At 63.5% G+C, this 55913-nt stretch carries 52 protein-coding genes, 1 tRNA gene and 1 pseudogene (2 of these 54 cut by a window edge); 30 read left to right on the top strand and 24 right to left on the bottom strand.

Annotated elements, in window-relative coordinates:
- Window positions 1–571: the 5' portion of a 3-deoxy-manno-octulosonate cytidylyltransferase gene (locus tag IB279_RS00555; protein ID WP_113186898.1), read on the bottom strand. 185 nt of this gene lie to the left of the window's left edge; 571 of the gene's 756 nt are visible here — the first part of the coding sequence; it begins with the start codon at window positions 569–571; the stop codon falls past the left edge of the window.
- 156 nt (window positions 572–727) lie between these two features.
- Here IB279_RS00555 and IB279_RS00550 point away from each other — a divergent pair, with 156 nt between their 5' ends.
- Window positions 728–1411, top strand: coding sequence for a cytochrome c family protein (locus tag IB279_RS00550; RefSeq protein WP_060519503.1), 684 nt, complete (start codon window positions 728–730; stop codon window positions 1409–1411).
- A gap of 146 nt (window positions 1412–1557) precedes the next feature.
- On the opposite strand, the gene IB279_RS00545 is transcribed toward IB279_RS00550, so the two are convergent.
- Complete coding sequence (locus tag IB279_RS00545; protein ID WP_034805271.1) at window positions 1558–2502, bottom strand: AEC family transporter; 945 nt, start codon at window positions 2500–2502, stop codon at window positions 1558–1560.
- A 241-nt stretch (window positions 2503–2743) separates the two neighbouring features.
- Between IB279_RS00545 and IB279_RS00540 the strand changes: the two genes are divergently transcribed.
- The 4 genes from IB279_RS00540 (at window position 2744) to IB279_RS00525 (ending at window position 6344) form a co-directional block, all read left to right on the top strand.
- On the top strand, window positions 2744–3025 hold the full coding sequence (locus tag IB279_RS00540) for a BON domain-containing protein (protein WP_029742346.1): 282 nt from the start codon (window positions 2744–2746) through the stop codon (window positions 3023–3025).
- A gap of 242 nt (window positions 3026–3267) precedes the next feature.
- On the top strand, window positions 3268–4464 hold the full coding sequence (gene cml, locus IB279_RS00535) for a CmlA/FloR family chloramphenicol efflux MFS transporter (protein WP_113186899.1): 1197 nt from the start codon (window positions 3268–3270) through the stop codon (window positions 4462–4464).
- A 104-nt stretch (window positions 4465–4568) separates the two neighbouring features.
- A complete protein-coding gene (locus IB279_RS00530; protein ID WP_112976979.1) occupies window positions 4569–5375 on the top strand; it encodes a MerR family transcriptional regulator in 807 nt (268 codons plus the stop codon).
- Between the two features lie 39 nt (window positions 5376–5414).
- The gene (locus tag IB279_RS00525; RefSeq protein WP_060519497.1) at window positions 5415–6344 is read left to right on the top strand and encodes a hypothetical protein; all 930 of its coding nucleotides are present in this window, start codon (window positions 5415–5417) and stop codon (window positions 6342–6344) included.
- Window positions 6345–6461: 117 nt separating this feature from the next.
- Here the strand turns inward: IB279_RS00525 and IB279_RS00520 are convergent, their stop codons facing one another.
- From IB279_RS00520 to IB279_RS00510, 3 genes are read right to left on the bottom strand one after another with little or no spacing between them, the layout of a single operon-like run.
- Window positions 6462–7085: a dihydrofolate reductase family protein gene (locus IB279_RS00520; protein WP_113186902.1), complete on the bottom strand. Its 624-nt coding sequence runs from the start codon at window positions 7083–7085 to the stop codon at window positions 6462–6464.
- A gap of 12 nt (window positions 7086–7097) precedes the next feature.
- The gene (locus IB279_RS00515; protein WP_060519493.1) at window positions 7098–7574 is read right to left on the bottom strand and encodes an SRPBCC family protein; all 477 of its coding nucleotides are present in this window, start codon (window positions 7572–7574) and stop codon (window positions 7098–7100) included.
- A 2-nt stretch (window positions 7575–7576) separates the two neighbouring features.
- Complete coding sequence (locus tag IB279_RS00510) at window positions 7577–7909, bottom strand: helix-turn-helix transcriptional regulator (protein ID WP_113186903.1); 333 nt, start codon at window positions 7907–7909, stop codon at window positions 7577–7579.
- A gap of 358 nt (window positions 7910–8267) precedes the next feature.
- Here IB279_RS00510 and IB279_RS00505 point away from each other — a divergent pair, with 358 nt between their 5' ends.
- Window positions 8268–8642 (top strand): DoxX family protein, encoded by a 375-nt coding sequence (locus tag IB279_RS00505; RefSeq protein WP_246801833.1) that lies wholly within the window; start codon window positions 8268–8270, stop codon window positions 8640–8642.
- A gap of 102 nt (window positions 8643–8744) precedes the next feature.
- Here IB279_RS00505 and IB279_RS00500 read toward each other — a convergent pair.
- The 7 genes and pseudogenes from IB279_RS00500 to IB279_RS00470 form a co-directional block, all read right to left on the bottom strand.
- A pseudogene (locus tag IB279_RS00500) lies at window positions 8745–9382 on the bottom strand (class I SAM-dependent methyltransferase).
- Window positions 9383–9564: 182 nt separating this feature from the next.
- Entirely contained in the window at window positions 9565–10437 is an 873-nt protein-coding gene (locus tag IB279_RS00495; RefSeq protein WP_112770702.1) for a sigma-70 family RNA polymerase sigma factor, read from the bottom strand.
- A gap of 103 nt (window positions 10438–10540) precedes the next feature.
- Window positions 10541–10846: a putative quinol monooxygenase gene (locus tag IB279_RS00490; RefSeq protein WP_192338918.1), complete on the bottom strand. Its 306-nt coding sequence runs from the start codon at window positions 10844–10846 to the stop codon at window positions 10541–10543.
- 190 nt (window positions 10847–11036) lie between these two features.
- Entirely contained in the window at window positions 11037–11672 is a 636-nt protein-coding gene (locus IB279_RS00485; RefSeq protein WP_112770704.1) for an ATP-dependent Clp protease proteolytic subunit, read from the bottom strand.
- Window positions 11673–11716: 44 nt separating this feature from the next.
- Window positions 11717–12073 (bottom strand): SRPBCC domain-containing protein, encoded by a 357-nt coding sequence (locus IB279_RS00480; protein ID WP_034804820.1) that lies wholly within the window; start codon window positions 12071–12073, stop codon window positions 11717–11719.
- A complete protein-coding gene (locus IB279_RS00475) occupies window positions 12070–12384 on the bottom strand; it encodes a helix-turn-helix transcriptional regulator (RefSeq protein WP_034804822.1) in 315 nt (104 codons plus the stop codon). The genes IB279_RS00480 and IB279_RS00475 overlap by 4 nt, the downstream gene beginning before the upstream one ends.
- 185 nt (window positions 12385–12569) lie before the next feature.
- Window positions 12570–12659, bottom strand: a tRNA-Ser gene (locus IB279_RS00470).
- Between the two features lie 382 nt (window positions 12660–13041).
- Between IB279_RS00470 and IB279_RS00465 the strand changes: the two genes are divergently transcribed.
- The 3 genes from IB279_RS00465 (at window position 13042) to IB279_RS00455 (ending at window position 15350) form a co-directional block, all read left to right on the top strand.
- A complete protein-coding gene (locus tag IB279_RS00465) occupies window positions 13042–13359 on the top strand; it encodes a membrane protein (protein ID WP_034804825.1) in 318 nt (105 codons plus the stop codon).
- A 39-nt stretch (window positions 13360–13398) separates the two neighbouring features.
- The gene (msrA, locus tag IB279_RS00460; RefSeq protein WP_112770705.1) at window positions 13399–14052 is read left to right on the top strand and encodes a peptide-methionine (S)-S-oxide reductase MsrA; all 654 of its coding nucleotides are present in this window, start codon (window positions 13399–13401) and stop codon (window positions 14050–14052) included.
- A gap of 305 nt (window positions 14053–14357) precedes the next feature.
- Window positions 14358–15350, top strand: a complete 993-nt coding sequence (locus tag IB279_RS00455) for a BMP family protein (protein WP_034804831.1) — start codon at window positions 14358–14360, stop codon at window positions 15348–15350.
- 84 nt (window positions 15351–15434) lie between these two features.
- Here the strand turns inward: IB279_RS00455 and IB279_RS00450 are convergent, their stop codons facing one another.
- Both IB279_RS00450 and IB279_RS00445 read right to left on the bottom strand, forming a co-directional pair.
- Window positions 15435–15644, bottom strand: a complete 210-nt coding sequence (locus tag IB279_RS00450) for a SlyX family protein (RefSeq protein ID WP_034804834.1) — start codon at window positions 15642–15644, stop codon at window positions 15435–15437.
- Window positions 15645–15719: 75 nt separating this feature from the next.
- A complete protein-coding gene (locus tag IB279_RS00445) occupies window positions 15720–16451 on the bottom strand; it encodes a sulfate transporter family protein (protein WP_034804837.1) in 732 nt (243 codons plus the stop codon).
- Between the two features lie 194 nt (window positions 16452–16645).
- Here IB279_RS00445 and IB279_RS00440 point away from each other — a divergent pair, with 194 nt between their 5' ends.
- The 3 genes from IB279_RS00440 to IB279_RS00430 are packed head-to-tail and all read left to right on the top strand — an operon-like array spanning window position 16646 to window position 19646.
- Window positions 16646–18007 (top strand): amidase, encoded by a 1362-nt coding sequence (locus tag IB279_RS00440; RefSeq protein WP_192338916.1) that lies wholly within the window; start codon window positions 16646–16648, stop codon window positions 18005–18007.
- A complete protein-coding gene (locus IB279_RS00435; RefSeq protein WP_112770707.1) occupies window positions 18004–18915 on the top strand; it encodes an ROK family protein in 912 nt (303 codons plus the stop codon). The genes IB279_RS00440 and IB279_RS00435 overlap by 4 nt, the downstream gene beginning before the upstream one ends.
- The gene (locus IB279_RS00430; protein ID WP_089043082.1) at window positions 18912–19646 is read left to right on the top strand and encodes a copper homeostasis protein CutC; all 735 of its coding nucleotides are present in this window, start codon (window positions 18912–18914) and stop codon (window positions 19644–19646) included. The genes IB279_RS00435 and IB279_RS00430 overlap by 4 nt, the downstream gene beginning before the upstream one ends.
- 86 nt (window positions 19647–19732) lie before the next feature.
- Here the strand turns inward: IB279_RS00430 and nagA are convergent, their stop codons facing one another.
- The 4 genes from nagA to IB279_RS00410 are packed head-to-tail and all read right to left on the bottom strand — an operon-like array spanning window position 19733 to window position 23591.
- Window positions 19733–20893: an N-acetylglucosamine-6-phosphate deacetylase gene (gene nagA / locus IB279_RS00425; protein WP_060519466.1), complete on the bottom strand. Its 1161-nt coding sequence runs from the start codon at window positions 20891–20893 to the stop codon at window positions 19733–19735.
- A complete protein-coding gene (locus IB279_RS00420; protein ID WP_192338914.1) occupies window positions 20890–21912 on the bottom strand; it encodes an SIS domain-containing protein in 1023 nt (340 codons plus the stop codon). The genes nagA and IB279_RS00420 overlap by 4 nt, the downstream gene beginning before the upstream one ends.
- Before the next feature lie 33 nt (window positions 21913–21945).
- Window positions 21946–22710, bottom strand: coding sequence for a GntR family transcriptional regulator (locus IB279_RS00415; RefSeq protein ID WP_034804855.1), 765 nt, complete (start codon window positions 22708–22710; stop codon window positions 21946–21948).
- Window positions 22707–23591 carry an N-acetylglucosamine kinase gene (locus IB279_RS00410; RefSeq protein WP_112770708.1) on the bottom strand — a complete coding sequence of 295 codons (885 nt, stop codon included), beginning with the start codon at window positions 23589–23591 and terminating at the stop codon, window positions 22707–22709. The genes IB279_RS00415 and IB279_RS00410 overlap by 4 nt, the downstream gene beginning before the upstream one ends.
- A 198-nt stretch (window positions 23592–23789) precedes the next feature.
- Between IB279_RS00410 and IB279_RS00405 the strand changes: the two genes are divergently transcribed.
- The 9 genes from IB279_RS00405 to IB279_RS00365 all read left to right on the top strand — a co-directional run bounded on the left by IB279_RS00405 (window position 23790) and on the right by IB279_RS00365 (window position 35549).
- Window positions 23790–24686: an N-acetylmuramic acid 6-phosphate etherase gene (locus IB279_RS00405; RefSeq protein WP_060519462.1), complete on the top strand. Its 897-nt coding sequence runs from the start codon at window positions 23790–23792 to the stop codon at window positions 24684–24686.
- A 57-nt stretch (window positions 24687–24743) separates the two neighbouring features.
- On the top strand, window positions 24744–26003 hold the full coding sequence (locus tag IB279_RS00400; RefSeq protein ID WP_034804866.1) for an ABC transporter substrate-binding protein: 1260 nt from the start codon (window positions 24744–24746) through the stop codon (window positions 26001–26003).
- 342 nt (window positions 26004–26345) lie between these two features.
- Window positions 26346–27296, top strand: coding sequence for a carbohydrate ABC transporter permease (locus tag IB279_RS00395; RefSeq protein WP_034804869.1), 951 nt, complete (start codon window positions 26346–26348; stop codon window positions 27294–27296).
- Between the two features lie 11 nt (window positions 27297–27307).
- On the top strand, window positions 27308–28147 hold the full coding sequence (locus IB279_RS00390) for a carbohydrate ABC transporter permease (RefSeq protein ID WP_034804872.1): 840 nt from the start codon (window positions 27308–27310) through the stop codon (window positions 28145–28147).
- Window positions 28144–29208 (top strand): Gfo/Idh/MocA family protein, encoded by a 1065-nt coding sequence (locus IB279_RS00385; RefSeq protein WP_060519458.1) that lies wholly within the window; start codon window positions 28144–28146, stop codon window positions 29206–29208. Before IB279_RS00390 ends, IB279_RS00385 begins: the two co-directional genes overlap by 4 nt.
- A 13-nt stretch (window positions 29209–29221) precedes the next feature.
- The gene (locus IB279_RS00380; RefSeq protein WP_034804877.1) at window positions 29222–30223 is read left to right on the top strand and encodes an ABC transporter ATP-binding protein; all 1002 of its coding nucleotides are present in this window, start codon (window positions 29222–29224) and stop codon (window positions 30221–30223) included.
- Window positions 30224–30479: 256 nt separating this feature from the next.
- Window positions 30480–31703, top strand: a complete 1224-nt coding sequence (locus tag IB279_RS00375; RefSeq protein ID WP_034804880.1) for an efflux RND transporter periplasmic adaptor subunit — start codon at window positions 30480–30482, stop codon at window positions 31701–31703.
- Between the two features lie 9 nt (window positions 31704–31712).
- Window positions 31713–34853 (top strand): efflux RND transporter permease subunit, encoded by a 3141-nt coding sequence (locus IB279_RS00370; protein WP_034804897.1) that lies wholly within the window; start codon window positions 31713–31715, stop codon window positions 34851–34853.
- Between the two features lie 51 nt (window positions 34854–34904).
- Window positions 34905–35549 (top strand): TetR family transcriptional regulator, encoded by a 645-nt coding sequence (locus tag IB279_RS00365; protein ID WP_034804901.1) that lies wholly within the window; start codon window positions 34905–34907, stop codon window positions 35547–35549.
- A 57-nt stretch (window positions 35550–35606) separates the two neighbouring features.
- On the opposite strand, the gene purU is transcribed toward IB279_RS00365, so the two are convergent.
- Together purU and polA are read right to left on the bottom strand one after the other, a co-directional pair.
- Window positions 35607–36461 (bottom strand): formyltetrahydrofolate deformylase, encoded by an 855-nt coding sequence (purU, locus tag IB279_RS00360; RefSeq protein WP_051659688.1) that lies wholly within the window; start codon window positions 36459–36461, stop codon window positions 35607–35609.
- Between the two features lie 236 nt (window positions 36462–36697).
- Window positions 36698–39706, bottom strand: a complete 3009-nt coding sequence (polA, locus tag IB279_RS00355; protein ID WP_112770776.1) for a DNA polymerase I — start codon at window positions 39704–39706, stop codon at window positions 36698–36700.
- Window positions 39707–40217: 511 nt separating this feature from the next.
- On the opposite strand from polA, the gene IB279_RS00350 reads away from it, so the two are divergent.
- The 3 genes from IB279_RS00350 (at window position 40218) to IB279_RS00340 (ending at window position 43718) form a co-directional block, all read left to right on the top strand.
- Window positions 40218–40661, top strand: coding sequence for a MarR family winged helix-turn-helix transcriptional regulator (locus tag IB279_RS00350; RefSeq protein ID WP_060519455.1), 444 nt, complete (start codon window positions 40218–40220; stop codon window positions 40659–40661).
- A 230-nt stretch (window positions 40662–40891) separates the two neighbouring features.
- Window positions 40892–42283, top strand: coding sequence for a M20/M25/M40 family metallo-hydrolase (locus tag IB279_RS00345; protein ID WP_089043078.1), 1392 nt, complete (start codon window positions 40892–40894; stop codon window positions 42281–42283).
- 475 nt (window positions 42284–42758) lie between these two features.
- The gene (locus IB279_RS00340) at window positions 42759–43718 is read left to right on the top strand and encodes a YbhN family protein (RefSeq protein ID WP_034804910.1); all 960 of its coding nucleotides are present in this window, start codon (window positions 42759–42761) and stop codon (window positions 43716–43718) included.
- Between the two features lie 27 nt (window positions 43719–43745).
- Here the strand turns inward: IB279_RS00340 and IB279_RS00335 are convergent, their stop codons facing one another.
- Entirely contained in the window at window positions 43746–44234 is a 489-nt protein-coding gene (locus IB279_RS00335; protein WP_060519453.1) for a hypothetical protein, read from the bottom strand.
- Between the two features lie 565 nt (window positions 44235–44799).
- Here IB279_RS00335 and IB279_RS00330 point away from each other — a divergent pair.
- The 4 genes from IB279_RS00330 (at window position 44800) to dnaJ (ending at window position 51222) form a co-directional block, all read left to right on the top strand.
- Complete coding sequence (locus IB279_RS00330; protein WP_089043077.1) at window positions 44800–45150, top strand: hypothetical protein; 351 nt, start codon at window positions 44800–44802, stop codon at window positions 45148–45150.
- 235 nt (window positions 45151–45385) lie between these two features.
- Window positions 45386–47656, top strand: a complete 2271-nt coding sequence (locus IB279_RS00325) for a transglycosylase domain-containing protein (RefSeq protein WP_112770710.1) — start codon at window positions 45386–45388, stop codon at window positions 47654–47656.
- Between the two features lie 261 nt (window positions 47657–47917).
- Window positions 47918–49840, top strand: coding sequence for a molecular chaperone DnaK (dnaK, locus tag IB279_RS00320; protein ID WP_034804922.1), 1923 nt, complete (start codon window positions 47918–47920; stop codon window positions 49838–49840).
- A gap of 251 nt (window positions 49841–50091) precedes the next feature.
- Window positions 50092–51222: a molecular chaperone DnaJ gene (dnaJ, locus tag IB279_RS00315; protein ID WP_034804924.1), complete on the top strand. Its 1131-nt coding sequence runs from the start codon at window positions 50092–50094 to the stop codon at window positions 51220–51222.
- Between the two features lie 63 nt (window positions 51223–51285).
- On the opposite strand, the gene IB279_RS00310 is transcribed toward dnaJ, so the two are convergent.
- The 3 genes from IB279_RS00310 to IB279_RS00300 form a co-directional block, all read right to left on the bottom strand.
- A complete protein-coding gene (locus IB279_RS00310) occupies window positions 51286–52179 on the bottom strand; it encodes a DUF2182 domain-containing protein (protein ID WP_089043075.1) in 894 nt (297 codons plus the stop codon).
- Between the two features lie 5 nt (window positions 52180–52184).
- The gene (locus IB279_RS00305; RefSeq protein ID WP_034804927.1) at window positions 52185–52820 is read right to left on the bottom strand and encodes a DUF1326 domain-containing protein; all 636 of its coding nucleotides are present in this window, start codon (window positions 52818–52820) and stop codon (window positions 52185–52187) included.
- Between the two features lie 204 nt (window positions 52821–53024).
- The gene (locus tag IB279_RS00300) at window positions 53025–53774 is read right to left on the bottom strand and encodes an SDR family oxidoreductase (RefSeq protein WP_060580673.1); all 750 of its coding nucleotides are present in this window, start codon (window positions 53772–53774) and stop codon (window positions 53025–53027) included.
- 133 nt (window positions 53775–53907) lie between these two features.
- Between IB279_RS00300 and IB279_RS00295 the strand changes: the two genes are divergently transcribed.
- Together IB279_RS00295 and IB279_RS00290 are read left to right on the top strand one after the other, a co-directional pair.
- Entirely contained in the window at window positions 53908–54807 is a 900-nt protein-coding gene (locus IB279_RS00295; protein ID WP_112770711.1) for a LysR family transcriptional regulator, read from the top strand.
- Between the two features lie 140 nt (window positions 54808–54947).
- Window positions 54948–55913, top strand: partial view of a serine hydrolase gene (locus IB279_RS00290; protein ID WP_210209341.1) — the 5' portion only. It continues 423 nt past the right edge of the window; 966 of the gene's 1389 nt are visible here — the first part of the coding sequence; its start codon is at window positions 54948–54950; its stop codon lies off the right edge, out of view.

Genomic DNA, 55913 nt, shown 5'->3' with positions numbered 1-55913 from the left:
CCTGCCGTCGATAGGCATAGAGCCCGATGTGATGATAGAGCGGGCCTTCGCCATGAGGCGCGGGCGCGCGGGTAAAATAGAGCGCACGCAGGCGCGTGTCGGAAAGCGGCGAACCGACGACCTTGACGATGTTCGGGTTGGTCTTCTCGCTCTCCTCGGTGATCGCCACCGTCAGCGTGGCGATATCGGTGGCAGCATTTTCGAGCGGGTTCAGCGCCGCGCGGATCGATGCCGGCTCGACCGTCGGAAGGTCGCCCTGGACGTTGATGACGATCTCGGCTTCGCCGTTCGGATCGGCCTTCCGCAGCGCTTCGTAGATCCGGTCCGAGCCGGACTGGTGGTCGATGCGGGTCATTATCGCTTCGAAGCCGGCCGCGCGCACGACGTCGAAGACCTGCTGGTCGTCAACGGCAACGACGACGCGGCCGACGTCCGCTTCCTGCGCTCGGGTCGCGACCTGGACGATCATCGGCAGGCCGCAAATATCGGCGAGCGGCTTTCCGGGTAGGCGTGTCGAGGCCATGCGCGCCGGAATGAGCACGATGACTTTACCTGAATTTTCGCGATTCATGATCTGGCCTTCAAAAACCCCGCCGAAAGTGTCAATAAGTCTCAGTTAGGGGCCGATAATCACTGTTGCAACGCAGAGCCAAAAGACATAGGTTCCGCGCGATTTCAAGATAGGCCGGGTTTTTGTTTGCGCCGGTGGCAAAGGGAGCGTTTGCAGATGAATTCATATGTGAACATGGGCGTGGGCGCCTTTCTGGGAACGGTCTTCGTTCTGATGTCCGTGTCCATTGCATCGGAAGGCATTTTCCATTCCGAAGCTCCCGAGAAGGAAGGCTTTACGATCGTTGCGGAAGAAGGCACGTCTGAAGCAGGTGCCGGTGGTGCCGCGGAAGTCGAAGTCGACATCAAGCCGCTGCTGCTCAAGGCCGACGCTTCTGCCGGTGAAGCCGTGTTCAAGAAATGCGCAAGCTGTCACACCGCCGACAAGGGCGGCGCAAACAAAGTCGGTCCGAACCTCTGGGGCCTCGTCAACCGTCCGATCGCTTCGCATGAGGGCTTCAGCTACTCGGCCGGCATGAAGACGTTTGCCGAAGGCGGCAAGGTCGTCTGGGACTACGACCACCTCAGCTACTTCATCGAAGCACCGAAGAAGCACGTTCCGGGCACCGCCATGGGCTTTGCCGGCGTCAAGAAGCCCGACGAGCGCGCCAACCTGATCGCCTGGCTGCGCGAGCAGTCCGACGCTCCGGCAGCACTGCCGGACGCATCTGCCGGTTCTGCCGAAGCCGCACCGGCTGCCGGCGAAGCAGCACCGGCTGCTGGCGCCGAAGGTGCAAAGCCGGCCGAAGCGCCGGCAACCGAAGCCAAGCCTGCCGAAGGCCAGCCGGCACCGGCTCAATAAGTTCAGCGGTCGGAAACGATCCCATGCAAAAGGCCCGGCTCGCGCCGGGCCTTTTCGTATTCGGGGATAGGCAGAGATGTTGCGCACGGAACGTTCAGGCGGATCCAAGCCTCTGCGGCGAAACAGTTTGCCGGAGAGAGCGGTAATCACATCAGCAGATAGGCCCAGACCGAAACGCTGATGACGCCGAGCGCGGTCGTCAGCGTGATCGTCGAGGATGCCAGCCCATGGCCGACATTGAAATGGTTGGCGATCAGCCAGGCATTGACACCCGTCGGCACCGCCGACGTCAGCACCAGCGCCGTCGTCCAGTTGTCGTTGAGGCCGAGCAGGTGGCAGCTCGCATAGACGACCGCCGGCATGACGGCGAGCTTCAAGACGCTCGTCACCGAAGCGAGCCCGAGATTGCCGGCAAGGCCGTATTTATCCAGCGCCATGCCGATCGAGATCAGCGCCGCGGGTGCTGCCATCGACGCCAGTTGATCGACGACGGTCTTGACCGGACCGCCAAGCGGCTGGCCGATAAGGTGGAAGGCGGCGCCGCAGGCAAGGCCGATCACCAGCGGGTTGCGCACCAGATTGCGGGCGACACCGGCCAAGAGCTGCAGCGGGCTTTGCCCCGGCTTGCCGCCGGCGCGCCGCTCCGCACGCTCCATCAAGAGCGTGCCGGCTATCATCATGACGGGCAGATGCACCGAAAGCAGGATCGAGATCGCAACGATGCCCTCCTCGCCGACGATTCGCGACACCAGCGGCAGGCCGATGAAGACCGTGTTCGCGAAGGCGGAGGAGACGCCAGCGAGAACGCCCATGCGCGCATCCCGCCCGAAGACGAGCGTCGCCGCCACGTGTCCCAACGTCCAGGTCACCGCGACGCCCGAGAAATAGGCGACCCAGAGCGGCCAGGGCGAACCGTCCTTGAAATCCGCTTCCGCAATCGTGCGAAACAGCAGGATGGGCACGGCGACGCGAAAGACGAAATCGCCCAAGGCTTCGCCGACGGCCGGTTTCAGGTAACCCAGGCGCACCAGCAACCAGCCGGCAAGGATCAGGATGAAGATGGGCAGGACGTTCTGGAAGATGTCGGACATGCGCGGGCCCTGGATCACGATGACCTTGGAGCGTATCGATCCAAGATCTTCGGGGTCTGTTCTCATGAGGTAGAGCGGGAGACGGGCGGAAGACCGCAGATGCTTTCCTCTTTCCGCTCCTGGAATGGTCCTGCCAGCAATAACGTTGTTCGCACCCGCGCCGCAAGCGCGCGAGCAGCGGGCACAGGGAGGGGAACATTCCCCGGCCGCAGGCGTTCCGAAACAGCATGAGGAACGAGCCATGCCGACAGAGAAGTCCATTTACGCGCACAAAGACGACGATCCGCATCTCATCGACGATGCGCTCGCCGACAAGGTGCTGCGCTACATCCAGTATGCGGCGATGATCGATACGCGCGAGATCTCGGTGATGGCGCTCGGCGGGATCGTGGTGCTTTCCGGTCATGTGGCGCAGGCATCCGACATCGCCTGCGCCGGCGATGCCGCAGCATCGGTGATCGGCGTCACCAGCGTCGAGAACCGGCTGGCGGTGATGCCGGGCGCGGCCGAGGCTGATAGCTGAGCCAGGAGTTGCCGTCCGGAAATCCCGATGATAGGACATGCCGGCATGAGATTTCGGCTGGCTTGGCGGTATCGCTGGAGAGCCGCCATAGGAGCCGCAGATGAGGACCGACCCGTCAGCAACCAGGTAAGCCGCAACAACGGTTGAATAAGTTGTTGCGGCGTCTGTCGGCTCACATTCAGAAGATTTGATGAAGTGGCAGATCGCCGCCGAATGGTTTTCATTTGCGCGGATGTTTCATCATGCCCGATCGTAATTCCCACACCTGGTCCTATTCGCTGCCGGCAGCCCTTTTGCTGATGGCGCCCTTCGATATCCTGGCGTCGCTCGCCATGGACATCTACCTACCCGTCGTGCCCGACATGCCGGCGATCCTCGGCACGTCGCCCGCAGTCGTCCAGCTCACGCTCAGCCTCTACATGCTGCTTTTGGGGCTGGGTCAGCTGCTGTTCGGCCCGCTGTCCGACCGCGTCGGCCGCCGTCCCGTTCTTCTCGGTGGCGCGACGCTGTTTGCGCTGGCCTCGCTGGGACTGGCCGCAACCACCTCGGCACCGGTCTTCGTCGCCTTGCGGCTTGTCCAGGCGGCCGGCGCCTCGGCCGCACTGGTCGCGACCTTCGCGACCGTGCGCGACGTTTACGGCGCACGTCCGGAGGGTGTGACCATCTATGGCCTCTTCAGCGCCATGCTCTCCTTCGTGCCGGCGCTCGGGCCGATCGCCGGCGCGCTGATATCGGGCGCTTTCGGATGGCGGGCGATCTTCCTGACGCTTGCCATGCTTGGCCTTGCGGCACTCGGCCAGGCCTTGCCGCGGTGGTCGGAAACCCGGCCTGACGCCGCGGCACCGATGAGGCCGAGGTTCAGGCCCATGCTCGCAAGTGGCGCCTTCTGGACCTATACGCTTGGCTTCAGCACGGCGATGGGCGCGTTTTTCGTGTTCTTCTCCACGGCGCCACGCCTGCTCATCGATCGCGCCGGCTATTCGCAGCTCGGCTTCAGCCTGGCATTCGCCACCGCCGCCGTCGTGATGATCATCGCCACGCGCTTCGCCAGGGGCTTCGTCACCCGCTACGGGACCTCCGGTTGCCTCGCCCGCGGCATGGCCTTGATCATCCTCGGCGGGCTGCTGCTTGGCGCGGGCGAAGCCTCGGCGGTGCCGTCGTTCCAGAGCTTCGTGCTGCCAATGTGGGTGATCGCCTTCGGCATCGTCATGAGCGCCTCGGTCACCGCCAACGGAGCGCTCAAGGCCTTCGATGCCATCGCCGGGACGGCGGTCGCGCTCTACTTCTCGATCCAGAGCCTGATCGTCAGCCTTATTGGCACCGGCGCCGTTCTCCTGCTTGGCGGTGATACGGCCTGGCCGCTCGTCGGCTATTGCCTCGGCATGGCGACGATCACGCTGCTGGCGCTGGCGTCTCACAACCGGCGCGAAAATCGATAGCCTTGCCCCTCCCGGAGCGGTCGCCTGCTCCGGGAGGTCTTCAACAGGAAAGGCGGCAACATGCCCCTTGACCTCGCCCCTGGGGCTGACCCCAGACTACCTTCATGACCGATTCCTACTTCCTCGCAGGCCGCTTCGGCGCCGCCACACGATTGTCGCCGAAAGCACTCAGGCTTTATGCCGAGCAGGGCCTGCTGGTGCCTGCCCATGTCGATCCCGCGACTGGTTACCGCTATTACGCCGCCACGCAGGCAAGCCGCGCCAGGCTGATTGCCCGGCTGCGGCAGCTGGGGCTGCCGATCGCCCGGATCGCACGGCTGATCGATCTTCAGCCCGACGTTCGCCTCACGGAGCTGCGCGCGTGGCTGGAGGTGCAGAGCAAACGACTCGAGGATCAGCGCGAGCTGGTGGAGGCAATCATCCGGCAATCGAGCGGCGGCGACGATCCGCTGGTCAGGGCCGTTGCCGTGCGCGACGTCGCGCCTTCGAAAATCGTCTATCGCCAGCACCATGTGACGGTGGATGCGCTCGAGGCCTTCACCGAAAGCGCCGAAGCGGAGATCCGCGGCTATCTTGCGCAATCGGGCAAGAGCGACGACGGACCGATGACGCTGCATTTCCACGAGCCGGTCAATCACGACGGCAAGGGTCTCGTCGAGGTGGCGATCGGCTATGACGGCAGCCTCGAACCCACTGGTGATCTGCGCATCCGCCTTCAGCCGGCGGGACGCGAAGCGTTCCTGGCCGTGGCCGAACCGTTCGAAACCTTTCCGGCCGTGCTCCGCGTCTATGACGCGATCGAAGCCTGGTTCGAGCAAAGCGACGATCTCAGCTGCTTCGGCAGCCCTTACGAAATCTATCCCGGCAGCGGCGGTACCCGCTTCGATGTCGCCTACCCCATCGTGCGTTAACCCAATCCCCGCACGCTCCAATCACTCAAGGACCAACCGATGCAGCACTTTTCCTATGTGGGCTCCGGCCCCTATTGCTACGCCAACTCATTTGCAATGATGTTCGGCGAAGCCGCGCCCTCGACCTCGACCATTGAGCTTGCCACCGGTAGCCCCTTCGGCATGCAGATCGTCGGCGGTACCCTGCCGTTCTTCGACCCCTACGGCTGGGATCCGGAGGCCGGGTTCGACGGCGCGCTGAAGGCGCTCGGCTGGACGTCGCAGGTCAGCAGCGGCGGCGAGCCCGAGGACGCGCTTTCCCGCCTGCGCTCGGCGCTGAAGGATGGTCCCGTCTGGGTCGGCCCGGTGGAGATGGGGCATCTGAGGCACCAGCCCGGCATGACGGGACCGATCGAGGCCGATCACTATGTCGTGGTCCTCGCGATCGACGAGACGCGCGTGCTGATGCACGACCCGCAAGGATATCCCTACGCCTCCCTGCCGCTCCACGATTTCATGACGGCCTGGGGCGCCGAGACGCTGAGCTACGGCGACCCCTACACCATGCGATGGGGATTCTCTCGTGTCGCCGACGTGAGCGAGGTCGAGGCAATCCGCGCCTCGGTGCCGGCCGCGATCCACTGGCTCTCGATGACCACGGACCGGCTGGTGCCGACGGGCAGCCTTGGCAATGCCGACGCAGCCGAAGCGCTCGCCGCTCTGATCGAAGACCATTGCGACAAGAACCTGCGGGCGCACCTCGTGCACTTCGCCGTTCGTGTCGGTGCCCGCCGCGCCGGCGATGCGGCGTCCTGCCTGGCGCGGGCAGGCCTTGCCAAATCCGCCGCCATCGCCGGCGAACAGGCACGGCTGATCGGCGCGCTGCAGTATCCGCTGGTCCTGCGCAGGGATGCCGAGGCGGCCGCAAGCCTACGCCTTCTGGCACCGACCTACGACCGGCTGTTCACCACCCTGCAAGCCGGGGAGTGATCCCAAAAGCCGCGCAACTCCGGACGGAAAACCGCTTCGCACTTTTCCTGGAATTCGCTCGCTTGGCTGGCGCAACTCCGGACGGAAAACCGCTTCGCACTTTTCCTGGAATTGCTCTTAGGCGATGAGCTCCGAGAAGCTTTTCGGTCTCGCTGACTTTGCGTCGCGTACCGTCGCATAGTGGAGCCCAACGACGCCGTTGTCGTAGTGCTCGCTGCCGATCAGCTGCAGCTCGTTCTTGTCGCGAAGCCGGGCGAACCATGGTTCGCCCGGCGATACGACCGGGTAGACGAAGAAGTGGTAGCGGTCGACGAGGCCGAGGCCGATCACCGTCTGCGCCAGGTTCGCGCCGCCGGACAGATGGATATCCCGGCCGGGCTCAGCCTTCAGGTCGGTCAGGTAGCGCGAGAGCGCCGCATCATCAGGAACCACCGCCCGCTCGGCATTGTGCCAGCGGCTGATCGCCTGCTCTTCGGTGCGGGAGAACACGATCTTGCGATAGTCGTGCATACGCCCTGCCATCACCCGATTGGTCTCGCCGCCCGCCTCGTCCTTCAGCGCGCCCGGCCAGTAGCCGACCATCTCCTCATAGGTGGTGCGGCCGACCAGAACCGTGTCGTAGCCGGCGTAGAGACGGTCGATCGCCCGGTATTGTTCCTCGACCACGGTCCCCATCCAGGCAAGCGGATCGTCGAGGCGGCCATTCAGTGTCGTCATCATCTGCAGCACGATATTGCGCATGGGATCGTCTCCTCAGTGAGTTTGCTCGACGAACCGGGCCAGTTGCCCGGCAACCGTTCCCCAGCCGTCGTGAAAACCCATCTCCTCGTGCATCTTCCGGTCCGCGCCGCTCCGATGCATTACATGGGCAGCGTATTCGGTGCCGGCTGGATGATCGCTGAGGGTGATGATCGCCGTCATGAAGGCGTTTTCCGCCGGCCGCCAACCGGCAACGAGCGTGTCGGTGAAGACGATGCGCGAGAGTTCGTCGACCGCGAGAAAACAGGCGTCGATATGCGGCACGAATGCGCCGCCGCCTTCGCTGATCCGCGTCACGAAACTGCCGCCGGGCCTGAGATCCATGTCGATCACCTTGCATCTTGCCGGCTCAGGAACCCACCATTGCTCAAGCCGAGTGGGATCGCTCCAGGCGCGCCAGACTGTCGCGCGCGGCGCCTTGATGATGCGCGCCATCGTCAGGTCGAGTTCAGGATCGGGAGAGCGGATCATGGTCATTCCTCCTCGTGTTCAGTGACGAATTTTTCCAGCCGGTCGGCGCGGCCTTCCCAGAGCGCGCGCTGCGCCGAAAGCCAGCTCTCTACCGCGGCGAACTGCGCCTTCTCGATGGCGCAGGTGCGCACCCTGCCCTCCTTGTGCGTGCGGATGAGCCCGCTGCCTTCAAGGTAGTGGATGTGCTTCATGAAGGACGGCAGGGCCATGTCGAAGGGTCTGGCGAGATCGCTGATGCTCGCCGGACCGCCGCCGAGCCGCGCAAGCACCGCACGGCGGGTGGGATCGGAGAGCGCCTGAAAGATCACGTCCAATCGGTCTGAATACTGTTCCATAAGGCTAAGTATCACGCGTCAATACTTAGCGCAAGAGCTAACTATTCATCGAACGACCGCCGCCAGCGCCAGCCAATTTGTCACATGGCCGTTTTCTTGACCTCAAGCCTGGTTGAGCTTCTACAAACCCCGTCGGTTCAATCGGAAATGGGGGCCGACGTGGCTTGGGAAAACCAGATAAGGACTGACAATCCCGGGACTGGAACGGCATACGCGGGCATCGCCGAGCCCGGCGGCGCCGCAGCATCGAGCGCCGCCTGCTGGCTCGCTGGCCTGTTCACCATCGCGCCGACACCGGCAATCGTCCGCAGGGTCGCCTTCCGCACAGCAAGGAAGGGATGATCGATGTCCGGCCCTATTGCAAACACCCTGGATTCGCGCGCCTTCGGCATTCTCGCCCGCGCTCGTCTTCTGGTCGAGCGGCCTTGCCAAGCTCTTCGACTTCAACGCCAACGTCGCGATCATGGAAGGCTTCGGCCTGACGCCGGGATGGCTGTTCAATTCGATGACGTTGATCCTGCAGATCGGCGCCTCTCTGCTGATCATCCTCAACCGTTGGGTCTGGCTTGCCGCCGGGGCGCTCGCCGTCTTCACGGTGCTGACGATCCCGATCGCCCATCCTTTCTGGCTGAAGGAAGGCGAAGAGGCCTTCCGCGACATGACCGTGGCGCTGGAGCACGTCTCCGTGATCGGCGGCCTGGCGCTGGTATCGATCGTGTCGCGCAGGCGTTGAACGTCAACAATCGGCGGCTCGGCAGGACCACTCAGCCCTCGCGGCAGCGCGTGTCTGGAACGCATCGAGACCAGGGCAGCGCGGCTGCTCTGGTCTAACACCTCAGCGCTTCCGGGCGACGATGTAGGGGCGGTTGTCGTTGCTCGCCGATGCGTGATTTTCCGCCGACAGAAGCTCGAAGCCGGCGGCGACGATGTGCCGGCTGAGCTCTGCTGCGCTGAAAGTTCCCGCATAGGGCGCAGTCCGACGGCCCGCATCGCCGGCAACAGCAGGAGCCGGACGAGCGGGTTCATGTCGCCGACGCAGGGCGTCTTGGAGATGAACACTCCCCTGGAGGCAAGCAGGGTATGGATGTTGTCGAGCGTGGCGGGCAGATCGCGCACGAGATGCAGGTAGTTGAAGCCCAGCACCGCATCGAACTGCCCACGTTCGGCCGCAAGCGTTTCGGCCGTCGCGCTGCGAAAGGCGAGGTTCGGAACCAGGTCGACGGCGTACCTCTCCCGGGCAATGGCGATCATCTCGGTCGAAAAATCGGTTGCAAGGTAGTCGCGCACATCGCCCGCCAGCCGAAACGCCGTCGTTCCCGTGCCGCAACCGAGTTCGAGCACGCGGTCATCGGGCAGAAGCAAGGCGCGGGTGCGGTCGAGCGTGTGTTCATAGGCGGCCGGGTCCGCGATCGTTCCCTTGGCGTATCGCCGCGACGTCCGGTCCCAGAAGCGCGCGTCGCTCGCCAAACTCATGCTGCCTCTCCCCAGAACGCAACCGGTCCCCCGCGATGCTCGGAGCCGGTGCCACACCGGCCAGGGAAACCTGCCGAAACCCAACGGCTGCCGATACCAGCGAAGGTCCAAGAATAGCGCGGAACCGTCAACATTTGACGGAGAACGGACCCTCAATCGGCAAAGAGCCGCTCTCTCGCAGTTCAAGCCAGGCGAACCCAATCAACGGTTTCAAGCACATAGGGGGCGAAGAGAAAATCGCGGATCGCGGCGATCTCGTCCCGACGCCAATCGAGAACGACGAAATGCGCCGGTTTTTCCATGGGGCCGGCACTGTCGAAAACCAGCATGGCCGGCCGCCCTTCGATTGCGCCGAGCGCGAAACGCCACTTTGTCTCCTGCGCATAGCGGGTGAAATAGCGGCTGATGCCCTCGCGACCCTCCAGCTTCAGCCTGTTGACCAGCTCAAGTTTTACATCGTCGGCCAGCATGGCGCGGATGGCATCGAAGTCGCCGCCCTGAAAGAAGCGCACGAAACTTGCCAGTTTGTGCCGGTTCGCGTCGGACATCAGCGGCAGCCGCATATCCTCCGGGCGTTCGGTCAGGTGCCTGAGCGCCACCCTGGCGCGCTGCAGCGCCGATTTGGCCGCCGCCGGCGTACACTCGGCGATAGCGGCGATTTCCTCGATCGAATGGCCGAGCACATCCTTCAGGATCACCGCGCAGCGCTGAAGTTCCGGCAGTTGCAGGAAAGTTTGAAAGCCGATCGCAACGATGTCCGCCTCGGGCAGCGGGGCGTCTTCCATGTCATCGAGCAGGGGGACGATCTTGTGCCTGGACCGCCGGCGCAGAAAATCCAGACTGGTGTTGTGGGCGATGCGCAGCAGCCAGCCTTCGAGATTGTCCACCACCACGCCATCCGCCCGCGCCTGCACGGCCTTGATCAGCGTGTCCTGCAGCACGTCCTCACCATCCACGGCCGAGCCGGTCATGCGTGCGCAATAGCGGTGCAGCCGCGGCCGGAGTTCCCTCAAGCGATCCTCGAAGTCTTCCGTATTCATGACATCGAGTTCCATGGGGATATCTCCAGGGGCCGGTTCGGACGATAGCGTGGACTGAAGAAAATGTCCGCTGCCTGACCGATCGAAACCGGCTCCGGCAACGGACGGCCGTTCGACATCAGCTGTGATCGCTGAGGACCACCTCACCGATGACCGATTCGAGGCTCGCCAGTTCGAGGATCTGTGGGAAATAGGCCTTCATCCTGACATCGGCGCGCATCGCCTCGACGGCCGCGGGCGTCTCCCATTCCGAATAGATGATGACGCTGGTGCCATCCCTGGCAGCAATCAGCCGGCTCATCCGCCAGCCGCCGAGCGTGCGGATGACGGTGTCGATGTTGCGCTTCAACAGCGCGATCAACTGCTTCTGCTTGCCGGGTTCGACCTTCAGAACGTTGACGAGAGTGACGGGTGCAGTGGTCATGGTGCTTCTCCTTCGTTGCGGATGCACGAAAGACGAAGCGGAGAGGCGAAACGGATCGCGCGGGCGACGATTTTTTAGCGCCAGGCGATTCGGACGTCGGGGATACTCCCTTGGCAGGGGACCGCCTTCGAGGGACTCGGCAGCGGACCATCCGTTATCGGCCGGTAGCCCGCCGAACAGTGACAGACCGTTAGAGGGCAAAGCCGCTGGAAGCCGCCGCCGGCTCGCCGTCGTCGCGAACCTTCAGGATGGTGTCGATCAGGCCCCATTCCAATGCTTCTTCTGCGGTCATGAAACGGTCCCGGTCCATGGCGCGTTCGAACTCCTCGTAGGTCCGTCCGCAATGTTCCGCATAGAGGCGCGTCATGCGCTGCTTGGTGCGAAGGATCTCCTCGGCATGGATCTGCATGTCGGACGCCTGGCCCTGAAAACCGCCCGATGGCTGGTGCACGAGGATGCTGGCATTGGGCAAGGCGGCCCGTTGGCCCGGCGTGCCGGCCATCAGCAGAAACGAACCCATCGACCGTGCGGTCCCCATGCACAGTGTATGCACCGGTGCCCGGATGTAGCGCATGGTGTCGTACATGGCGAAACCGCTGGTCACCACGCCGCCCGGCGAATTGATATAGAGATGGATGGGCTTCTTCGGGTTTTCCGCTTCGAGAAGAAGCATCTGGGCGCAGACCAGCGCAGAGACCGTGTCGTTCACCTCACCGTTGAGAAAGATGATTCGCTCGCGCAGCAGGCGGGAATAGATGTCGAACGACCGCTCTCCACCGTTCGACTGCTCGACGACCATAGGGACGAGTTGCATCGCTTCGCGCATCGGCGAACTCCATTTATCCAGAGATTGAGGGGAAGCTCGCCGGTCTAGGCGGCGAGCATGAGAGTATCGTTGCTGTTCGCGGCCGTCCTGGTCACGCGACCGCCGCGAACATTCGGCAGTTCGTGGACGATCCGCAGCCGGGTGCCGCCCGAACCAATCGGGGCGATCCGGAATGTGACCGTACTTTCGAGAAAGGGAGCTTCGGTTTCGCGCAGCCTGTAGCGGACCTCTTCTCCAGGCACGACGACGGCGCCATCGGGGTCGGCCAATGCCTCTTTCGGTAGCCAGTTTTCGCGAAACGCCGGGATGCTGATTGCGCGCCAGACCTTCTGCGGCGCCTCGTCGAGTTCGTATTCCAGCTCAAGGCTGTTATCGTCCGGGGCGCTGATTTCGTGGTTCATTGGTCCATATCCTTCAGCAAGATCTTCAGAGCTTCGATGCGTGCCGGCCAGTAGGCACGGTATTTCGCGAGCCACTGCGCAATTTGCGCCAGCCCGTCCGGGTCGACTTCGTAGTTTACGAACCGACCTTGCCGCTGCTCCTTCACCAACCCGGCACTCCGCAACACGGAAATGTGCTGGGACATGGCCGGCTGGCTTATGTCCATACCTTCCCGCAAAGCGCTGGCATTCATGCTTCCGTCAGCAAGCTTCTCGAAGATGGCGCGGCGCGTGGGGTCAGCCAGGGCTCGGAATATCTCGTTCTCGATCATGCCAAACACATAAGCACGGACTTATCTCAATAACAAGTGCGCTGTTCAGCAGGAGGAGAAAAGAAAGGACGCGACTTTGCGCGCCAAACGACATTGTCACGGCGCCTCAGATCAATACCCGCCAGTAGATGGGACAAGGGTAGCGCTTAATGCGCATTGGCAATGGAAGCAGAACAAGGGGGAAATGGCGGACAGAGAGGGATTCGAACCCTCGATACGCTTTCACGTATACACGCGTTCCAGGCGTGCGCCTTCAACCACTCGGCCACCTGTCCATCCGTCAGCAGCCGATGGTCAATCCGGCTGGATGGGAAGGGCGGGGCCCTTCGGCGTCAGCCGGCTGATAACCGGCGGACGCGCGTCTATATACCGATGATTTGCCCGGGATCAACTGCTTTCTGACAGATTATTGACATCTTGTGACGCGGGCGGGTTCCCGGTTCCCATTGTGCACTCCGGGCAAGGGGCTTATCTCTTGCGTCAGGGCGTGTCCGATGCGTCCGGCCCGTCTCGGCCACATCCTCCGGCATGCCAGATTGCCGCATATTTTCATTGTCGGGCCTTGTCCGAGGCACGGGCGATCGGAGAAGATGCGGCAGGGCGACGCGCCGAGCCGATGACCGGTGCCAGCCAGCGAATTGAAGGGAATGCCGTCCGATGCGATTTCTACTGAGGCTGGCGAGCGCCGTCGTGTTGTTTGCCGCCGTGCTTGCCGGTGCCGTCGACGCGATCCAGTCGGTCGCAGCATCGGAACTGGTCATGACGTCGCTCGGCGACGACCTGGAAGCGCTTGGCGCCGACACGGCAAGCTGGGTCCAGTTTGCACAACGTTCCGATACCGCACCGACGATCTGGCACGGGATGCTGCATTGGCTGCTGCAACAGCCGGCCTTTGCGGTGCTGGCGCTGATCGCCCTCGTGCTATGGATGGTCGGATACAAGAAGCGGCCGGCGGCCGGACGATTCGCCGCCTGACGCATTGCAGGCGGCCTTCGCATCGAAAGGAGTGTGCTGATGTTCCTGATCGACATGTTCAACAAGAAAACGATCATGCCGGACGCGCAGACGGCGCTGCCGGGCCGTGACGCCGCGATCCCGACGGCCGAGACACATTTCGTTTCCGGCCGGCCGTTGAAAGGCCCCTACCCCGACGGCACCAAGAGCATCCTTCTGGGCATGGGCTGCTTCTGGGGCGCCGAACGATTGCTGTGGAACATCCCCGGCGTCTACGTGACGGCGGTCGGCTATGCCGGCGGGCTGACGCCGAACCCGACCTACCAGGAAACGACGACAGGGCTTACCGGCCATGCCGAAGTGGTCCTGGTCGTCTATGATCCGGAAAAGGTGAAGCTCGCGAGCCTGCTCAGGACCTTCTTCGAGGGACACGACCCGACGCAGGGCATGCGCCAGGGCAACGATATCGGCACTACCTACCGCTCGGCGATCTATGCCTATGACGACGAGCAGTTGGCGCACGCCAAGGCCGCGCGCACGACTTTCCAGACGGCGCTGAAGCACGCCAATCACGGCGGCAGGGTGACGACCGAGATCGGCATGGCGGGACCGTTCTATTTCGCCGAGGACTACCACCAGCAATATCTGGCGAAGAACCCCAGCGGCTATTGCGGCCTGCGCGGCACCGGCGTCAGCTGCCCGATCGGCCACTAGACGCATACCCCGCGGATGGCATCCCGCGCGCGGTCGCGATACCCACAACCCTGAGGCCGCGCCGGACCGACCGGGACACCTTGTCGTCATCTCAAAAAATGCAACAGAACCGGTGCCTTACGAGTGCCGGTATCCGTGGCTTCAATTTTTACCATCTGAAAAATTTTGAGTGTTTTTTTGCCGTGACCGTGCAAGGATGCGCCACCCTAGCCCCAAGGAGAAGGGGGTGGGTTCCGCAGACAGGCTTCCGTCAGGGAGCCGGCGGGAGGACCCAATAAGATCAATAGCGACAACAGGGCTGCACGATGAAAAAAACAATTCTCGGTCTTTTTGCCTTTTCGATGATGTCCGCCACGGCACTGGCCGCCGACATCAAGCCGGCGATCATCTACGATCTCGGCGGCAAGTTCGACAAATCCTTCAACGAGGCTGCCTTTAACGGCGCCGAGAAGTTCAAGACGGAATCGGGCGTCGAATACCGCGAGTTCGAAATCGCCAACGATGCCCAGCGCGAACAGGCGCTGCGCCGCTTCGCCAGCGACGGCAACAGCCCGATCGTCATGGCCGGCTTCAACTGGGCGGCTTCGCTCGAGAAGATCGCGCCGGAATATCCGGATATCAAGTTCGCGATCATCGACATGGTCGTCGAGAAGCCGAACGTCAAGTCGGTCGTCTTCAAGGAACAGGAAGGCTCCTACCTCGTCGGCGTTCTCGCCGGTCTCGCTTCCAAGTCGAAGACCGTCAGCTTCGTCGGCGGCATGGACGTTCCGCTGATCCACAAGTTCGCCTGTGGCTACGTTGGCGGCGCCAAGTCGACCGGCGCTGACGTCAAGGTTCTGGAAGCCTACACCGGCACGACGCCGGACGCCTGGAACGACCCGGTCAAGGGCGGCGAAATCGCCAAGTCCCAGATCGACCAGGGCTCGGATGTCGTCTACCACGCAGCCGGCGGCACCGGTGTCGGCGTTCTGCAGGCAGCCGCAGATGCGGGCAAGCTCGGCATCGGCGTCGATAGCAACCAGAACGCCCTGCAGCCGGGCAAGGTCCTGACCTCGATGCTGAAGCGCGTCGACGTCGCCGTCTACGAAGCCTTCACGGCAGCCAAGAACGACAAGTTCGAATTCGGCATTTCCAACCTCGGCCTCAAGGAAGACGGCGTCGGCTACGCGCTCGACGACAACAACAAGGCGCTGATCACGCCCGAGATGCTCGACGCGGTGGAAAAGGTGAAAGCCGAAATCATTGCCGGCAAGGTCCAGGTCCACGACTACATGAGCGACGAGTCCTGCCCTTACTAAGAGCAGCGCTTGCGTCATGAAAAAGGCCGCCGGTTCATTGGACCGGCGGCCATTTTTTTGCTTGTCCTGACGTGAGCGCGGCGATCAGTAATGCGGCGGCTTCGTGATTGCCGGCGCGTCGAGAGACTGCTCTTCGAGCGTCAGGAACCTTTCTGTCAGCCGGTCGAGCTTGGCGCGCGCCTGCTCGACCACCTTCCATTGCTCGGCAAGCTGATCGGAAAGCTCCTCGATGGTCTTGGCTTGATGGGCCACGGTCTCCTCGAGGCGGGTGATCCGTTCGTCGGTGTTGCTCATTCTTGCAAACTCCATGGGCGCGCGGCGCCGTTTGCCGGCAGATTGGCCACAACCGGCCTTGTGTCAAGCAAGGCCTTATGCCTTCGCCGCCACACGCAGCGAGAACCCGGGATCCCTAGCCGAAAGACGCTTGTGCAGGTGCACCATCAGGCCGGCAGCAAAGAGCGGCGTCAAAAGGTTGACGAAGGGCACAGCCAGGAAGCCCGCGAGCAGTAGACCCGCGAGAAAGACGGTCGAGCGGTGCTTTTCCCGGAAGAGCCGCGCTTCCGCCGGCGCGCGATAGCGCATCGCCGCAAACTCGAAGAATTCGCGACCGAGCAGATAACCGTTGACCAGGAAGAAGGCGACGAGATTGACGCCCGGAACGAGCAGCAGCACCAGCGCCAAGAGGTTGCCGAGGATCACGACGCCCAGGAACTTCAGTGAGCCGGCGACCGCCTCGCCGAGCGGCAGCGGCCGTCCCGGGGGCTCGTTCGGATAGTCACGCTTCTCGATGACGTCGGCGACGTCGTCGAGGAAGAAGCCGGCGATCAGTGCGGTGACGGGCGCAAGAAGCAGGGCGAGCGCCAGGGCCAGGCCAAGGCTTGCGAAGATGCCTAGCACGAAGGTCAGCCAGCCGGCCCAGACGGGCGTGCCCGGCATCAGCGTGTCGATCCAGGGCAAGGCGAGCCAGATGAACACTTCGCGCACCGCAAACCACAGGGCGACAAGCGCAAGGATCGTCAGGCCCAGCACCTTCCAGAAGACCGATCGGGTCTCGGGTGCAAACAGATTGGCAAGCGACAGTCGCGCCGCGTCCAGGATCATCATCGCTCTCCAGCATGGGCCAAGGTTCGATGGTGCATGTAGGCAGAGGCGCTACCGGCGACAAGATAGTCCCGGCAGGCACCCGTCTTTATGCAAGATTCATGCGCCTCGTCTAAGGGAAGCATGGAAAACGCCGGGAGCGGCGATATTGTAGACATACGGGATGCCGGCAGCAGCGCTCCGCGGAGGATGACATGACAGAACAAAAGACACTCGCCAGCCTTTCGGTGCTGGTGCAGAGCGGCAAGCTGGATCCGGTGGAGCTCGCCAAGGAAACCTATGCGGCGATCGACGCACACGGCGATTACGCCATCTTTGTCGAGCTGACGCCGGAGCGCGCGACGCGGGATGCGGAGGCTGCCTCGAAGCGTCTGAGGGCCGGGCGGTCGCTCGGTCTGCTCGACGGCCTGCCGGTCGCCTGGAAGGACCTGTTCGACACCGCCGGCAACGTTACGACCGCCGGCTCGGCCGTGCTTCGGACGAACGCGCCGGCAACGAGCGACGCGCCTGTGGTCGCCGCCGTTTCCGCCGCCGGCATGGTCAGTGTCGGTCGCACCAACCTTAGTGAATTCGCCTTCTCCGGCCTTGGCCTCAACCCGCACTACGGCACGCCGCGCAACCCGGCGGCCACCGACGTCGAGCGCATTCCCGGCGGCTCGTCGTCGGGCTCGGCGGTCGCGGTTGCGGCCGGACTGGTGCCGGCGGCCATCGGTACCGACACCGGCGGATCTGTCCGCATTCCCGCAGCCTTCACCGGCATCGTCGGCTACAAGGCGACGCGCGGCCGCTATGCGATGAAGGGCATTTTTCCGCTGGCTGAAAGCCTCGATTCGCTCGGGCCACTCTGCCACACGGTACAGGATGCCGTCTGGGTGGACGCCGCCATGCACGGGCTGACGGCGCCGACCGTGCGCCGCGCCGACCTCTCGAGCATCGCGCTGGTGATCCCGGAAACAGTGGTGTTCGACGATGCGGAGCCGGAAGTCGTCGAGGCCTTCGAGGACGCGATCAAGCGGCTCGAGAGGGCGGGCGTTGCCGTCAGCCGCCGCGCTTTTCCATCCTTCTCGGCCGTGTTCGGGCTGATGGCCCGCCACGGCGCCCTGGTGACGGCGGAGGCCTATGCGCTGCACCGCGAGCGTCTGGCCGGGCCCGAGGCCAACGCGATGGATCCACGCGTCGTCGCCCGCACGCGGCTCGGCGAGAAGATCTCCATGCCCGACTACATCGCGCTCCTCGACGCGCGCGACCAGCTGATCCACGAGACGGTCGAAAGTCTGAAGCCGAACGAACTCATCGCCCACCCGACGCTGCCCCATGTCGCCCCGCCGATCGCGCCGCTTCTCGAAGACGACGAGCTGTTCTTCAAGATCAACGGCAAGACGCTGCGCAACACCTCGATCGGCAACTTCCTGGATTTCTGCGGCATCTCCATTCCTTGCGGGCTCGGGGCGGCGGAAATGCCGGTCGGCTTCCAGCTTGCGGCCCCGCATCACCAGGACGACCGGCTGCTTTCGGTGGCGCTTTCGGCCGAGGCGATCATCCGGGGTGAGGCATGATCGTCTGTTTCGATATCGGCGGCTCTGCAATCAAAGGCGCGATCGTGCATTCGCGCGACCGGATCTTTCCGTTGCCGCGCCGAACCACGCCGCTTACCAATTTCCGCCAGTTCGTGCAGGCGCTCGAATCGGTTCTGGACGAAGCGGGCGGACACCCGGACTGCGTGGCGATCTCGATCACCGGCGTGATCGATCCCGAGACGCGGCGCATCAAATGCGCCAACATTCCCTGCATCGACGGGCTCGAACTGGTTGCTGAACTCGAGGCGGCGCTGCATCTGCCGGTAAAGATCGCCAATGACGCCGACTGTTTTGCGCTGGCCGAGGCCGGAGCGGGTGCAGGGCGCGGTCATCGCATCGTCTTTGGTGCCATCCTCGGCACCGGGGTCGGCGGCGGCCTTGTCATCGACGGCCGGCTGATCAATGCCGATGGCGGATTCGCCGGCGAATGGGGCCATGGCCCGGCGATCGCGTCGGAGGCCGGGGATCCACCAATGGCGATTCCCGCCTACGCCTGCGGCTGCGGCCAGAAGCGCTGCGTCGATACCGTCGGCGGCGCCCGCGGGCTGGAACGGCTGCACCAGACCGCTCAGGGCAAGACGCTTTCGAGCCAAGAGATCATCGAGGCCTGGAAGGTTGGCGACGCCGAGGCGAAACGCACGGTCGACCTGCTCGTCGATCTCGTCAGCTCACCGCTGGCGCTCGTCGTCAACATCACGGGTGCGACGATCGTGCCCGTCGGCGGCGGCCTTTCCAATGCCGAGGAACTGCTCGCCGAGATCGACAAGGCGGTGCGTAGCCGGATTCTGCGGCGGTTCGACCGGCCGTTGGTTGTACGCGGCGAATGCCGGATCGAGCCCGGCCTCATTGGCGCGGCGCTGCTCGGGCTTTCAGGAGACAAGGCATGAGCGACATCAAACTCGAAGTCTGCGTCGACGATGCCGACGGACTTTACGCGGCCATCGAAGGCGGCGCCGACCGGATCGAGCTTTGCGCCGCCCTTTCCGTCGGTGGCCTCACGCCCAATCCCGGCCTTATGGCGCTGGCTGGCCCGCCACGAGTGCCCGTCTACGCGATGATCCGGCCGCGGCCCGGCGACTTCATTTTCTCAACCGCTGACCTCGACGCGATGCGCCGCGATATCGACGCGGTACGGGATGCCGGTCTGGCCGGCGTCGTGCTCGGCGCCTCGCTTGCCGATGGCCGGCTCGACACATCGATGCTCACCAAGCTCAGCGGCCATGCAGCCGGACTCGGCATGACGCTGCACCGGGCCTTCGACCTCGTCCCGGATTTCGCCGAGGCGATGGAAATCGCAGTCGACCTTGGCTTCGAGCGCATTCTCACCTCAGGCGGGGCCAGGAGCGCGCCGCAGGCGATCGACCGCCTTAGCGAAATCATCGGCCTTGCCAAGGCCAGGCTGTCGATCATGCCGGGATCCGGCGTCACGCTGAAGACGGTCGACGCTCTGCTCGATCACCTCACGGTCAGCGAAGTGCACTCCTCCTGCTCGATTGGTGAGCCGGCTCAGGATCCACGCTTGGTCGATATGGGGTTCGTTTCTTCCGATCGGCGCCGCACCGATCCGGAGACGGTGCGGGCGATGAAGGCGAAGCTTGCGGCCCGCAGCCCGCGCTGATCGGCGCCTTTCCTTCCCTCAAAGGAAAGACCCGGAGAGCGGAGCGCTTTCCGGGTCTTCTTGTCAAATCTTCTCGTAAGCGGCAATCAGGCTGCGTAGACCTGGTCGCCGCCAATCCAGGTGGAGCCCATGCCGAGTTCAGGCGTGAGCAACACGAAATCGGCGTCCGCTCCGGGCTTCAGCCGTCCCTTGTGAGTGGCAAGCCCCATGGCATCGGCCGGATAGGCGGACGCCATGCGAAGGGCTTCCTCGACCGGGAGGCCAAGCTTCTCGTGCACGAAGCGCACCGAAGACAGCATGTCGATGTCGGCGCCGGCAAGCGTGCCGTCGGCAAGCGTCAAGCGGCCACCTTCGCGCAGGATTTCGCGGCCATTGAGCTGGAAGCTCTTCATGTCGGTGCCGATCGGCGACATCGCGTCGGTGACGAGAAAGATCTGCCCCGGCCCCACCTTGGCGCGCAGCGCCACGCCCATCGACGCCGGCTCGACGTGATAGCCGTCGGCAATCAGGCCCGCATGCAGCGTGCCGGTGGCAAGCGCAGCACCGACCACGCCCGGCTCGCGATGGCCGAGACCGCTCATGGCATTGAAGAGGTGAGTGACGGTACGTGCACCCGCCTTGGCGTAGGCGACCGCAGTTTCATAGCCGACATCCGTGTGGCCGAGGCTGACGACGGCACCGGCATCGGCGAGCGCCTTTACCTGCTCCCTGGTGGCGTTTTCCGGCGCCACAGTCACCATCAGGACACCGAGCGCCTTGGCGCAATCGAGCATTTCGGCGAGATCGGCATCGTCCATCGACCGGATCAGTTTCGGATCATGAGCACCCTTGCGCGCGACCGAAAGATGCGGGCCTTCGAGATGCAGCCCGAGGAAACCGGGCACACCGGCCGCCTTTGCCTCAAGGCCGGCCTTGATGGTGGCGCTTCGGATTTCGCGCGTATCGGTGATCAGCGTCGGCAGAAGCGCCGTGGTGCCGAACTTGGCATGGGCCGAGCAGATCTGCCGGATGCCTTCGACGGTCGGCTCCTCGTTCAGAAGCGCACCACCGCCGCCGTTGACCTGCAGGTCGATGAAACCCGGCACCAGCAGCATGCCGTGGGCATCGATCCGTTCGGCGCCGGCGGGAATGTCGGCCGACGCCACGATCGCCTTGACGCGACCAGCTTCGATGACGAGGGCGCAGCCGTCGTGCCATTCGACGCCGTCGAACAGGCGGGCGCCGGTGATTGCCTTCCTCTCGCTCATCTCGTCTCCGTTACCTTCTTGAGGCTTGCCGGCGCATCGGGATTGAGACCGCGCGAACGCGACCAGGCCTCGACGAAACCGTAGAACGGCAGGATCAGCGTCAGCGCGTCGGTGATCGGGTGACCGGTCTCGACGAACGGCAGGCGCTTGGCCTTGGCGGCGAGGTTCGAGGTAGCATGAACCACCGCGCCCTTTTCCGCCATACCGTCGGCAATGCCGGCAACCGACGTCTCGGCCGCATCACGGGCTGCAAGCGTCAGCACCGGGAACTTGGCGCCGACGAGCGCCACCGGTCCGTGCAGCACTTCGGCCGCCGAATAGGCTTCCGCATGCATGCCGGAGGTTTCCTTGAACTTCAGCGCCGCTTCGCTGGCGATGGCGAGCGCCGGGCCGCGGCCAAGCACATAGAGCGATTCGGCTTCGCCGAGATCGTCGGCAAAGGCCTGCCAGTCGAGCTTCACGGCCTTGGCAAACTGGTTCGGCAGGTCGGCGACCGCGCGCTGAAGTGCAGCGTCGCCGGTCCATTCGCCGAGCACGGCAAGGCCGGCGACGATCGAATTGACGTATGACTTCGTGGCGGCAACGGCGATTTCCGGACCGGCCCAGATGTCGAGCGGGTTGGTGCAGGCCTCTGAAATCGGCGACGGCAGCGTGTTGGTGAGCGCGATCGAGACCGCGCCGGCATCGGTCGCAGCCTTTGCCATGGCGACGATATCCGGGCTCTTGCCCGACTGCGAAATCGCGATCGCCGCGGCACCGCCGAGCTTCAGCTTGGCACCGTAGATCGAGGCGAGCGACGGGCCGAGCGAAGCGACGGGCACGCCGGCTTGCAGCTCGATCGCATATTTGAGGAACAGCGCCGCATGGTCGGAGGAGCCGCGGGCGATAGTGACGAGGAAGGCCGGATCCTTGGCGCGCAGTGCGGCGCCGGCCGCCTTGAGCTGGTCGGCGGAGCGTTCCAGCAGACGCTGGGCGGCTTCGGGGATCTCGTCGATTTCTCGGCGCATATTGGTCTGCATGGTCAATTCCCTTTCTTGGCGGAGCCGTCGCTTTTAGGATTCCGACAGCGTCAGTTCCGCGACAAAGTCATAGGCATCGCCCCGGTAGAGCGAGCGGGTGAATTCGACGACGCGTCCCGATGCGAGATAGGAGACACGTTCGATGGAAAGGCCGGCCGAACCGACGGCGACGCCGAGCATCGAGGCATCCGGATCCTTGATGTTGCAAGCGGAGATGCGCTGCACGGCGCGAACCGGTCGCGAGCGGGTCTTGTCGAGCGCAGTATAGAGCGACGAGGTGACGGCCTGCGGGTCCGGCAGGAACTCCGCCGAAATGCTGGCGCGCTCGATGGCAAGCGGCATGTCGTCGGCGATGCGCAGGCGCCCGAGCCGGGCAACCAGCGCGTCGGCCGGAAGGCCGAGCGCCATCATCTCATCCGGAGAGGGGTGAAACAGGCCGCGCTCCAGCCAACGGGCGTGGGTGTTCAGGCCGCGGCGCGCCATGTCTTCCGTGAACGAGGTTAGCCGCGAGAGCGACTGCTGCACTTTGGAGACCGGCTTGACGACGAAGGTGCCGGAGCCGTGGCGGCGAACCAGCAGGCCGTCGCGCACGAGATCGTCCACCGCCTTGCGCACGGTGACGCGGCTGATGTTGGCGTAGTCGGCAAGATCACGCTCGGGCGGCAGAGCGTCGCCGTGGTTCAACTTGCCCGACTGGATCGCGTCTTCGAGCGATTGCCGAAGCTTGAGATAGAGCGGCCCCGACCCTCCGGACTGCAGGCCCTCGAGCGGCAGAATGGAAGCGAGCTGGTGCGTCATGCGCCTGCCCTCGCCTGGGTGCCGAAACGCTGGGCGGCAACGGCGACCGATCCGGTCAGCGCGTCGGCTTCCGCCTCGACGAGCAAGGCCTGATGCCGATCGGCAAGCCAGGGGCGATAGAGCGGCGCCAATCCGCCGAGAAGGCACAATCTTTCGCAGCCTCTTGCGACGACGACGTCAAGCGCCTCGTCCACTGTGAGGGCAGCGGCTTTCAGGATGCGCACGGCAACCGGGTCGCCGGATGCGGCGCCTTCGAAAACACGCGGCGCATAGCGGCCGAATTCTCCGGGCTTGGCGAGGCGGGCGAAATCGACGACGTCGCGCGCCTCGTTGTTGAATTCGACAAGGACGCTGTCGGTGACCGCCGAGGCTTCATGAATATTGTCGAAGGCAAGCAGGCTTTCCTGCAGAAGCGCATGGCCGATGCGTGCACCGCTGCCATGGTCGCCGATGGTGAAGCCCCAGCCGCCGACATAGCTGACGGTTTCGCCCTGGCGAAGGATATAGATGCTGCCGGTACCGAGAATGGCGACTGCACCGTCACGATTGCCGAGCGCGCCCTGAAGGGCAATCAAGCCATCGGATTCGATATCGGCTGCGGCGAACGGCAGGCGGCGCTTAACATAATGCACGGCGTCGCCGACATTGTGCCCGGCGACACCGACGATCGCCTTGGCAGCGGTTATGCCCTGGGGATCAAGGCCCGCTTCCATAAAGGCGGCGCGTGCGGCCTCACCGATATTGGCAAGCGCGGTTTCCGGGTCTGTCAGGATATTGGCCGCGCCCGCCTTGCCGCGCCCGAGAATGCGCCCGTCCGCCGATGCCACGGCAGCCCGGCAGCTCGTTCCGCCGCCATCGATTCCGATCAGGTAATTTGTCATGAGTACCTCCGCCCATTGAGGATACCAAAAAAATACCAATAACCAAGCCTGAATCCGTCTGCAGTTTCGTTTTCGTTGCAATACGTTGAAATTCAAGAGCTAATTTAGCTGTTTAGTTTTTTAAGACGTCAAAACTTAAATTCTGCTGGACAATTGGTATTTTTTTGGCATTAATTTGACCAAGAGGAGATACAACCCATGCCGTCAGCCAAGACCGAAGAGCGCCACGACAACGCCAAGGGCCTGGATCTTATGCATCCGGCGCTGGCGCTCCGGCTGCTCGCGTCCGGCCAGCAGGCAGCCGCCAAGGCCGTCGACGCGGCGATCGAGTCGATTGCGGCTGCCGCATCGCTCGCGGCGGAATCCCTCGCATCCGGCCGGCGTCTCGCCTATGCGGGCGCTGGCAGTTCCGGCCTGATGGCCATGGCCGATGCGCTCGAACTGCCCGGCACCTACGGCATTCCCCAGGACCAGATCGTCGTTCTGCTTGCCGGCGGCACCGCCAGCCTGAGCGACCTTGCGGGCGGCTATGAAGACGACATGGACCTTGCCCGCAACGACGTCCGCAAGGCCGGCATCGGCGCGGGCGACTGCCTTGTTTCTGTTTCCGCCAGCGGCTCCACCCCTTACGCGCTCGCCGCGGCCGACGAGGCCCGCAAGCTCGGCGCCAAGGTGATCGCTGTCGCCAACAATCCTGGTGCGGCGCTGTTCAAGGACGCCGACGTTTCGATCCTTCTGCAGACGCCGCCGGAAGTGGTTTCCGGTTCGACGCGCATGGGCGCCGGTACCGCGCAGAAGATCGCCTTCAACATGTTCTCGACGCTGGTCGGCATTCAACTCGGGCACGTCCTCGACGGCCACATGGTCAACCTGCGCGCCGACAATATCAAGCTGCACGGCCGCGCAATCCGCATCGTTACCGACATTACCGGCATCAGCGCTGGCGAGGCCGGCCGGCTGATCAACATGGCCTCCGGCTCGGTCAAGGTCGCAATCCTTCTCGCCTCTGGCGCGAAGGACGTTGCGGTCGCGGAGGCGGCACTGAAAGAGGCCAGACAGAACCTGCGCCGGGCGATCGATATCGTCACGGCCTGACATAAGCCTGGGATTCAAACCGCGCCAAAACGGCGCAACATAAGAGGGAGAAGCTGAATGACCCGTACGACTATCAAGGGCCTGCTGCTTGCGTCGAGCATTCTCGGCACGGCCGGGCTGGCGCACGCCGAGGACGTGACGCTGACCATCGAAAGCTGGCGCAACGACGACCTGGCGATCTGGCAGGAAAAGCTGATCCCGGCCTTCGAAGCCAAGAACCCGGGCATCAAGGTCAAGTTCGCCCCGATGGCACCGACCGAATACAATGCCGCGCTCAACGCCAAGCTCGACGCCGGCTCCGCAGGCGACCTCGTCACCTGCCGTCCGTTCGACGTCTCGCTCGAACTTTACAACAAGAAGCACCTCGCCGACCTGACGAGCCTGCCGGGCATGGAAAACTTCTCGCCGGTCGCCAAGTCCGCCTGGACCACCGATGACGGCAAGGCCACCTTCTGCGTGCCTATGGCATCAGTCATCCACGGCTTCATCTACAACAAGGACGCCTTCGACCAGCTCGGCATCCAGATCCCGACGACGGAAGCGGAATTCTTCGCTGCCCTCGACAAGATCAAGGCCGACGGTAACTACATCCCGATGGCGATGGGCACCAAGGATCTCTGGGAAGCCGCAACCATGGGCTACCAGAACATCGGCCCGAACTACTGGAAGGGTGAGGAAGGCCGTGCCGCGCTGATCAAGGGCGAGCAGAAGCTGACCGACGAGCCGTGGGTCGAGCCCTACCGCGTTCTTGCCAAGTGGAAGGATTATCTCGGCGACGGCTTCGAAGCCCAGACCTACCCGGACAGCCAGAACCTCTTCACCCTCGGCCGTGCCGCCATCTATCCGGCCGGCTCGTGGGAGATCGGCCTGTTCAACACCCAGGCTCAGTTCAAGATGGGCGCCTTCCCGCCGCCGGTCAAAAACGCTGGCGACACCTGCTACATTTCGGACCACAACGACATCGGTATCGGCCTCAATGCCAAGAGCGCACATGCCGAGCAGGCCAAGACCTTCCTGACCTGGGTTGCTTCGCCTGAGTTCGCCGACATCTACGCCAACGCACTGCCGGGCTTCTTCAGCCTCAACTCGACCCCGGTGAAGATGACCGATCCGCTCGCCCAGGAATTCGTCTCCTGGCGCGAAAAGTGCAAGCCGACGATCCGCTCGACCTACCAGATCCTGGCACGCGGCACCCCGAGCCTGGAAAATGAGACCTGGGTCGAATCGGCCAACGTGATCAACGGCACGGATACGCCTGAGGTTGCCGCCGAGAAGCTGCAGAAGGGCCTCGACGCCTGGTACAAGCCGGCGAAGTAAGACGTAAGCGCAACAGGTTCCCTCCCCTTCTTGGGGAGGGTCGGCCCTACAGCGCCGCACGTTCTGGACGTGCATAGAGCACCTTTAGCCGGATGGATTTAAGGATGCCGTAGGGACCGGGCGGGGCGACATGCCGAATCACGGCACTCCCCCAGCCGAAGCGTCACCGGCCTCCCACAGTGGGAGGCCACCGACGCAGTCGTTTGCAAAAGAACGCGATAGACTTAACCTTCGTCATGAGCCCTCGATAAAGGGGCAGACGGCATGCGGCGCGACCGGCCGCGTGGCGCCGGTGCGCATCATGATTGTCTGGGGACCGGTCTTCTAGAAACGGATGGATCCATGAGTGACGCTCTTTCAGTGCAAGAGGGACAGCCGACCGCAAGGCGGCCGAAACGCTGGCACATCCTCGTCTTCCTGCTGCCGGCCTTCCTGGTCTATTCGGCGGTGATGATCCTGCCGTTGATCGAGACGCTCAGGCTTTCGCTGTTCAACACGGTCGACGGCCAGTCGACCTTTGTCGGCCTTGCGAATTTCCAGACGCTGTTTGGCGAAGAGCGCTGGGCGCACGACTTCTGGAATGCGCTGAAGAACAACGTCATCTTCTTCATCATCCACATGTGCGTGCAGAACCCGATCGGCGTTGCGCTCGCCGCCATGTTGTCGATCCCGAAGCTGCGCTTCGTCACCTTTTACCGCACGGCGATCTTCCTGCCGACGCTGCTCTCCTTCGTGATCGTCGGCTTCATCTGGAAGCTGATCCTGTCGCCGATCTGGGGCGTGGCACCCGGCATGCTCGACCTCGTCGGCCTGAAGTCGCTGTTTGCCCCCTGGCTCGGCAAGCCGGGCTCGGCGCTCATCACCGTGTCGCTGATCTCGGTCTGGCAATATGTCGGCATCCCGATGATGCTGATCTATGCCGCCCTGCTCAACATTCCGGATGAGGTGATCGAGGCTGCCGAATGCGACGGCGTCACCGGCTGGAGCCAGTTCTGGAAGATCAAGCTGCCGCTGATCCTGCCGGCCATCGGCATCATCTCGATCCTGACCTTCGTCGGCAACTTCAACGCCTTCGACCTGGTCTACACGGTGCAGGGCGCGCTTGCCGGTCCCGACGGCTCGACCGACATTCTCGGTACGCTGCTCTACCGCACCTTCTTCGGTTTCCAGCTGCAGCTCGGCGACCGCTCGATGGGCGCGACGATCGCCACGGTGATGTTCCTCATCATCCTCGCCGGCGTCTCGCTCTACCTCTTCGTCATTCAGCGCCGCATGCGCCGCTACCAGTTCTGAGGAGACCGGAGATGTCGAAAGCACGCGATTCATTTCTCCGCACCGGCTTCGTGCATGCAGCGCTCATCGCCTACACGCTCATCTCGCTATTTCCGGTGTTCCTGACGATCATCAACTCATTCAAGGATCGCAACGCGATCTTTCGGGCGCCGCTGACGATCCCGACGCCGCAGACCTTCAGCCTGATCGGCTATCAGACCGTCCTCGGCCAGGGCGACTTCGCCACCTATTTCCAGAACAGCTTCATCGTCACAATCGTCTCGATCGCGCTGGTTCTGCTCTTCGGGGCGATGGCCGCCTTCGCGCTGTCGGAATACCGCTTCCGCGGCAACACGCTGATGGGCCTTTATCTCGCGATCGGCATCATGATCCCGATCCGTCTCGGCACCGTCGCCATTCTGCAGGGCATGGTCGCTGCCAACCTCGTCAACACGCTGACGGCACTGATCCTCGTCTATACGGCCCAAGGCCTGCCGCTCGCGATCTTCATTCTCTCGGAGTTCATGCGCACGGTCTCCGATGACTTGAAGAACGCCGGGCGCATCGACGGGCTGTCGGAGTATTCAATCTTCTTCCGCCTGGTTCTGCCGCTCGTCCGTCCAGCCATGGCAACCGTCGCGGTCTTCACGATGATCCCGATCTGGAACGATCTCTGGTTCCCGCTGATCCTCGCGCCGGCCGAAGCCACCAAGACCGTGACGCTCGGCTCGCAGATCTTCATCGGCCAGTTCGTCACCAACTGGAACGCGGTTCTGGCGGCACTGTCGCTCGCCATCCTTCCGGTTCTCGTCCTCTACGTCATCTTCTCGCGGCAACTGATCCGCGGCATCACGGCAGGAGCAGTCAAGTGAGTGCAAGCAGCAAACCGGTCCGGGTCCTCGTCGCGGGGCTCGGCAACATGGGGCGCAGCCATGCGCTCGCCTATCACAACAATCCCGGCTTCGAGATCGTCGGCCTCGTCAACCGCTCGAAGGTGCCGCTGCCGGAGGAACTGAGCGGCTACACGATCCATCCGGACTTCAAGACGGCCCTGGCCGAATTGAAGCCCGAGCTCTGCTCGATCTGCACCTATTCGGACAGCCATGCGGACTTTGCGGTCATGGCGTTCGAGGCCGGCGCCGACGTCTTCGTCGAAAAGCCGCTCGCAACCACCGTCGCCGACGCCGAGCGCGTCGTCGCGGCTGCGAAGAAGCACGGCCGCAAGCTGGTGATCGGCTACATCCTGCGCCATCACCCCTCGTGGATCCGGCTGATCGCCGAAGCGCGCAAGCTCGGCGGTCCCTATGTCTTCCGCATGAACCTGAACCAGCAGTCCAGCGGCCCGACCTGGGAGACGCACAAGTCGCTGATGAAGACGACGTCGCCGATCGTCGATTGCGGCGTGCACTATGTCGACGTCATGTGCCAGATCACCGATGCCAAGCCGGTGGAAGTGCGCGGCATGGGGCTCCGTCTCTCCGACGAGATCGCGCCCGACATGTACAATTACGGTCACCTGCAGGTGATCTTCGAGGATGGTTCGGCCGGCTGGTATGAAGCCGGCTGGGGGCCGATGATCTCGGAAACCGCCTTCTTCGTGAAGGACGTGATGTCGCCGAAGGGATCGGTGTCGATCGTCATGGACCAGAATGCCAAGTCCGACGACATCGACATGCACACAAAGACCGCGGTGATCCGGCTGCACAATGCCGAAACCGGTCCCGATGGCCGTTTCCTGAAAGCCGACGAGGACCTGAAGATGGACGGCGAGCCCGGCCACCAGGAACTCTGCGACCGCGAGCAGGCCTATGTGCTGAAGGCCATTCGCGAAAACATCGACCTCGACCGTCACATGAACGACGCCGTGCAGTCGCTACGCATCTGCCTCGCCGCAGACGAAAGCGTGCGCACCGGCAGACCAGTCAAACTTTAAAGGGGGCAACCAGGTGGGATCGCTTCAACTCAAATCCATCCGCAAGGCCTACGGTAGCCATGAGGTGCTGAAGGGCATCGACCTCGAGGTGAAGGACGGCGAGTTCGTCATCTTCGTCGGCCCGTCGGGCTGCGGCAAGTCGACCTTGCTGCGCACCATCGCCGGTCTCGAGGACGCGACCTCCGGCAGCGTGCAGATCGACGGCACGGAAGTCGGCCACGTGGCGCCCGCCAAGCGCGGCATCGCCATGGTGTTCCAGTCCTACGCGCTCTATCCGCACCTGTCGGTGAAGGACAATATGGGCCTTGGCCTGAAACAGGCCGGCGCTCCGAAGGCGGAGATCGAGGACAAGGTCGGCAAGGCAGCGAACATGCTGTCGCTCGATCCCTACCTCGCCCGTCGCCCGGCGGAGCTTTCGGGCGGCCAGCGTCAGCGCGTGGCGATCGGCCGCGCGATCGTGCGCGAACCGAAGCTCTTCCTGTTCGACGAGCCGCTTTCGAACCTAGACGCGGCGCTGCGCGTCAACACCCGGCTTGAGATTGCCCGGCTGCATCGAAGCCTGAAGGCAACGATGATCTACGTGACCCACGACCAGGTGGAGGCGATGACGCTCGCCGACAAGATCGTCGTCCTCAACGCCGGCCAGATCGAACAGATCGGCTCGCCGATGGATCTCTACAATCGCCCGGCCAACGTCTTCGTCGCTGGCTTCATCGGCTCGCCGCAGATGAACTTCATCGAGGGCGCCCGGCTCGGGGATGTCAAAGCCAAGACGATCGGCATCCGCCCGGAGCACATGGCGCTTTCACGCGAGAGCGGCGACTGGAAGGGCAAGGTCGTGCATGTCGAGCACCTCGGCGCCGACACCATCGTCTATATCGATTCCGAGCAGGTCGGCACCATCACCGTCCGCCTCTTCGGCGAACATCGCTACGCGCCTGACGACATCGTTTATGCGACGCCGACGGTCGGTGCCATGCACCGTTTCGGCGACGACGACCGCGTCCTCGCCTGATCCGTTTTGAGGCTAAGGCCTCATCACAGCTGCGTGAAAACCAGCCGCCACGGGACTAACCCCTTGTGGCGGCTTATTTATTTTTTGAATAGCCGTGCTGAATGACTCTGTTGCGCTGCAAAGCGATTTAACATACATTTGTGTTTGTATATTAGCTTTCCGGTATTTTCCCCAAGCAATACCGGTCTCGCTCCCCTTCACTTCCGGACCGCACGGGCACCTTGCGAGATGCACCTGTCGCCTGCGGTCACCGAATATGGACATCGCTATGCGCATGAACCGACCGACACTGGCCGCCGCCTTGGCAACTGTGATTCTTCTTTCCGGCTGCCAGAAAGAGGAAGCACAACAGGGCGCCGCCGCATTCCCACCGTCCGCCGTCGCGGTCTTCACGACCAAGACCGAAACCCTGCCGATCACCAACGAGCTTCCGGGCCGCATCGCGGCGACCCGTGTCGCCGAGGTCCGTCCGCGCGTTTCCGGCATTGTCGTCGAACGCGTCTTCCAGCAGGGCTCCAAGGTCAATGCCGGTGACGTGCTCTACCGCATCGATCCCGCGCCCTTCCGCGTCCAGGTCGAAAAGGCAGAGGCAACGCTTCGGCGCGCCCAATCCATTCGCCAGCAGGCCCAGCAGAAGGCCGATCGCCAGGAGCAGCTGAAGAAGGCGAACGTCGTCGCCGCGCAGCAGCTGGAAGATGCGGCTGCGCTGCTAGCTACCGCCGACGCCGATGTCGCGATCGCCGAAGCCGGCCTCGCTGCGGCCAAGCTCGACCTGCAATATGCCGACGTGACGGCACCGATCAGCGGCCGCATCGGCCGTGCGCTGATCACCGAAGGCGCGCTCGTCAGCACCAACAGCTCGGAAAATCTCGCGACGATCCAGCAGCTCGACCCGCTCTACGCCGACTTCACCCAGTCGGCGACCGACCTCATCCGCCTGCGCAAGGCGCTCGAGGACGGCCAGATGATGAACGGCGACGGCGAGGAAGCCGAAGTCCAGCTCGTGCTCGACGACGGCACCACCTATGAGCACAAGGGCAAGCTCCTGTTCTCGGAAGCCGCCGTCGACGCGACGACCGGCCAGGTGACCCTGCGCGGCGAATTCCCGAACCCCGACAACGACCTGCTTCCCGGCATGTATGTTCGCGTACTTGTGCAGCAGGGCGTCGAGAAGGACGCGATCACCGTTCCGCAGCAGGCCGTCCAGCGCAACAACGCCGGCCAGTCGCAGGTTTATGTCGTCGGCGCCGACAACAAGGTCGAGTTCCGCAACGTGACCCTCGGCCGCACGATCGGCACCCGCTGGCAGGTGACCTCCGGCATCAAGGCCGGCGAAAAGGTCATCGTCGAAGGCTTCCAGAAGATCGGCCCCGGTGCTCCCGTCGAGCCGACGGACTGGAACCCGGACGCCAAGCCGACTGCCGAAGCAGCGCAGACGACGGCCGCTGCCGACGAAAAGCCTGCCGAAGCTACAAAGTGAGTTTGATTGATGCCTAGTTTTTTCATCGACAGGCCTATTTTTGCCTGGGTGGTGGCGATCTTCATCATGGTCGCCGGCGTCATTGCGATTCCGCTTCTGCCGGTATCGCAATATCCTGACGTCGCGCCGCCGCAGATCTCCATCAACACGAGCTACCCCGGCGCCTCGTCGCAAGACACCTATCAGAGCGTCACGCGACTGATCGAAGACGAGCTGAACGGCGTCGAAGGCCTGCTCTATTTCGAGTCGACCTCCAGCGCCTCCGGCTCGGTCGAAATCAGCGCCACCTTTGCACCGGGCACCGATCCGGGACAGGCGGCCGTCGACATCCAGAACCGCGTTCGCCGCGTCGAACCGCGCCTGCCCGATTCGGTCAAGCGCCAGGGCGTCCAGGTCGATGAAGCCGGCTCCGGCTTCCTGATGATCGTGGCGCTCACCTCGACCGACGGCTCGATGGACGCCATCGGTCTCGGCGACTATCTAAGCCGCAACGTGCTTAGCGAAATTCAGCGCGTGCCCGGCGTCGGCCGTGCGCAGCTGTTTGCCACGGAACGCTCGATGCGCGTCTGGCTCGATCCGGACAAGATGCTGGGTCTGAACCTGACGGCTGCGGACGTGACCAATGCGATCACGGCGCAGAACGCCCAGATCGCTTCGGGCTCGATCGGCGCACAGCCGAACCCGATCACCCAGCAGATCAGCGCGCCCGTCGTCGTCAAGGGTCAGCTCGAAAGCGCCGAAGAGTTCGGTGCGATCGTGCTTCGCGCCAATCCGGACGGCTCCTCCGTCCGCCTGCGCGACGTTGCCCGCATCGAGATCGGTGGCGAAAGCTACGCCTTCTCGACGCGCCTGAACGGCAAGCCGTCGGCGGCTATCGCCGTCCAGCTTTCGCCGAGCGGCAACGCCATGTCGACCTCGGCCGCCATCAAGGAACGCATGGACGAACTGGCGAAGTTCTTCCCGCAGGGCCTCGAATATTCGGTTCCCTACGACACCTCGCCCTTCGTCGCCGTTTCCATCGAGAAGGTGCTTTCGACGCTGGTCGAAGCGGTCGCGCTGGTGTTCATCGTGATGTTCCTGTTCTTGCAGAACATCCGCTACACCATCATCCCGACGCTCGTCGTGCCGGTGGCGCTCCTCGGCACCTGCGCGGTCATGCTGGCGATGGGCTTCTCGATCAACGTTCTGACCATGTTCGGCATGGTGCTGGCGATCGGCATTCTCGTCGACGATGCGATCATCGTCGTCGAAAACGTCGAACGCATCATGTCCGAGGAAGGGGCAACGCCGAAAGAAGCCACCCGCAAGGCGATGAAGCAGATCACCGGCGCCGTCATCGGCATCACGCTGGTTCTCGCCTCGGTGTTCATTCCGATGGCCTTCTTCCCGGGCGCGGTCGGTGTGATCTATCGCCAGTTCTCGCTGACGATGGTCGTCTCGATCCTGTTCTCCGCACTTCTCGCTTTGTCGCTGACACCGGCGCTCTGCGCGAGCTTCCTGAAGCAGGTTCCGAAGGGTCATCATCACGCCAAGCGTGGCTTCTTCGGCTGGTTCAACCGCTCGTTCGACAAGACGTCGCACGGCTATAGCGGCATCGTGAAGCGCCTGGTCCACCGGACCGGTCGCTACATGATCGTCTATGTCGCGGTGCTCGCCGGTCTCGGCTGGCTGTTCATGAAGCTGCCGTCGTCGTTCCTTCCGGACGAAGACCAGGGCTTCGTGATCGTCATGATGCAGTTGCCGTCGGAAGCGACCGGCAACCGCACGACCGAGGTGGTGGAGCAGGCCGAGAAGATCTTTGGCCAGGAAACGGCAGTCGAACGCATCATCGCGATCAACGGCTTCTCCTTCTTCGGTACCGGCCAGAACGCAGCGCTCGCCTTCGTGACGCTGAAGGACTGGAAGGAACGTGACGCCGACAACGCCGCACAGTCGATCGCCATGCGGGCGACGATGGCGATGAGCCAGATCAAGGATGCGATCAGCTTCGCGCTGTCGCCGCCGGCGATCCAGGGCCTCGGCACCACCGGCGGCTTCTCGTTCCGCCTGCAGGACCGTGGCGGTCTCGGCCAGGCGGCGCTGTCGCAGGCCCGCGACCAGCTGCTCGGCATGGCTGCTGAGAGCAAGGTGCTCTCCGGCGTCCGCTTCGAGGGCATGCCCGATGCGGCTCAGGTCAGCGTCACGATCGATCGCGAGAAGGCCAACACCTTCGGTGTGACCTTCGCCGATATCAACTCGACGATCTCGACCAACCTCGGCTCGTCCTACGTCAACGACTTCCCCAATGCCGGACGCATGCAGCGCGTAACGGTGCAGGCGGACGAAGGTCAGCGCATGCAGACCGCCGACCTCCTGAACCTCAACGTCCGCAACGCCAATGGCGGCATGGTGCCCCTGTCGGCCTTCGCGACGGTGGAGTGGGTCAAGGCGTCGACCCAGACGATCGGCTACAACGGCTACCCGTCGGTCCGTATCAGCGGCGAAGCCGCCCACGGCTACTCCTCGGGTGACGCGATCGCCGAGATGCAACGGCTGGCGGGCCAGTTGCCTGCAGGTTTCGGTTACGAATGGACTGGCCAGTCGCTGCAGGAAATCCAGTCCGGCACCCAGGCGCCTCTCCTGATCGCGCTGTCGTGCCTTCTGGTGTTCCTGTGCCTTGCAGCCCTCTATGAGAGCTGGTCGATCCCGGTGGCGGTGATCATGGTCGTTCCCCTCGGCGTCATCGGTTCGGTGCTCGCCGTGATGATGCGCGACATGCCGAACGACGTCTACTTCAAGGTCGGCCTGATCGCGATCATCGGTCTCTCGGCCAAGAACGCGATCCTGATCATCGAGTTCGCCAAGGAACTGCGTGAGCAGGGCAAGTCGCTGATCGACGCGACGCTGGAGGCGGCACATCTTCGCTTCCGGCCGATCCTGATGACGTCGCTGGCCTTCACGCTCGGTGTTCTGCCGCTGGCAATCGCCACGGGTGCCAGCTCCGGCAGCCAGCGCGCCATCGGCACGGGCGTCATGGGCGGGATGATCTCGGCAACGGTGCTCGCCATCTTCTTCGTTCCTGTCTTCTTCGTGTTCGTCACGAAGCTTTTCAGCCGAAAGAAGGTGGAGAACACACCGACAGCCGCAGAAAACCCGACACCCGCCGAATAAAACAAGACTGGACGGCCCGCCTCTGGCGGGCCGTCGCATGAGGAGGAATGAATGCGCCGAACAAAGGCCGATGCAGAAGCAACAAGACAGAAGATCCTGAGCGCCGCCGAGCGCGTCTTCTACGAAAAGGGCGTCTCGAACACGACGCTCGAAGAAATAGCCAAGGCCGCCGGCGTGACCCGTGGCGCCATCTACTGGCACTTTGCCAACAAGACCGACCTGTTCCTCGCGCTGCACGACGCTGTGCCCTTGCCGCAGGAAGACATGGTCGCCCGCGAGATCGAAGCGGAAGCTGCCGATACACTCTCCATCCTCGAAGGTGCCATGGGCGACTGGCTGGATGTTCTGGCCGCCGACGAGCAGCGCCAGCGCATTCTGACGATCATGTTGCGCACCAATTACGACGGCGACCTGGGCGAGGTCCTCGCCCGCCAGAAGGAACTCGACGAGCACCACAATGTCGTGCTCGAACTCGCTTTTTCCCGCGCGCTTGCCAAGGGGCAGATGCACGAGACCTGGACCCCCGCCTCCGCGACGCGGACCCTGCACTGGATGATGCTCGGGCTCTGTACGGAATGGCTGCTGTTCGGCCGCACCTTCGATCTGACGGCCGAGGGACGCGAGGGCCTGAGCCGGCTCTTTGCCAGCTTCCGCGCGCCGGCCGTTACCGCGACCGCCGTCGTAGCCCGCCTGTAACAGCTGTAGCCGGCACCCCTGTGAGTACCGGCTACATGAGGCGCCTTCCGGAACCCTCTAGCTGAACACGACCGTCTTGTGACCGTTGAGCATGACGCGCCGCTCCAGGTGCAGCTTGACGGCGCGCGCCAGCACCCGGCTTTCGATATCGCGGCCGGTGGCGACGAAATCTTCCGCCGTCAAGGCATGGCTGACGCGTTCGGTTTCCTGTTCGATGATCGGGCCTTCGTCGAGGTCCGGCGTGACGTAGTGCGCCGTCGCCCCGATCAGCTTCACGCCACGCTCATGCGCCTGATGATAGGGCTTGGCGCCCTTGAAGCTCGGCAGGAACGAATGGTGGATGTTGATCGCCTTGCCGTAGAGGCGCTTCGACAGATTGTCGGAAAACACCTGCATGTAGCGGGCAAGGATGACGAGATCGGCGCCGGTCTCCTGGACCAGTCGCAGAAGCCTTTCCTCCTGCTCGGCCTTGTTGTCCTTCGATACCGACCAACAGTGATAGGCGAGCCCTTCGGCTTCAGCCGTACGCCGGCTGTCTTCGTGGTTGGAGACGATGGCGACGACCTCCGCGTTCAACCAGCCGACACGGATCTGGTAAAGCAGGTGCAGGAGCGCATGGTCGAACTTGGAGACGAGGACCAGGATCTTCGGCTTGACCGCAGCATCCGTGAGCGTGGTCCGCATCTGGAAACGCTCGACGGCCGGGCGAAGCGCCCGCTCGACATCACCAGCCTGAACGCTCGCTGCAACCTGGAAGGCGATGCGCATGAAGAAGCTGTTGGTCTTGGTATCCCAGAACTGGTTGCTCTCGGCGATGTTTGCGCCAAGGGCGGCAAGCTCCGTGGTGACGGCGGCGACAATGCCGGGTTTGTCGTCGCAGGACAGGACAAGAATGAAGGTCTTCGGCGCCATGATCTCCTCCGATTGCAGCCGTTTCGGATGAGGCTCGAGCCCCTTCCCAAAGGCTGCCTATGAGGAGTTGAACGCGCCGGCAATCGTTCCGGCTGCGACGACTGACGCTTTCTATCATCCTGATGGAAAGGCGCCCGGGAGCATGGAATGCCCCCGGGCGCTGCAAGATTCGTCGCATTCGGCTTTTGAGGTTTTCTGAGAGGTTTCCATCAAAAACCCGGTGTGCACCGACTAGATCAGTGCGCCTCGTCCCAGTTGGTCGCCGCGCGCGCATCGACCTTCAGCGGCACCTTCATGTCGAGCGCCGGCATGGCGGCGTTCTCCATCACCGAGACGACAACCGGAATGGTGTTTTCGACCTCGGCGTCCTCGACCTCGAAGATCAGTTCGTCGTGCACCTGCAGCAGCATGCGGGCCGAAAGCTTCGCCTCGGCCAGCGCCGGCTCCATCTTCACCATGGCGCGGCGGATGATGTCGGCGGCCGAGCCCTGGATCGGCGCATTGATCGCGGCGCGCTCGTTGAAGGCACGGTGCGACGGGATCGACGAGCGGATGTCCGGATAGTGGGCGCGGCGACCGAAGATCGTCTCGACGTAGCCGTGCTCGCGGGCAAACACCTTGGTGCCCTCCATGTAGTCGCGGATGCCGGGGAAACGCTCGAAATAGCGCTTGATGTAGTCGCTGGCTTCGGAGCGCTCGATCGACAGCTGGTTGGCAAGGCCGAAGGCGGAGATGCCGTAGATGATACCGAAGTTAATCGCCTTGGCGCGCCGGCGGATTTCGCTCGGCATGCCCTCGACCGGAACGCCGAACATTTCCGATGCGGTCATCGCATGAATGTCGACGCCATCGGCAAAGGCCTGGCGAAGCTGCGGAATGTCCGCAACATGGGCAAGCACGCGCAGTTCGATCTGGCTGTAGTCGGCCGAGACGAGCTTGTGGCCGGGCGTTGCGATGAAGGCGGTGCGGATCTTGCGGCCTTCGGCGGTGCGCACCGGAATGTTCTGCAGGTTCGGATCGGACGACGACAGGCGGCCGGTGGTCGTGGCGGCAAGCGCATAGGACGTATGCACGCGCTTCGTCTCCGGATGGACGAAGCCCGGAAGCGCATCGGTATAGGTGGACTTGAGCTTGGTCAGCTGTCGCCAGTCGACGATCTTGCGTGGCAGTTCGTGGCCTTCGGCTGCCAGGTCTTCCAGAACCTGTGCCGAGGTCGACCATTGCCCGGTCTTGGTCTTCGAGCCGCCGGCAAAGCCCATCTTGCCGAAGAGGATATCGCCGAGCTGCTTCGGCGAACCGATGGTGAAGGTTTCGCCAGCGAGCTTGTAGATCTCGTCCTCGAGCCCGGCTGCGCCCTGGGCGAGCTCGCCCGAAAGCCGCGAGAGGATCTGGCGGTCGACGGTGATGCCGCGGTCTTCCATGCGTGCCAGAACGGCAACCAGGGGTCGCTCCAGCCGCTCATAGACGCGCGTCAGCCCCTTGGCGGCCAATCGAACCTTCAGGATATGCCAGAGCCTGAGCGTGACGTCCGCATCCTCAGCCGCGTAAGCGGTTGCCCGGTCGATATCGACGAAGTCGAAGGTCACCGAGGATTTGCCGGTTCCGGTGATGTCCTTGTAGGCGATCGGCTTGTGGTTCAGCCAGCGCTCAGACAGCGAGTCCATGCCATGGGTGCCGTTGCCGGCATCGACGACGTAGGACATCAGCATCGTGTCGTCGAAGCTTTCGACGGTGATGCCGTGCCGCTTCATCACGAGGTAATCGTATTTCAGGTTCTGGGCGACCTTGAGGACCGAAGGGTCCTCCAGCAGGCGCTTCAGCCGGCTCAAGGCTTCTGCGGTCGGGATCTGGTTTTCGGCGAGCCCGCCGCCGAGCAAGTCGCCGACGCCGGTCTTGTGGATCAGCGGCACATAGGCCGCCCGGATCGAGGCGCCGGTCGGGTCGGCCTTGTGGTCGGCGATCGCCAGCGAGAAGCCGACGAGGTCCGCCTGCATTGCATCGAGCGAGGTCGTTTCCGTGTCGAAGCCGACGACACCGGCTTCGCGCGCGTCCGATATCCACCGGTCGAGAGTGGCGATGTCGCGGATCGTCACATAGGCGCTCTGATCCATCGGCGCCTTGGCGAAGATTTCAGCGCGTGCCGCAGCGAGCGCCTCGGGCGTCGCGTCCGCGCCATTCGCTTCGCCGGCACGCGACAGGACGGCGGCGGCTTGCGCAGCCTCGCCACGGGCGGCAGCCGCGGTGGAGGAGCCCTCGCTGACCTTTTCCGCCCCATCTCCCTTGTCGAGATCAGGGCCGCGCGCCTCGGCGCCCCATTCTACCGGCACCAAGGCTGCTTCAACGGCATCGGCGTCCGTACCGGTCGCGGCGGCGACGCGACGCGTCAGCGTTGTGAATTCCATCGCCTTCAGGAAGGCGATCAGCTTCGGACCGTTCTGCGGCTCGAGGCTCAGCTCTTCGAGCGGAACGTCGAGCGGCGTGTCGGTCTTGAGTTCGACGAGCTGGCGCGACAGACGAGCGAGATCGGCATTGGCGATGATGTTCTCGCGGCGCTTGGCCTGCTTGATCTCGCCGGCGCGGGCCAGCAGCGTTTCGAGATCGCCGTACTCATCGAGCAGCTGTGCCGCCGTCTTCGGGCCAATGCCGGGAATGCCCGGGACATTGTCGGTGGAGTCACCGGTCATCGCCTGCAGGTCGATCATCTTTTCCGGCGGCACGCCCCATTTCTCGATCACTTCCGGGATCGAGATCTGCTTGTCCTTCATGCTGTCGTACATCGACACGTTCGAGGTCACGAGCTGCATCAGGTCCTTGTCGGACGAGACGATGGTGACGCCGGCGCCGGCGGCTTCTGCAAGCCGGGCGTAGGTGGCGATCAGGTCGTCGGCCTCATAGCCTTCCTTCTCGATGCAGGGCAGGTTGAAGGCGCGGGTCGCGTGACGGATCAGCCCGAACTGCGGGATCAGATCTTCCGGCGGCGCCGTGCGGTTCGCCTTGTACTGATCGTAGAGCGCGTTGCGGAAGGTCTTCGACGAATAGTCGAAGATGACCGCGAAATGGGTCGGCGTGACGCCGACCGAGGTGTCGCGCGCATCGGTGAGCAGCTTCCACAACATGTTGCAGAAACCCGATACCGCGTTGACCGGAAGGCCATCGGATTTGCGGTTGAGCGGCGGGATGGCGTGGAACGCCCGGAAGATGAATCCGGAGCCGTCGACGAGGAAGAGATGATCACCGTTTTTCATGGGCAAATGGATAGCGCGGGGCAAGCCAAAGGTCCATTGCGGTTTTCCCGCCAGACACTACATTCTCCACCGGTCGCGGTGGCCGCGATCGCCACCGCGGATTGCGAAAACGGGGGCTGATTTCGCCTTGGGATCGAGCGCCAAAAGGCTTCGCAAGCGCCCGTTCGGCTTCACGCAAACGTTACATATTTGTAATGTCCGATTCAGCCCTGGTATCCTTGAAAAGCCACATTTGAATCCTCAAATCTTACTCAACGGCACCGAGTGATGCCGTCTTCTGGTGATTGGCCTGTCCCCCGCCCGCACCAGATGAGGACAAAGGCCTTATCCCCCTCTCCGGGCCTTTGTCCCGTTTTCAAAAGACCGTCACGGCGCCGCCTCCGCACCGTGACGGTTTTTTGTTTCTGCCGTCCGATCACCTCCGCTCAAATCCCGGTGAGACCCGGCGGTCTCAAGGTCCATCGCCTGCATTGTAACTTGTCTTCATGGCGGTTCGGGCGTACCGATAGGCATGGCCTTCAATCGTATGGAATCTGCGACCTACCTGGCCAGCCTGCTGGCTAAGAGCTTTTCGCGCGCGCTTCACGAGCGCGGCCAGAAGCTTGGTTTTGCGCCCGGTCAGTTTCCCATCCTGCTCGAGCTTTGGGCCGAGGAAGGCCTGACGCAGAAACAACTGCTCGATCGCCTCGACATCGAACAGGCGACGATGGCAAACACGCTCTCGCGCATGGAGCGCGACGGGCTCATCCTCCGCCGCAAGCATCCGCAGGACAAGCGCTCGCAGCAGATCTACCTCACCGAAAAGGCAAAGGAGATGGAGGCGGCCGCCAAGGAGGCAGCGCTTGCCGCCGACCAGTCGCTGCTTGCCGGCCTCAGGAATTTCGAACGCGAACTGATGCTCGAATATATGCGCATGGCGCTCGCGAGCGTGGCACGCAGCGACAGTCGCGCCTGACGCACCACCCCCTTATGATCATTCCATCAAAAAAATTGGCTTAAAGCGGGCGTTCCCCCGTTCTAAAGCGGGGGCAGACGCGTCGATCCGGGCGCCCCGGCGCTCACCTTGCCGACGCGCCGGGCTCTCCGTTCACCGTCACCTGAGACCTCGGCCCAAAATCGCTCAAATCGATTTCGCTTTGGCGGCACATGCAGTAGGTTCCGGCGAAACTTGAAGCAAGGATATGCATGATGGCTGACATCACCCCCGTTCTCGAACGCGCAGACGCCAACCTGCCAAGGAGCCTCGACCGGCTGTTCGACCTCGTTCGGATCAAGTCGATCTCGACCGACCCGGCCTTCAAGGCGGAATGCCGCAAGGCGGCCGAATGGCTGGTGGCCGAACTCAACAGCCTCGGCTTCACCGCATCGGTGCGCGACACCCCCGGCCATCCGATGGTCGTCGCCCACCATGACGGCGCCAAGCCCGATGCGCCGCATGTGCTGTTCTATGGCCACTATGACGTACAGCCGGTCGATCCGCTGAACCTCTGGGACACGGATCCGTTCGAGCCCGGCATCAAGGAAATCGAACCCGGCCGCAAGGTGATCACCGGCCGTGGCACGGCTGACGACAAGGGCCAGCTCCTGACCTTCGTCGAGGCGGTGCGCGCCTACAAGGACGTGCATGGCGCCCTGCCCTGCCGCGTCACCATCCTATTCGAAGGCGAAGAGGAATCCGGCTCGCCGTCGCTGAAGCCCTTCCTCGAAGCCAATGCCGCCGAACTCAAGGCCGACTATGCGCTGGTCTGCGACACCAGCATGTGGGACCGCGATACGCCGGCGATCTCCGCTGGCCTGCGCGGCCTCGTCGGCGAAGAAGTCATCGTCCGGGCTGCCGACCGCGACCTGCATTCCGGTTATTTCGGTGGTGCTGCCGCCAACCCGATCCGCATCCTCACCACCATTCTCGCCGGCCTTCATGACGAAAACAGCCGCGTGACGCTGCCAGGCTTCTACGACGGCGTCGAAGAGACCCCGGCCCAGATCAAGGCGGCCTGGGAAACGCTCGGCCAGACGGCAGAGAAGTTCCTCGGCGAAATCGGCCTTTCGATCCCGTCGGGTGAAAAGAACCGCTCGGTGCTGGAACTGACCTGGGCGCGGCCGACCGCGGAAGTCAACGGCATCACCGGCGGCTATACCGGCGAAGGCTTCAAGACGGTGATCGCGGCCGAGGCTTCGGCAAAGGTTTCCTTCCGCCTGGTCGGCAACCAGAACCCGGAAAAGATCCGCGAAGCCTTCCGCGCTTATGTGCGCTCCAAGGTTCCGGCCGACTGCTCGGTCGAGTTCCATGCCCATGGTGGTTCGCCAGCGATCCATCTTCCATACGAATCGCCGCTGCTCAACACGGCGAAGGTGGCCCTGTCCGACGAGTGGCCGAAGCCGGCCGTCATCATCGGCATGGGTGGCTCGATCCCGATCGTCGGCGACTTCCAGAAGATGCTCGGCATGGAATCGCTGCTCGTCGGCTTCGGTCTTTCCGACGACCGCATCCATTCGCCGAACGAGAAGTACGAGCTGCAGTCCTATCACAAGGGCATCCGCTCCTGGATCCGTATCCTCGACGCGCTCGCCGCCTGATGATCGGTGCGGGAAGGGGCGCGATTTTCTGCGCGCATCCCGCCCGAGTCACTTGACCCCGGAAGCCGTGGCGGAGCCTTCCGCCACGGCTTCTTCGCTTTGGTTGCGTGGCTGGAGCTGATGCAGCCCTCGCGCGCAAGCGCTCCATCGACGCGCATGCATCTCTGCCCGATCGGCGGGATGTCCACGCTTTACCGTTTCCCCTTCACTGTTTCCCGGCGGTTTCTCCGTTGTCGGCGGGCCGTCAATCCTTGACCTCCGGGGTCTCAGGTGCTTCCTTTTTGTGAAACAAATCACAAAGGGAAATCGGATCGTTGGCAAGGGTAAGGACCGAAGCGTCGCGCTGCGGGCGTGACGTTATGACAAAGCGGCTCAGAAAACTGAACGTCTCCGCTCGGAGAAACCCTCCGGCCGCTGCAACGGAAGTGTCCTTGAAACAACCCCGCCACGCCCTCGCATCCATCGCGGCACCGGCATGAAGCGGCTGCAGACCTATTTCTGGCCCGTTGTCGGCCTTCTGGCGATCCTGTTTTCGGTGAACGCGCTCTATCATGAGCTGCGCGGCCTGTCGTTCGACGAGTTTCTCGCAAGCTTCAATGCGATTTCGCTGAGGAGCTGGCTTCTGGCGATCGGCTCGACGCTCCTCGCCTATGCAGCTCTGGCGGCCTACGACCGACTTGCGCTCGACCACCTCGGCCACCGCATTTCGCTCTGGTTCATCACGCTCTGCTCGTTCACGACCTACGCGCTGTCGCACAATCTCGGCGCCTCGGTGTTCTCCGGCGCGGTCGTACGCTACCGCGCCTACCGCTCCAAGGGGCTTTCCCCGGGCGAAGTCGGCGTTCTCGTCGCCTTCTGCTCCTTCACCTTCACGCTCGGGACCTTGGTTCTATCGGCCGTCGTGCTTCTGGTACGGCCCGACATCATCGAGCGTTTTGCCGAGTTCCTGCCGGTCGAAATGTCGCTCACGACCGGCGTGCTCATCCTCATCGTCATCGGGCTCTATGTCATCGGCAGTCTCGTCGGGCTGCCGTCGTTCCGCACGCGCTGGTTCCAGCTGCACTACCCGAAGCCGAAGATCGTTTTCCGGCAGCTGGTGATCGCTCCGGTGGAGCTGATCGGCGCCGCCGGGATCATCTATTTCGCCCTGCCGGAAGCGGGAAATCCGGGCTATATCGTCATTCTCGGGATCTTCCTTGCGTCCTTTTCGGCAGCCCTTCTGTCGCATGCGCCCGGCGGGCTTGGCGTACTCGAGCTGATTTTCATCGCCGCCTTGCCGGAAATGGACCCGGCTGCCGTGCTTGCGGCGCTTGCGATCTTCCGGCTGCTTTACCTCGTCATCCCGTTCGTGCTTGCGCTGATCGTGATCCTGGTGTTCGAGCGGGCGCGTTTCGTGGCGGAGCGCCAGCCGCCAAAGGGAAGCGACCTCCCCTAGGCGAAGGGACCACGTCCATCACGGATATCAGGGCGCGTTGCAGACAGTGGGCAGCGCCTGCTCGAGCGGCCCCTTCACCTCGTGCAGGCGCGCCGCTTCGATCTGGTAGGGTGTAAACGGCGGCACCTGCAGCGACGGATTGATGATGCGGGCGAGATAGCAGCCGGCGAAGAACCGCACCCGCCCCCGCTTCTCGATCGATTTCACCGCGACGGGAACGGCGGAATAGATACTGCCCGCCCCGGCCTCCGTCTTCACCTTGCCGACCTTGATCTCGACAGACACCGTGCGCTCATAGCCGCGGGTGAAGGCCTTGAAGCCGCCGACGGGTTTCGATTCGCCGAAATAACCATAGGCGCGGGCATATTCCTTGCGGTTGACGGCGTTGTAGAGCGAGCGGACGAGCGCGGCCCCATCGGACCGGTCATCGACATAGGCGACGCTGTCCTGCGCCAGAGCTTCGCCATTCAGGGCTGCAAATGCGCCGAGGGCAAAGACGGTGGATCGAAGCTTCATGGCAGTCCTCCTTTGTCGCGCGGGCAGCCGAACACAACAATGAGGCGAAGCCATAGCAGGATTCGCGAGCGGATCGATAACGAGGCCAGCCACCGTCCGGCGCGGCACCGGCGATCCGTTTGACTCAGTAAATTTGGGAGGCGGTGGGCGGCGTCACGCCGATGAGCAGAAAGCCGCGGGCGTAAGCGCAAAATGAAAAGAGCCCCGTGTGGGAGGAGGTACACGGGGCTCTCGAACTTGATCGGCAGCTGGGAGGAGGAGTGCCGCCGATCCGCATCGGGCGCCGCGGGAGGAGGTGCAGCGCTTCGATAAGTCGTATAATAGTTATGCGCCGCAACAATTTCAAGACATCATTTTGCACTGCACAAAATCGTGAAGGAAAGGCAGGGCCAAAGGCATCGTCCCTGACGTCGGATCGCGGATGGTGCATCCGGAGGACCGCCGCGACCGATAACCTCATAGAAACCACAACTACTGATGGCAGGTTCCTTTTGTTCAGCTTTTTCGACATACATCTACGTGTAAGCCAAGAATAAATTTTCACTCAGTAATTGCAGGCGCTCAAATGAAATTGCTGCTCCAGATTCCGACCGCCCTCATCGTTGTCCTGATTCTTGCGACCTGGCTTGCCAGCCTCCGTCTCGTGGTGCTGCCGCCCGGCTCCCTCAAGCTCAAAGCGATGACGGCCCTCGTTTATCAGGGACATGGCTTCCGTCTGATCGACAGCCCGCTCGGCATGTGCGGCCGTCGGGCCTTCCCGGCCGCCGACTGCGAGGAGGTGGCCATGAACCATCTGGGCAAGCGGGTGCTGCTGCGGATGCCTTTCAGCCAATGGCTCTACGATTTCACCGATCCCTATCCGGTGAGCCCCACGGCATCGGTCGAAGAGACTCCGCTTCGAAACGCCATCCAGTGAGAACCGGCGAGCCAGGCTCGGACCTGGAGGCGCATGCGCGCCTCACCGTCAAGGTTTTGAACCATCAGGCTTTTTCACAACGACTTTCTTAACCACCCCTTAAATTGCCGCATTTAAAGTTCACCCGGTCGCCGTGGCGGATGGGCGTGGGACGCCGTTACCGCCGTCGAAATCGATTGGCCGCAACGATAGCGCCAAGGGCCACCGCTGGGCGGTGAGGGATAGATCAAACGGCATGGCAGCAAGCGGCAGGTCAGGACAGCGGATCGAGCCCTCGTTCGGCGGAAACGAGGACGATGACGACGACGATTTTCGCGTCGAGGCCAGCGACCGCGTGACCACGAGCCGCAAGGCGCCACGCGGCAAATCTTCCGGCCAGACCAACAGGAGCAGCGGCAAGAAGAAGCCAGCCGGCAAGCGCGGCGGCGGCCGTCGCGGCTCCGGTGGCGGTGGCTTGGTCGGCCTTGTCCGCACGCTGTTCTACTGGTGCATCGTGCTCGGCATCTGGGGCGCGATGGGCGTCGGCGGCCTGGTGCTCTACTATGGCGCGCGCATGCCGAGCGCCGAAAGCTGGTCGATCCCCGATCGCCCGCCGAACGTGAAGATCCTTGCCGTCAGCGGCGACATCATCGCCAACCGCGGCACCACGGGCGGCGAAGCGCTTTCGCTCGAAAACATGTCGCCCTATATCCCGCAGGCAGTCATCGCCATCGAAGACCGGCGCTTCTACTCCCATTTCGGCATCGACCCCTTAGGTCTGGCCCGCGCCATGCTGACGAACGTCACTACGGGCCGCATGGTCCAGGGCGGCTCGACGCTGACGCAGCAGCTCGCCAAGAACCTGTTCCTGTCGCCGGAGCGCACGCTGGAGCGCAAGGTGCAGGAAGTCTTGCTCGCCTTCTGGCTCGAGCAGAAATATTCCAAGGACCAGATCCTGGCGATGTATCTCAACCGGGTGTTCTTCGGCTCCAACGCCTACGGCGTCGAAGCGGCCTCGCGGCGCTACTTCAACAAGTCGGCACGCGACGTGAACCTCGGCGAGGCGGCCCTGCTCGCGGGCTTGCTCAAGGCCCCTTCGCGGCTCTCGCCGGCGCGTGATCCGAAGGCGGCGGAAGAGCGCGCCCAGATCGTGCTGGGCGCGATGCGCGAGGAAGGCTTCGTCACCGACAGCGAGATCAAGACGGCGATGTCGCAGACGCCGACCAAGGCCAAGAGCTACTGGTCGGGCGCCGAGCATTATGTCGCCGACATGGTGATGGACCAGCTTCCGGGCATGATCGGCGAGATCAAGGAAGACCTGGTCATCGACACGACGATCGACCTCAATCTCGAAAAGAAGGCCGAGGAAGTGATTGCCGCGACGCTGGACGCCGACGGCAAGAAGCTCGACGCCTCGCAGGCCGCCCTCGTCTCGGTCGACGGCACCGGCGCCATCCGGGCGCTCGTCGGCGGCAAGGACTATGCCGAGAGCCAGTTCGACCGCGCCTCCAAGGCCAAGCGCCAGCCGGGCTCGGCCTTCAAGCCCTTCGTTTATGCCGCGGCCATGGAGATCGGCCGCACGCCGATGTCGATCCGCAATGACGGTCCGGTCCGGATCGGCAACTGGACGCCGGAGAATTACGACCAGAAATATCGCGGCGAGGTGACGCTTGCCGATGCGCTCGCCAACTCGCTGAACACGATCGCAGCCCAGCTGGTCATGGAGGTCGGTCCTTCCAACGTCGTCAAGGTCGCGCACCGCCTCGGTATCGATTCCGAGATGCAGGCAAACGCCTCGATCGCGCTCGGGACGTCGGAAGTGAGCCTCGTCGAACTGACGTCGGCCTATGCCCCCTTCATGAATGGCGGCTTCAAGGCGACGCCGCACGTGATCCGCCGCATTTCCAAGGCGGACGGAACGGTGCTCTACGAAAACACCTACGACAACCCGCCGCGCGTGCTCGATCCGGCGATCGTCAGCGAGATGAACCAGATGCTGCTGCGGGTGCTGACCAAGGGCACCGGCAAGAAGGCGCAGCTGAAAGGCTGGGAAGCGGCCGGCAAGACCGGCACGACGCAGTCCTTCCGCGACGCGCTGTTCGTCGGCTACACCTCCAACCTCACGACCGGCGTCTGGTTCGGCAACGACGACGGCAAGTCGATGAAGAAGGTCACCGGCGGCGGCCTGCCGGCCAAGGCCTGGCACGATTTCATGATGGCGGCCCACGAAGGGCTTTCGCCTTCGCCGCTGTTCGGGACGACCGGCGTGCAGCCGGTCTTCGACGACGGCACCGCGCCGCCCCCAGGCGACCTGATGTCCGGCGACCCGGAAGCCTTCCCGGAAGCACCCGTCGGCGTCGATGGCGGCGTCGCGGTCGGGCAGCGTCCGGTCGACCAGGGCGGCGCCCCGTGGGGCGGCCAGACGGCGGACCAGGGCAACGGCGGCCTGGTACCGCCGGCCGATGTCGGCCAGACGACCGGGGCCACGCGCCGCACCACGCTTTTCGATATTCTGACCGGCGGCTGAGCCGCCCGTGAACCTCGATTTGACAGGGGATCCGGCCTGTAGGCAGGCTGCGGCCGATGGCCCATTTCGGGCTAGACAAATCCCGGGCTTGCTTTTGCCCCCAAACGCCCCGCAGAATGCCTTGCAGTCCGAAACGCCGGTCCTTATATACGCCGCATCGGCGCAGTCTAAGCTGCGAAGAAATCCAAAGACCATCCCGTTAGGGGCTGTCTCACGAATGCCTGACCGGGTTCCGACAGTCCGCTGCAAGGAGAGAACGACATGGCTAAAGTTATTGGTATTGACCTGGGAACGACCAACTCCTGCGTCGCCGTCATGGACGGTAAAGACGCGAAGGTGATCGAAAATGCCGAGGGTGCGCGCACGACCCCCTCGATGGTGGCATTCAGCGAAGACGGCGAGCGCCTCGTTGGCCAGCCGGCCAAGCGCCAGGCTGTCACCAATCCGGAAAACACGCTTTTTGCGATCAAGCGCCTGATCGGCCGGACCTTCCAGGACCCGACCACGCAAAAAGACAAGGACATGGTTCCTTACAAGATTACCAAGGCCGACAATGGCGACGCCTGGGTCGAAGCGCACGGCACGGATTACTCCCCGTCGCAGATCTCCGCCATGATCCTTCAGAAGATGAAGGAAACGGCCGAATCCTACCTCGGTGAAAAGGTCGAGAAGGCCGTCATCACCGTTCCGGCCTACTTCAACGACGCTCAGCGCCAGGCAACCAAGGATGCCGGCAAGATCGCCGGTCTCGAAGTTCTGCGCATCATCAACGAGCCGACCGCGGCAGCGCTCGCCTACGGCCTCGACAAGAAGGACGGCAAGACGATCGCCGTTTACGACTTGGGTGGTGGTACCTTCGATATCTCGGTTCTCGAAATCGGCGACGGCGTCTTCGAAGTGAAGTCGACCAACGGCGACACCTTCCTCGGTGGCGAAGACTTCGACATGCGTCTCGTCCAGTACCTCGCCGGCGAGTTCAAGAAGGAACAGGGCATCGACCTGAAGAACGACAAGCTCGCTCTTCAGCGCCTGAAGGAAGCCGCTGAAAAGGCCAAGATCGAGCTGTCCTCGTCGCAGCAGACCGAAATCAACCTGCCGTTCATCACGGCTGACGCTTCCGGTCCGAAGCACCTGACGATGAAGCTGACCCGCGCCAAGTTCGAAGCGCTTGTCGACGACCTGATCCAGCGCACCGTCGCGCCGTGCAAGGCAGCCCTCAAGGATGCCGGCGTCTCGGCTGCCGAGATCGACGAAGTCGTTCTCGTCGGTGGCATGAGCCGCATGCCGAAGGTGCAGGAAACCGTCAAGCAGCTGTTCGGCAAGGAGCCGCACAAGGGCGTGAACCCGGATGAAGTGGTCGCCATGGGCGCCGCCATCCAGGCCGGCGTTCTGCAGGGCGACGTCAAGGACGTTCTCCTGCTCGACGTCACCCCGCTGTCGCTCGGCATCGAAACGCTCGGTGGCGTCTTCACCCGCCTGATCGAACGCAACACGACGATCCCGACCAAGAAGTCGCAGACCTTCTCGACCGCCGACGACAACCAGTCGGCCGTGACGATCCGCGTCTCCCAGGGCGAGCGTGAAATGGCTGCAGACAACAAGCTGCTCGGCCAGTTCGACCTCGTCGGCATTCCGCCGGCACCGCGCGGCATGCCGCAGATCGAAGTGACCTTCGACATCGATGCCAACGGCATCGTGCAGGTTTCGGCCAAGGACAAAGGCACCGGCAAGGAACACCAGATCCGCATCCAGGCATCTGGCGGCCTCTCCGACGCCGACATCGAAAAGATGGTCAAGGACGCCGAAGCCAACGCTGAGGTCGACAAGAAGCGTCGCGAAGGCGTGGAAGCCAAGAACCAGGCCGAAAGCCTGATCCACTCCAGCGAGAAGTCGCTGAAGGATTACGGCGACAAGGTTTCGGAAACGGACCGCAAGGCGATCTCCGACGCGATTGCCGCGCTGAAGACCGCCGTCGAAGCCTCCGAGCCGGACGCCGAAGACATCAAGGCCAAGACCAACACGCTCATGGAAGTTTCCATGAAACTCGGCCAGGCGATCTACGAAGCGCAGCAGACGGAAGCCGCTCATGCGGATGCCGCCGCCGACGCTGCCCGTGACGGCGATGTCGTCGATGCCGACTACGAAGAAGTCAACGACGAAGACGATCGCAAGCGTTCGGCCTAAGTCGCCCTTCAAACAGACGGAAAAGCCCGGGTTCGCCCGGGCTTTTTTGTTGCCGGTCTCGCCCGTCAGGGCCTGCAATATCGGCGATCGGCACTGTGACTTGCCGCAAACGTACCTTTTCCGACAAAAAACCGTATCTACCGCCGTTCGGGCTATGGTATCGCGCTTCAAGGTTTACTAAATCGGTGGCAAGGTAAACGGGCAGCCGCCGAGCCATCGCGCTGGCTTGCCAACAGGATAATCTTCTACGAATGAAACGTGATCTCTACGAAACGCTTGGTGTTGCCAAGAACGCCGACGAAAAGGAGCTGAAGAGCGCCTTCCGCAAGCTCGCGATGAAGTATCATCCGGACAAGAACCCCGGCGACGCGGCAGCGGAGAAGACCTTCAAGGAAATCAACGAAGCCTACGAGATGCTCAAGGACCCGCAGAAGCGGGCGGCCTATGACCGCTACGGTCATGCGGCTTTCGAGCAGGGCGGCATGGGCAACGGCTTCGGCGGCGGTGGCGCCGGCGGTTTCTCCGACATCTTCGAAGACATCTTCGGCGAGATGATGGGCGGCGGGCGCCAGCGGCGCTCATCGGGCGGCCGCGAGCGCGGCGCCGATCTTCGCTACAACATGGAGATCTCGCTCGAGGAAGCCTTCGGCGGCAAAACGGCGCAGATCCGCGTTCCGACCTCGATCACCTGCGACGTCTGCACCGGCTCCGGCGCCAAGCCGGGCACCAGCCCCAAGACCTGCGGCACCTGCCACGGCTCCGGCCGCGTGCGCGCCGCTCAAGGCTTCTTCTCGATCGAACGCACCTGCCCCACCTGCGGCGGGCGCGGTCAGACGATCACCGACCCCTGCGGCAAGTGCCACGGCCAGGGCCGGGTCACCGAAGAGCGCACCCTCTCGGTCAACATTCCGGCCGGCATCGAGGACGGTACGCGCATCCGCCTTTCGGGCGAAGGCGAAGCCGGCCTTCGCGGCGGACCGTCGGGCGACCTCTACATCTTCCTTTCGGTCAGGCCGCATGAGTTCTACCAGCGCGACGGCGCCGATCTCTATTGCAGCGTGCCGATCTCGATGACGACGGCTGCCCTTGGCGGCAAGTTCGACGTGACGACACTCGACGGCACCAAGTCGCGCGTCACGGTTCCCGAGGGCACCCAGGCCGGCAAGCAGTTCCGCTTGAAGGGCAAGGGCATGCCGGTGCTGCGCTCGGCGCAATCGGGCGACCTCTACATCCAGATCCAGATCGAAACGCCGCAGAAGCTGACCAAGCGCCAGCGCGAACTGCTGCAGGAATTCGAGGAGATCTCCTCCAAGGACAACAATCCGGAATCGACCGGCTTCTTTGCCCGGATGAAGGATTTCTTCGATACGCTGAGCGACTAAGGCTTCAAGCCCGACGACTTCTACAGCGCCGCGCGCCGGAAACGGTTGCGCGGCGCTTCTACTTCAGAGCAGGGCCATGAGCTGCCACAGCCCGGCCAAAACGAGCGCTACCCCGGCGATGCGGGACAGGATCCTGCCGCCGGGCACGACCTTCTCCGCCAGAACGAAGATGGCGATCGCGGCGATCCACAGCACGTTCATCACCCCGCCGACGAACAGCAGCGCCATCAGCGCCCAGCAGCAGCCGACGCAATAGAGCCCGTGCCGTACACCGAGGCCGAAGGCGCCGCCCGCTTCCCGACGAAAGCCGCCGTGGGACTGGATGAAAAGCAGCGGCGCCTGGCATTGGCTGAGACAGCGATCCTTGAGCGGCGTGAACTGGAACAGGCCGACAGCAGTCAGAACGATGCCGCTGAGGACCGCACTGGCGCTTGCAAGCGCCGGCGTGAGCAACAGGGCGCGATCGAGCAGCCATTGCCCGAGAACGGCGACGAGCGCGAACAGGATCCACGCCGACAGATAGCCGGCGGCAAAGAAACCGGTGGCGGCAAAGGGCTTGCCCTGTTGGGCGGCCTTGCGGCCGACACGGGCATAGAGCAGGATCATCGGCGTCGCCGACGGCACCATCATGCCGACCATCATTACGGCCCACATGACGAGGGCATAGGCGAAGGTCGTGGCGGACCAGGGAGCGGCAACCGCGCCCGCCATCGATGCCATGGCGCCCTGCTGTGCCCCCATGGTCATGGGCTTGTCCGCCGGCATGTCCATGGGCATATCCATGTCCATGCCGGAGCCCATATCCATGCTGGCTGAAGGAGCCGGGGGACCAGCCATGTCCATGGCCGACGCCAGCCACAGGATGTAGAGCCAGCTGATCGCCGTCAGGGTGACCAGCGCCGCCACGACGATGACGCGGTCACGTCTAAGCAGGGTTTCGAGCGCCGTGTCTCCCATCGGCGTCAGTGGATCACGCCGCTTTCGGTCAAATGCATCCGGGCGAAATGGGCATGCGAATCCGCAAGCGCCAAAGTCAGCGGCCCTTTCGTATCGGCCCATCCGCGCCCGACTTCGCAAATGTCGTATTCGAAGCCATGGGGGAGATTGATGCGCGCCTGATGGGCGGCGCCGGTCACGGGATTGAGGATCGGCTCGCCGCGTGCGGCGATCCAGCCCGGTACGTTCAGCCGCGCCGTTCGGGCGCCAACATCAACCTCGAAATCGATCTCGGCAAAGACCGGATCGTGCATGGTTTCGAAGGTGGTTGCGAAGACCTGGAAGAAGGTCGCGCCGGGTTCCGTATCCTCGCCACTCATAATGCGCAGCAGCGCGCCGCGCTGTTCGTCCGATGCGCGGCTGTCGACGATCGGCACCACCTGCCCCCTGCCCTCATGGATCGCGCCCGGCCAGGCGGCGATCAGGCCGCCGCGAAGCCCATCGAGCCGCGTGTCGCCGTGATAGCCTTCCTCGATCTCGAAGGCGCCGACAGCGCTGCAATGGCCTTGGGTCGGCAGAGCGTTGAACTGGCAGGGGCAGCCATAGGCGCAATTGCAATGAATGAACTCACGCCCCTTCATCATCCATCTGACACTCGTCATCGTCTCCTCCTGAGATCTGATCGGTGTTCGTCTCGCGGTTCCCCGCAAACGGATGCCTTTTATTAGAATAGAAAAATATACTCTTCTCCGCCTCCGATGCCAACGGCAGGCGATGGGCAAAGGCGGGAACACGACAGCGCCGTGGGTCGGTCGGACCCGCGGCGCTTGGATGATCAGGTTTCGAGCTCTTTATCGGTGCCCGTCCTAGAGCGTCGCCATGCCGCCATCGACGATCAGTTCGGCACCGACGGTAAAGGTGGCTTCGTCCGAAGCGAGGAAGACCACGGCCTTGGCGATCTCGCTCGCATCGCCGAAACGGCCAAGCGGGATCTGCGCGGCGATCGCATCAACCACTTGCTTGTTTTGTTCGGGCGTCGGGGCGTGGCCGTCATGGAGCGGCGTGCGGATTGGGCCGGGGCTGACGGCATTGACCCGGATGCCGCGGCCGATGAGTTCGCCGGAGAGCGTGCGGGCCAGCGACAGCAGGCCCGCCTTGGTCAACGCATAGACGCTGGAGGTCGGCATGCCGATATGGGCGTTGATCGAGGTGTTGAGCACGACCGAGGCGCGCTTCGAGAACACGGGCAGCAATGCCTGGATCAGGAAGTAAGGGCCCTTGACGTTGATGGCGATCGACCGATCGAAGCTTGCCTCGTCCCACTCTTCGATCGGCTGCAGCTTGGCGATGCCGGCATTGACGAACAGGATGTCGAGCGTGCCGAAGGCGGCACGGATCTTTTCGGCAACGGCCGCCTGGCCGGCGACATTGCCGGCATCGGCCTCGATGATGAGCGCGGCCTCGCCAAGAACGGATCGGGCTTCGGCGATGTTCTTCGGATTGGTGCCGGTGACGGCAACGCGTGCGCCTTCGGCAATGAACTGGCGGGCGGTTTCGAGACCGATGCCGCTGGTGCCGCCGGTGATGAGTGCCGTCTTGTTCTCCAAACGTGACATGATGAAATCCTCTTGCTGGGTTGAGAAGGAGGCCGGTTCGATTGGCCGTCCTTCGATGCCCACAGATATGGCGGAAAACGGTCGTTCGGATTAGTCTCCCAATCGTGGAACTCGAATTCGGAAAAGCCGAACGATGATGAAGATCGAAGGAATAGCTGCCTTTGTCGCCGTGGCCGAAGCCGGCTCGATCAGCGAGGCGGCACGTCGCCTGCGGCTGTCGAAATCCGTCGTCAGCGAAAGAGTGGCAGAACTGGAGCGCGGGCTCAACGCCACGCTTCTCCACCGCACCACACGCAAGCTGACGCTCACCGAGGATGGCATCGCGTTTCGCGAGCGCGCCATCCGGATTGTCAGCGAAGTGCAGGCGGCCGCCAGCGATCTTGCCGAACGCCGCGGGCTGCTGACGGGATCGCTTCGGATCGCGGCCCCCGTCAGCTTCGGCCGAAGGCATCTCGGCCCGGCGCTCTATCCGTTCCTGGCCCAACACCCGGAGATCGAACTGACGCTTGACCTCGACGACCGACGGGTCGATGCCGCCTCCGAAGGCTACGACGCGATCGTGCGCCATGGCGCGATCGCCGACTCGCGGCTGGTCGTGTGGAAACTTGCGAGAAGCCGGCGCCTGCTGGTCGCCGCGCCCGACTATCTCGACCGGCACGGCACGCCCGCGTCGCTCGCCGAACTCGAGGGCCATCGCGGCATCTTCTACACCAACCGGGGTGCTGCCGACTGGCGCTTCGAAGGACCTGGCGGTGCGACAGTCGTACGGGCGCGCCTGGCGCTTGGCATGAACAATGGCGACATGCTGCACGATGCCGCCGTCGCCGGGCTCGGCATCGCGCTGTTGCCCGCCTTCATCGCCGGTCCGGCCGTGCGCGAGGGGCAACTGAACGAGATCGACGTCGGGCTCAGCCCGGAGCCGGAGTTCATCTACATGGCGCATCCGGAGGGCCGGCGCGCCTCCACCAAGCTCAGAGCCATCGCCCAGCACCTGAAGGAAGCCTTCGGCGATCCGCCCTATTGGGATCCGTGACGGCTCCGCAATCCCGGCACAATCGTTGCGGGCGACGGTATCGCGCCGATCGCCGATCAAGTCTTGACCAAGGCTTGACCGAAACCGGCTGGCATCATCAGCGCATCCCCTGACAACCGAAAATTGGATTCCTATCCTTCATGCGGAACCGCTTTCTGAACTGGATCGTCCTCATGGCGCTTGGCACCAACGCTCACGCAAGTCCGCTTCCCGCTCCCACCGACGCAGAAATTCAGGAGATCCTGGCCGACCGGATCGACAAGCAGCAGCAGTCGATCGGCATCGTCGTCGGTATCATCGATGCCAATGGCCGGCGCATCATCGCCCACGGCCATCCGGCCACAGGCGACCCGCGCCCCGTCGACGGGCAGACCGTGTTCGAGATCGGCTCGGTCACCAAGGTCTTTACCGCGCTGCTGCTGGCCGATGCGATGGAGAAAGGCACACTCAGCCTCGGCACACCCGTCGCCACGCTTCTTCCCGAGAGCGTGATCATGCCCGAGGACAAGCAGACGCCGATCACGCTCGGCGACCTCGCAACGCACATGTCCGGCCTGCCGCGATTGCCCAGCAATCTGGTGCCGGCCGACATGAGCAATCCCTATGCCGGCTACGACGCGGCGAAGCTCTATGCTTTCCTCTCCAGTCACAAGCCGCAGCGCCGCCCCGGCGTCGAGCATGAATACTCCAATCTCGGCGCCGGGCTTCTCGGCCACGCGATCGCCTTGAAGGCCGGGGTCTCCTATGAAGACCTCGTCGTCAGCCGTATCGCCGTTCCCCTCGGCATGAAGGACACGGCGATCACGCAGCAGCCCGACTGGGCCGAACGCCGCGCAACGGGCCACGATGCGGCCATGGAGCCGGTGAGCGAATGGGATCTCGACGCGCTGCAGGGTGCAGGCGCCCTGCGCTCGACCGTCGACGATCTCCTGCTTTTCCTTGAGGCGGCCATGGGAAAGACGGCATCGCCGCTCGCTCCCGCCTTCAGCACGCTGCTGTCGACCCGACAACCGCTCGGCAAGGGCGATCGCGACCAGCAGGCGCTCGGCTGGGTCGTCTCCGGCAAGGGCGACGAGCAGTTCATCTGGCACAATGGCGGAACCGGC

It is taken from the genome of Ensifer sp. ENS06, assembly GCF_014852205.1.
Taxonomy (GTDB): domain Bacteria; phylum Pseudomonadota; class Alphaproteobacteria; order Rhizobiales; family Rhizobiaceae; genus Ensifer; species Ensifer adhaerens.
Note: the sequence above shows the minus strand (reverse complement) of the source record. Positions and strands in the feature narration are given on the sequence as shown.

Excerpts from the sequence above, each read along its gene's own strand:
- IB279_RS00405 (WP_060519462.1), top strand. The coding sequence starts at position 23,790 with ATGCCGTCAGCCAAGACCGAAGAGCGCCACGACAACGCCAAGGGCCTG.
- IB279_RS00515 (WP_060519493.1), bottom strand. The coding sequence starts at position 7,574 with ATGATCCGCTCTCCCGATCCTGAACTCGACCTGACGATGGCGCGCATC.
- IB279_RS00525 (WP_060519497.1), top strand. The coding sequence starts at position 5,415 with ATGCAGCACTTTTCCTATGTGGGCTCCGGCCCCTATTGCTACGCCAAC.
- IB279_RS00305 (WP_034804927.1), bottom strand. The coding sequence starts at position 52,820 with ATGACGAGTGTCAGATGGATGATGAAGGGGCGTGAGTTCATTCATTGC.
- IB279_RS00450 (WP_034804834.1), bottom strand. The coding sequence starts at position 15,644 with ATGAGCAACACCGACGAACGGATCACCCGCCTCGAGGAGACCGTGGCC.
- polA (WP_112770776.1), bottom strand. The coding sequence starts at position 39,706 with ATGAAAAACGGTGATCATCTCTTCCTCGTCGACGGCTCCGGATTCATC.
- IB279_RS00420 (WP_192338914.1), bottom strand. The coding sequence starts at position 21,912 with ATGCAGACCAATATGCGCCGAGAAATCGACGAGATCCCCGAAGCCGCC.
- IB279_RS00300 (WP_060580673.1), bottom strand. The coding sequence starts at position 53,774 with ATGTCACGTTTGGAGAACAAGACGGCACTCATCACCGGCGGCACCAGC.
- IB279_RS00410 (WP_112770708.1), bottom strand. The coding sequence starts at position 23,591 with ATGACAAATTACCTGATCGGAATCGATGGCGGCGGAACGAGCTGCCGG.
- dnaK (WP_034804922.1), top strand. The coding sequence starts at position 47,918 with ATGGCTAAAGTTATTGGTATTGACCTGGGAACGACCAACTCCTGCGTC.
- IB279_RS00400 (WP_034804866.1), top strand. The coding sequence starts at position 24,744 with ATGACCCGTACGACTATCAAGGGCCTGCTGCTTGCGTCGAGCATTCTC.
- cml (WP_113186899.1), top strand. The coding sequence starts at position 3,268 with ATGCCCGATCGTAATTCCCACACCTGGTCCTATTCGCTGCCGGCAGCC.
- IB279_RS00495 (WP_112770702.1), bottom strand. The coding sequence starts at position 10,437 with ATGGAACTCGATGTCATGAATACGGAAGACTTCGAGGATCGCTTGAGG.
- IB279_RS00395 (WP_034804869.1), top strand. The coding sequence starts at position 26,346 with ATGAGTGACGCTCTTTCAGTGCAAGAGGGACAGCCGACCGCAAGGCGG.
- IB279_RS00430 (WP_089043082.1), top strand. The coding sequence starts at position 18,912 with ATGAGCGACATCAAACTCGAAGTCTGCGTCGACGATGCCGACGGACTT.
- IB279_RS00490 (WP_192338918.1), bottom strand. The coding sequence starts at position 10,846 with ATGACCACTGCACCCGTCACTCTCGTCAACGTTCTGAAGGTCGAACCC.
- IB279_RS00295 (WP_112770711.1), top strand. The coding sequence starts at position 53,908 with ATGATGAAGATCGAAGGAATAGCTGCCTTTGTCGCCGTGGCCGAAGCC.
- IB279_RS00455 (WP_034804831.1), top strand. The coding sequence starts at position 14,358 with ATGAAAAAAACAATTCTCGGTCTTTTTGCCTTTTCGATGATGTCCGCC.
- IB279_RS00440 (WP_192338916.1), top strand. The coding sequence starts at position 16,646 with ATGACAGAACAAAAGACACTCGCCAGCCTTTCGGTGCTGGTGCAGAGC.
- IB279_RS00465 (WP_034804825.1), top strand. The coding sequence starts at position 13,042 with ATGCGATTTCTACTGAGGCTGGCGAGCGCCGTCGTGTTGTTTGCCGCC.
- IB279_RS00390 (WP_034804872.1), top strand. The coding sequence starts at position 27,308 with ATGTCGAAAGCACGCGATTCATTTCTCCGCACCGGCTTCGTGCATGCA.
- IB279_RS00545 (WP_034805271.1), bottom strand. The coding sequence starts at position 2,502 with ATGTCCGACATCTTCCAGAACGTCCTGCCCATCTTCATCCTGATCCTT.
- IB279_RS00475 (WP_034804822.1), bottom strand. The coding sequence starts at position 12,384 with ATGATCGAGAACGAGATATTCCGAGCCCTGGCTGACCCCACGCGCCGC.
- IB279_RS00520 (WP_113186902.1), bottom strand. The coding sequence starts at position 7,085 with ATGCGCAATATCGTGCTGCAGATGATGACGACACTGAATGGCCGCCTC.
- IB279_RS00530 (WP_112976979.1), top strand. The coding sequence starts at position 4,569 with ATGACCGATTCCTACTTCCTCGCAGGCCGCTTCGGCGCCGCCACACGA.
- IB279_RS00550 (WP_060519503.1), top strand. The coding sequence starts at position 728 with ATGAATTCATATGTGAACATGGGCGTGGGCGCCTTTCTGGGAACGGTC.
- IB279_RS00365 (WP_034804901.1), top strand. The coding sequence starts at position 34,905 with ATGCGCCGAACAAAGGCCGATGCAGAAGCAACAAGACAGAAGATCCTG.
- IB279_RS00435 (WP_112770707.1), top strand. The coding sequence starts at position 18,004 with ATGATCGTCTGTTTCGATATCGGCGGCTCTGCAATCAAAGGCGCGATC.
- IB279_RS00510 (WP_113186903.1), bottom strand. The coding sequence starts at position 7,909 with ATGGAACAGTATTCAGACCGATTGGACGTGATCTTTCAGGCGCTCTCC.
- IB279_RS00370 (WP_034804897.1), top strand. The coding sequence starts at position 31,713 with ATGCCTAGTTTTTTCATCGACAGGCCTATTTTTGCCTGGGTGGTGGCG.
- IB279_RS00445 (WP_034804837.1), bottom strand. The coding sequence starts at position 16,451 with ATGATCCTGGACGCGGCGCGACTGTCGCTTGCCAATCTGTTTGCACCC.
- msrA (WP_112770705.1), top strand. The coding sequence starts at position 13,399 with ATGTTCCTGATCGACATGTTCAACAAGAAAACGATCATGCCGGACGCG.
- dnaJ (WP_034804924.1), top strand. The coding sequence starts at position 50,092 with ATGAAACGTGATCTCTACGAAACGCTTGGTGTTGCCAAGAACGCCGAC.
- IB279_RS00415 (WP_034804855.1), bottom strand. The coding sequence starts at position 22,710 with ATGACGCACCAGCTCGCTTCCATTCTGCCGCTCGAGGGCCTGCAGTCC.
- IB279_RS00480 (WP_034804820.1), bottom strand. The coding sequence starts at position 12,073 with ATGAACCACGAAATCAGCGCCCCGGACGATAACAGCCTTGAGCTGGAA.
- IB279_RS00540 (WP_029742346.1), top strand. The coding sequence starts at position 2,744 with ATGCCGACAGAGAAGTCCATTTACGCGCACAAAGACGACGATCCGCAT.
- IB279_RS00350 (WP_060519455.1), top strand. The coding sequence starts at position 40,218 with ATGGCCTTCAATCGTATGGAATCTGCGACCTACCTGGCCAGCCTGCTG.
- IB279_RS00325 (WP_112770710.1), top strand. The coding sequence starts at position 45,386 with ATGGCAGCAAGCGGCAGGTCAGGACAGCGGATCGAGCCCTCGTTCGGC.
- IB279_RS00330 (WP_089043077.1), top strand. The coding sequence starts at position 44,800 with ATGAAATTGCTGCTCCAGATTCCGACCGCCCTCATCGTTGTCCTGATT.
- IB279_RS00335 (WP_060519453.1), bottom strand. The coding sequence starts at position 44,234 with ATGAAGCTTCGATCCACCGTCTTTGCCCTCGGCGCATTTGCAGCCCTG.
- IB279_RS00310 (WP_089043075.1), bottom strand. The coding sequence starts at position 52,179 with ATGGGAGACACGGCGCTCGAAACCCTGCTTAGACGTGACCGCGTCATC.
- IB279_RS00375 (WP_034804880.1), top strand. The coding sequence starts at position 30,480 with ATGGACATCGCTATGCGCATGAACCGACCGACACTGGCCGCCGCCTTG.
- IB279_RS00485 (WP_112770704.1), bottom strand. The coding sequence starts at position 11,672 with ATGCGCGAAGCGATGCAACTCGTCCCTATGGTCGTCGAGCAGTCGAAC.
- nagA (WP_060519466.1), bottom strand. The coding sequence starts at position 20,893 with ATGAGCGAGAGGAAGGCAATCACCGGCGCCCGCCTGTTCGACGGCGTC.
- IB279_RS00345 (WP_089043078.1), top strand. The coding sequence starts at position 40,892 with ATGATGGCTGACATCACCCCCGTTCTCGAACGCGCAGACGCCAACCTG.
- IB279_RS00340 (WP_034804910.1), top strand. The coding sequence starts at position 42,759 with ATGAAGCGGCTGCAGACCTATTTCTGGCCCGTTGTCGGCCTTCTGGCG.
- purU (WP_051659688.1), bottom strand. The coding sequence starts at position 36,461 with ATGGCGCCGAAGACCTTCATTCTTGTCCTGTCCTGCGACGACAAACCC.